Origin of the sequence: Variovorax stachyos (genome assembly GCF_051400855.1) — a bacterium.
Taxonomy (GTDB): domain Bacteria; phylum Pseudomonadota; class Gammaproteobacteria; order Burkholderiales; family Burkholderiaceae_C; genus Variovorax.
The window spans coordinates 55,542-107,851 of record NZ_JBLFFN010000016.1 but is presented as its reverse complement, the minus strand read 5'-3'; the positions used below and the strand labels follow the sequence as shown (position 1 = coordinate 107,851).

Here is a 52,310-nt window from a genome sequence, read left to right as displayed (position 1 = left end):
TGCTTCGTGAACTGACTTGCCGCGGCTGTTTGAGCAGAGTGAACGAAGTGAACGTCGCGAGTTCCGCGGCAGGCCGGTTGCGCGAGCATCGCAGGGGAGTCGGCGCGAAGCGACGACCGCCACAGTGGCACGCCGCCCCGCACACCCGCAGGCACCTTTGCAGCGCGCAGCCTGTCGAAGCGCGTTCTTCTACCTCCGAGAGCCTTGCTGTCAAACCTTCGAAAAGTCCGGCTTGCGCTTCTCCATGAACGCCGTGAATGCCTCCTTCGCAGCCGGCTCGCGCAGCATGCGGCCGAAGCTCTGGCCCTCCTCGCCCATGCGCTCGAGCACGGCAGGTTGCTGCGCCTTCTTCATCAGACGCTTGGTCTCGACCAAGGCTGACAGCGGCTTGGCCGCAAGCTTGCGCGCCTGGGCCTGGGCGATGGAGTTGGCTTCGGTAGGCGGCACCACGCGATTGACCAGGCCGATTTCGAGCGCCGCCTCGGCCATGAAGGGCTCGCCCAGCAGCAGCGCCTCGGCCGCACGGTGATAGCCGAACATCTGCGGCACCAGCAGGCTCGACGCTGCTTCCGGGCACAGGCCCAGATTGACGAAAGGCATCGAGAAGGCCGCGTTGTCACCCGCATAGACCAGGTCGCAATGGAAGAGCATCGTGGTGCCGATGCCCACCGCCGGGCCGCACACCGCCGCCACCAGCGGCTTCGGAAAGCCCGCAATGCCGTGCAGGAAGCGGAACACCGGCGATTCCGGCGTCGAGGGCGGCGCGTTCAGGAAGTCGCCGATGTCGTTGCCGGCGCTGAAGATGGTGGCGTCGCCCTGGATCAGCACCGCGCGCACCGCGCTGTCTTCGGTGGCCTTCTCCAGCGCGTCGGCCAGCTCCGCATACATCGCGCGGGTGATGGAGTTCTTCTTGTCGAGCCGGTTGAAGGTCAGGGTCATCACGCCGGCTTCGGTGTGGACGAGGATGTCGCTCATGGAAGGTTCCTTGCTGCAAAGAAGTGGGCGGAGTATCGAGCCTCGCGGAGGCCCTCACTCCTTGAAGTAGACGATCTGGTTCGAGGTGGCGAGCAGGGCGCCCGCCTCGCTCCAGAGCTGCGCGGCCTGGTCGAAGTAGCCGTTGCGGAACTGCTGGCCGGTGGCGCGGCCTAGCAGGTGGTCCTCGCCCACCTCGGCCAGCTGCGCGGCGTCGACATGGAAGTAGGTCGTGATCGACACCGTGCCGATCGGCACCGGCTTCGCGCGCCGCAGCCAGACGCGCGGATAGAAGCAGTCGCACAACGCGGCCAGCGCCGCGAAATCGAGCGGGCGGGGCGGCGCGTCGCGCAGCCACATGAGCGTCTCGCTGTGGTCGCCGCTGCCGTCCCAGCGGCTCGGTATCGCGCCGCTGATCGGGCGCATCTCGTAGCGGTCGATCCAGGCCACCTTGGCCGGGCCGATGCTCAGGCGCTCGACCTCCATCGGCGGCGGCACCTCGGGCATCGGCAGGTCGTTGGCGCCCCAGGTTTCGCGCCGCAGGGCCGTGACAGCGGTGGCCGTGCTCACGACCTGCGGCTTGCCCTCGGCATCGGCCTGCGACATCTGGATCGTCCAGTGCTGCGTCGAGCGGTTGGTGCGCACCGGCACGGCCAGCAGCTCGAAGGCGCCGGCCTCCAGCGCCGCGGCGTAGTTCACCGTCAAGGCCACCGGCGCGCCGAGCAGCTCGGGATGCTTCAGCACCGACTGCAGCATCGCCGCCGCGGTCGTGCCGCCGAAGGGCCCGACCATGTTCCAGTAGTCCATGCTGGTGGCGCCGGTGAAGTGGCCGGCTCGGATGTCGCTGTGCGCGAGCGCCAGCGCCTTGTCCAGGGGATGTGTGCTCATGGCGGGAGTGTGCTCCGGCTGAAGGACTCAGGCAGTCGTCTGCGGGACGCTTGCCGTCGTCGGCGAGGTCAGGGCCGCGAGCCGGTGCAGGCTGTCCGCCAGGCGCGGCCACAGGTTGCGGCTGAACTGCTCGCGGAAGAATCCGAAGTGCCCGATGCGCCGGGCCTGCACGTCGGCCGGCGCGATGCGCTGCATCGCCTTGGGCGCGCCCGCATAGAAGCTCAGCAGGCTTTGAGTGCCTTCCAGCGTCATCAGCTCGTCGTCGGTGATCGACAGCGCCAGCACCGGAAAGCGCACGCGCCCGTAGCTGCGCGCGGCGGTCTCGCCCTCCGCGCCCACGCTGTAGCGGGGGTTCAGGCACCAGCGCCGCCACTGCAGGATCACGCCGCGCGGCAGGTCACCCACCTTGCGCAGCTTGCGCCCGGGGAAATAGCCGCACAGCCGCGTGGCCAGCGGCACCAGCACGAACCAGAAATAGAGAATGCTGCGCCTGAGCTGCGGCGCGTTCTCGCGCCAGTAGCCGCTGCCGGCGGCGATGCTGACCAGCCCGTCCACCTGTTGCGGCCGCTGCAGGAAGCCCGGCAGCTGCGCGCCCAGGCTGTGGCCCAGCAGGTAGAGCGGGCGCTCGGGCCGCGCGGCCTTGGCGGCGTCGATCACGGCTTCGTAGTCGCGCGCCCAGTCGAACAGGTCGGCCTCGAAGCCGCGCAGCGAGGCCCTGCTGCCGCCCGGCCGCGAATCGCCAGAACCGCGGTAGTCGAAGGTCCAGACGTCGATGCCCTCCTGCGCCAGCCAGCGCGCGAAGGGCTCGTAGAAGGCCTGCCGCACGCCCATGGCGCCGCCGATCACCACGCTCGCGCGCGGCGGCCCGGCCGCTTCGTAGCGTCGCAATGCGAGCTGCGTGCCGTCTTCCAGAGTCAGGGTTGTCGGTTGCATGCCGTGTCTCCTTTTTTTTCTTGCGGCGGCCTGCGAGGCTCGCGCGATCAGACCCGCTCGAAGATGCCGGCGGCGCCCTGCCCCATGCCCACGCACATCGTGACCATGCCGTACTTGAGCTTCCTGCGCTGCAATGCATGCACCACCGTGGCCGAGCGGATGGCGCCGGTCGCGCCCAGCGGATGGCCCAGCGCGATCGCGCCGCCCATCGGGTTGACCTTGGCCGGGTCGAGGCCGAGGGTGTTGATCACGGCCAGCGACTGCGCGGCGAAGGCCTCGTTGAGCTCGATCCAGTCGATCGCGTCCTGCGTCAGGCCCGCATAGCGCAGCGCAGCGGGAATGGCCTCGATCGGCCCGATGCCCATGATCTGCGGCGGCACGCCCTTGCTCGCGAAGCTGACGAAGCGCGCCAGCGGCTTCAGGTCGAACTGCTGGCAAGCCTTCTCGCTCGCCAGGATCAGCGCGCCGGCGCCGTCGGAGGTCTGCGAGCTGTTGCCCGCGGTGACGGTGCCGCGGGCCGCGAACACGGTGCGCAGCTTGGCCAGGCCCTCGACGCTGGTGTCCGGGCGCGGGCCTTCGTCGAGCTTCACCGTGCGGGTCTTGGCGATGGCCTCGCCGGTGTCCAGGTCGGGCGTGCGCTCGGTCACCTCGATCGGCGTGATCTCGTCGGTGAACTCGCCCGCCTGCTGCGCTGCCAGGGCGCGCTGGTGCGACTGCAGCGCAAAGGCGTCCTGTGCCTCGCGGCTCACCTTCCACTGCTGTGCCACCTTCTCGGCCGTGAGGCCCATGCCGTAGGCGATGCCCACGTCGCCGTCGCGCTCGAAGATCGAGGGCGACAGCGATGGCGAGTTGCCCATCATCGGCACCATGCTCATGCTCTCGACACCTGCGGCGATCATCACCTCGGCCTCGCCGACGCGGATGCGGTCGGCCGCCATCTGCACCGCCGACAGGCCCGAGGCGCAGAAGCGGTTGACGGTGATGCCGCCGATGCTGGTCGGCAGCCCCGCCAGCACGGCGCCGATGCGCGCCACGTTCAGGCCCTGCTGTGCCTCGGGAATCGCGCAGCCGCAGACGATGTCCTCGATGAGCTTCGGGTCCAGGTTCGGCACCGCCGCGAGCGCCGCCTTCAGCGTGGTCGCGAGCAGGTCGTCTGGCCGGGTGGTGCGGAAGTAGCCGCGGTGCGAGCGGCCGATTGGGGTGCGGGTGGCGGAGACGATGTAGGCGTCTTGGAGTTGCTTGCTCATGGGAATTCCTTCAGTTGCGCAATGGCTTGCCGGTATTGAGCATCCCCATGATCCGCTCCTGCGTCTTGGGATGAAGAATCAGCGAGCAGAAGGCCTTGCGCTCCAGCGCCATCAGGTACTCCTCGCTCACCAGGCTGCCGGCATCGACGTCGCCGCCGGTGACGACGCCCGCGATCAGGCTCGCGATGTGGAAATCGTGCTCGCTGATGAAGCCGCCGTCGCGCATGTTGACCAATTGGCCCTTGATGGTGGCGGCACCGCTGCGTCCGGCGACCTTGAAGCGCCGGCGCATCGGCGCGCGCCAGCCCGCGTCGGTCATGGCCTTGGCCTGCTGCAGCGCAACGTACAGCAGCTCGTCCTTGTTGGGCACGATCACGTCGCTGTCCAGCAGGTAGCCCAGCTTCTTCGATTCGAGCGCGCTGGTGCCGACCTTGGCCATGGCCGCGGCGGTGAAGCCTTCGGTCAGGAAGGGCAGCAGGTCGCTGCCGGTGGAGGCCGCCGCGTTCTCGGCCGCACGGCGTGCGATGTAGGTCAGGCCACCGGCGCCGGGCACCAGGCCCACGCCGACCTCGACCAGGCCGATGTAGCTCTCCATCGCCGCGACGCGCCGGGCCGAATGGATCGCCAGCTCGCAGCCACCGCCCAGCGCCATGCCGCGCACCGCCGAGACCACCGGCACGCCGGCGTAGCGGATCTTGAGCATCACGTTCTGCAACTCCTGCTCCGCCCCCTCGACCGCGCCGATGCCGGCGACCACGAAGGCCGGCAGCATGGCCTGCAGGTCGGCACCGACGGAGAACATCTCGTCGGGCGACCAGATCACCATCGCCTTGTACTCGCGCTCGGCCAGCTCGACGCCGGCCGCGAGCGCGTCGGCCACGTCGGGGCTGATGGCATGCATCTTCGAATGGATGCTCGCGATCAGCACTTCGCCGTCCAGCGTCCAGAGGCGCACGTCGCCCTCGTCCTGGATGGTGGTGCCGGCCTGGCTGGCGTCGGGCGCGTTGCTGCCCAGCACGCTCTCGGGGAACAGCTGGCGCTCGTGCACCGGCAGCCGGCGTTGCGGCACGAACCGGCTCTCGGAGGCGCTCCACGAGCCCTCGGGCGTGTGCACGCCGCCGGCCTCGGCCACCGGGCCTTCGAACACCCACTTCGGCAGCGGCGCCTTCGACAGCGCCTCGCCGGCATCGATGTCCTCCTGGATCCACTTGGCGACCTGCGTCCAGCCCGCTTCCTGCCACAGCTCGAAGGGGCCCTGCTTCATGCCGAAGCCCCAGCGCATCGCGAAGTCCACATCGCGCGCGCTCTCGGCGATGGTCGCCAGGTGCACGGCCGCATAGTGGAAGCTGTCGCGCAGGATCGCCCAGAGGAAGCGGCCCTGCGCGCCCTCGCTCTCGCGCAGCAGCTTCAGGCGCTGGGCTGCCGGCTTCTTGAGCATGCGGCCGTAGACCTCGTCGGCCTTCTCGCCCGAGGGCACGTAGTCCCCTTTTCCTGCGTTGGCTGCCAGGTCGAAGCGCAGGATGTCCCTGCCCACCTTCTTGTAGAAGCCGGCCTTCGTCTTCTGGCCCAGATTCCCCAGCTCCAGCAGCCTGGCCAGCACCGGCGGCGTCGCGAAGTTCGCGTAGAAGGGATCGGTGTCCGCGCTCAGGTTGTCCTGCAGCGTCTTCACCACGTGGGCCATCGTGTCCAGGCCCACCACATCGGCGGTGCGGAAGGTGCCCGAGCTCGCGCGGCCCAGCTTCTTGCCGGTGAGATCGTCCACCACGTCAGGCGTGAGTCCGAACTTCTCGACCTCTTTCAGGGTGGCCAGCATGCCGGCGATGCCCACGCGGTTGGCGATGAAGTTGGGCGTGTCCTTGGCGCGCACCACGCCCTTGCCGAGCGCGCTGGTGACGAAGGTCTCGAGCTGGTCCAGCACATGCGCGTCGGTGGTCGGCGTATTGATCAGCTCCACCAGGAACATGTAGCGCGGCGGGTTGAAGAAGTGGATGCCGCAGAAGCGCGGCTTGAGCGCCTCGGGCAGCGCCTCGCTCAACTTGGTGATCGACAGGCCCGAGGTGTTCGAGGCCAGGATCGCGTGCCTGGCCACGTGCGGCGCGATCTTCTTGTAGAGATCGAGCTTCCAGTCCATGCGCTCGGCGATGGCCTCGATCACCAGGTCGCATTCGCCGAGCTTCGCGAGGTCGTCCTCGTAGTTGGCCTGCTCGATCAGCTCGGCATCCGCCGCATCGGCCAGCGGCGCGGGCTTGAGCTTCTTCAGGTTGTCGATCGCGCGCGTGACGATGGCGTTCTTCGGCCCCTCCTTGGCAGGAAGATCGAACAACACCACGGGCACGCGCACATTGACGAGGTGCGCCGCGATCTGCGCGCCCATGACGCCGGCGCCGAGCACGGCGACCTTCTTCACTTGAAACTTGGACATGGAATTCCCAACAAATAGATGTCTTACTGGACACGAACCCAGGTCTGCGTACGGCCGATGCCCAGCACCGATCCGCGCACTTCGAGCTTCTTGCCGCCTTCGATGGGCGTGAGCCGCAGCGTGTAGCTCTTGCCGTTCTCGGGGTCGAGGATCTTTCCGTCTTCCCAGACCTCCTTGCCCTCGGCCTTCTTCGCGCCGCGGATGATCTCGAGGCCCACGAGCGGCTTGCCCTTCCGGTCGTCGGTGCATTCGTCGCACACCGCGTCCTGCTTGGCTTCCTTGCGCAGCAGCTTTTCGATGCGGCCGTTGAGCACGCCTCCTGCTTCGCTGATGCGGATCTGCGACTTGGCCTCGCCGCTCTTGTCGTCGATGCTCTGCCAGACGCCCACGGGCGTCATCTGGGCGAAGGCGGCGCCGGCCGACACGAAGGCAATCGCTGCAAGGAGGTGCTTCATGGCGATCAGGCCAGGGCGGCGTCGGTGTTCATGAGCGGCGCGGCGCCGGCGCGTGCGGTGCGCATCAGCGTCGCGGTCTCGGGGAAGAGCTTGGCGAAGTAGAAGCGCGCGGTCTGCAGCTTGGCCTGGTAGAACGGGTCGGCGTTGCCGGCCGCGATGGCGGCAAGCGCCACGCGGGCCTGCAGCGCGAACATGTAGCCGAACACGAAGTGGCCCGCGACGCGCAGGTAGTCCACCGCCGCGGCGCCCACCTCGTCGGGGTTCTGGAAGCCGCGGAAGCCCAGCTCGGTCGTGAACTTGGTGAGCTGCTCGCCCAGCACCGCGATGGGCGTGATGAACTCGCTCATCTTCTCGTTCACGCCCTCCTCCTCGACCAGCTTTGCTACGAGCTTGCCGAACTTCTTCAGCGTGGCGCCGTTGTTGCCCAGCACCTTGCGGCCCAGCAGGTCGAGCGACTGGATGGTGTTGGTGCCCTCGTAGATCATGTTGATGCGGTTGTCGCGCACGAACTGCTCCATGCCCCATTCCTTGATGAAGCCGTGGCCGCCGAAAACCTGCAGGCAGGCGTTGGTCGAGATGTGGCCGTTGTCGGTGATGAATGCCTTGACGATCGGGGTGAGCAGCGCGACCAGCTCGCCCGCCTCCTTGCGCACCTTCTCGTCGGGGTGGTGGTGCTCCTTGTCGAGCAGCAGCGTGCAGAAGATCGCCAGCGCGCGGCCGCCCTCGGCATAGGCCTTGGCGGTCATCAGCATCTTGCGCACGTCGGGGTGCACGATGATCGGGTCGGCTTCCTTGTCCTTGGCCTTCACGCCCGACAGCGAACGCATCTGGATGCGGTCCTTGGCATAGGCCAGCGCGTTCTGGAAGGCCACCTCGGTCAGGCCCAGCGACTGGTTGCCCACGCCCAGGCGCGCGGCGTTCATCATCACGAACATCGCGGCCAGGCCCTTGTTGGGCTCGCCCACCAGGGTGCCGTTGGCGCCTTCGAGCACGATCTGCGCAGTCGCGTTGCCGTGGATGCCCATCTTGTGCTCCAGGCCGCCGCAGTAGATGCCGTTGCGGCTGCCGAGCGAGCCGTCGGGCTTGACGTTGAACTTGGGCACCACGAACAGGCTGATGCCCTTGCTGCCCTTGGGCGCGTCCGGCAGGCGGGCCAGCACGAGGTGGATGATGTTCTCGGCCATGTCGTGCTCGCCGGCCGAGATGAAGATCTTGTTGCCGGTCAGCTTGTAGCTGCCGTCCGGTTGCGGCTCGGCCTTGGTGCGCAGCAGGCCCAGGTCGGTGCCGCAGTGCGGCTCGGTCAGGCACATGGTGCCGGTCCATTCGCCGCTGGTGAGCTTGGGCAGGTAGGTCTTCTTCTGCTCGTCCGTGCCGTGCGCGACCAGCGCCTCGTAGGCGCCATGCGAGAGGCCCGGGTACATGGTCCAGGCCTGGTTGGCCGAGTTGAGCATCTCGTAGAAGCACTGGTTGACCACGAAGGGCAGGCCCTGGCCGCCGTACTGCGGATCGCAGGACAGCGCTGCCCAGCCGCCCTCGACGTACTTGGCATAGGCCTCCTTGAAGCCCTTGGGCGTCTTCACCTCGTGCGTGTTCTTGTCGAGCACGCAGCCCTCCTCGTCGCCCGTGATGTTGAGCGGGAAGGTCACCTCGGCGGCGAACTTGCCGCCTTCTTCCAGCACCGCGTTGATGGTGTCGGCGTCGACTTCCGCATGCTTGGGCAGCGCCTTGAATTCGTCGGTGACCTTGAGCACTTCGTGCATCACGAACTGCATGTCGCGAAGGGGCGGGGTGTAGGCGGGCATGGAAAAGTCTCCGGAAGAAAAAGGAAGAGAGTTCGAAAAAGTAATCGGGTGGCGCGCGCTCAGCGCACCGGCTTGAGCCTGCGCTGCGAGGCGGTGGCCGACGTGGAAGCGGCCAGCGCTTCGGGCGTTGCGCAGCGCGCGAGGATGTTGTCGAAGCCCGCGTTGGCACGCGCGAGCGAGTCGGGCGAGCGCAGGAAGCGCGCCTCGTAATGCAGCGCCAGGATCAGCGCGTGGATCTCGAAGGAGATCTGCTTGGCGTCGGCATCGGCGAGCAGATGGCCTTCCTCCTGCGCCTGCAGCACGGCGCGCAGCATGGCGGCCAGCCAGATGTTCACCGACTCGGCCAGCGCGTCGCGTACCGGCCCGGGACGGTCGTCGAACTCGACGGCGCCGCTGATGTAGATGCAGCCGGAGTCGATCTCGGCCGAGGTGCGCTTCATCCAGTTGGCGAACAGGGTGCGCAGCCGCGGCAGCCCGCGCGGCGCCTGCATGGCCGGATAGAACACCTCCTGCTCGAAGCGCACGTGGTACTCGCGCACCACCGAGATCTGCAGTTCCTCGCGCGAGCCGAAATGGGCGAACACGCCCGACTTGCTCATGCCCGTGACCTCGGCCAGGGCGCCGATCGACAGGCCCTCCAGGCCGATCTGCGCGGCCAGGTTCAGCGCCGCGTCGACGATGACGGCCTTGGTCTGCTGGCCTTTCTGGGGCGCGCGGGAAAGTTTGGAGGAGCCTGGGGCGGGCATGGGGGCCTGGGAATAAAACGAACGATCGTTCTATTTTGCAGGCCTTTCGCCGCCGGCTCGATGAAAGCCCGACAGAGGTGGAAGGTTATCGGCGCCTGCGCGAGGCGCCCGGGTTCAGGCGGTGCGGCCAAGGCCGGCCAGCAGGCCGAGCCGCGCGCCGCTGCGTTCGCGCTGTTCCTGCCAGGACAGCCGGTACAGCAGCCCGAGCACCAGCACCGCCCCGAAGAACTGGTACGACTGAAGCACGTTCCACGTCGTGCCGGCCAGCAGGTTGGTGACGCCGTTGAAGGACTCGCTCGACAGCAGGAAGGCGAGCCACAGCAGCGCCGGCGTGGCTGCGCCGAAGGGCTGCCGCCGCAGCGCGACGGGGAACAGCACCGCGAAGATCGGCAGCAGCACGCCGTAGTGGTGGTCCCACGCAATCGGCGAGGCCACCGTGAGGCTGAGCATGACGAGCGACAGGTCGACGGCGGTGGGTTGCTTGCGCACCCGCCAAAACAGCGCCAGGCCGAGGATCAGGGCCGAGGAGAGCGTGGTCGCGAGATACACCGTCGGATGGAAAGGCGGGAAATCCGTCCCGGACCAGATCCGCCCCGCGCCCTGCAGGTTCACGCCGTTGAACAGCAGCCGGTTCACCAGGCCGTTGACCGACTGGTTGATGAAATAGCTTTCGCCGTGCTGGCCGAGGAAGGACACCACAGGGATGTAGTCGAGCACGTTGGGCAGCCCGTAGAAGGCGATCGCCACCAGGCCGCAGGACCCGGTGATCCAGGTCGCGGTCCACGCGAAGCTCCACTGCCGCCGCAATGCCGCCCACAGCACCACGATGATCCATTGCGGCTTGATGATGCAGCACAGGGCCATCATCAGCCCGGCCAGGCGTGGCTGCCCGCGCTGCCAGGCCAGGAGCGACAGGCCGGCGGCGAGCGTCATCGCGGTCTGGATCTGGCCGTGGTATTCGGAGCGCAGGAGCGGGTAGAAGAGCGCGACGCTCAGGAGGCTGAGCGCCGCGAGCGCGCCGCGCGAGATCGGCGGCAGCTGGGGCGGCTCGCCAGGCCTCGACGGCCATTGCACCGCGCCCATGAAGAGCCGGAGGAACACCGCCGCGATCGCGACCAGGCTCAGCCGCGACAGGATCTTGAAGATATCCACCACCGTCTCGGGGTCCATGCCCAGCAGGCGCTGCGGCAGGTCCAGCGGCAGCAGCGCGGTCAGCGGGTACTGGAACTTCACGTGCTGGCCGAAGAAGACCGACTGGTAGAGCAGCTGCTCCGGATGCTCGCGCAGGAAGGCCGAGGCGCGCAGCATCGGCATCCACGAGTCGTCGCCGTTGTGGAAGGACAGCACGAAGCGCAGGTAGCCGAGCGAGCTCTCCCGCGGTTCGCCGACCGAGAGCGTGACCAGCGCGCTCACGACCAGCCCGCTCAACAGGAACATCAGCCATGCCCGCCACACGCCCGCGAGACGCTGGGCCTGGGCCGAGCGCGGCAGGCCCGGAATGCCCGGCTGCAGGCGCCACAGCGCGATCAGCAGCACGGAGGAAAGCAGGGTCGCAGCCACGACCACGATCAGGATCTTCATATCGATGCGAGGAGGAAAGAAGAGAAGGCGAATGCCTGGTGCCGGCGTTCTAGTGCGCCATCCACAGCGCGGCCGCACCGATGCCGACCGCCAGTCGGCTGACCCAGTCGCGCGCCGCGAAGACCACCGGGTCCTCGTGCAGCGCACCGCGGATGGCCTTGAGCCAGATGCGCACGATCCAGAACAGGAACACCGGGATCAGGATCCACAGCCAGGTCGGCTCCTGGTAGCGCGCCAGCATCTGCTGGTCGTGCAGATAGAGGCTCAGCAACAGGGCGGACATCTGCCCGGCCGCGACGCCGGTGCACAGCACGAAGGTCGCATCGCCCGGCTGGTAGCCGCGGTCGCGCTTGAGCTGGACGGCGTCGCCGGCAGCGGAGCTGAGCTCCACGTAGCGCTTGGCCAGCGCGAGGCTGAGAAAGATGAAGAGCGAGAAGGACAGGATCCAGAAGGAGAGCGGCTGCCCCGTTGCCTGCGTGCCGGCCGCCACGCGGATCGTGTACAGGGCGGCCAGCGAGAACACGTCCACCACCGCACGCCGCTTGAGGAACACCGAATAGGCGGTGGTCAGCGCCGCGTAGAGCAGCAGCACGGCCACGAAAGAGGGCGGCAGGAGCGCCGCGGACAAGGCCAGCGACGCGGTTCCCAACCCGATCGACATCGCCAGCCCGGTGGCCGGTGCGATGTCGCCGGCGGCGAAAGGCCGTCGTCGCTTGCTGTGGTGCCGGCGGTCCGACTCCAGGTCCAGCAGGTCGTTGAGCACGTAGATGCCCGAGGCCATCAGGCTGAAGGCGACGAAGGCGAGCACGGCGTCGAGCATCAGCGCCTGCGTGAGATCGTGCAGCACCGGCATCAGCGGCAGGAAGACCAGCACGTTCTTCAGCCACTGGTGCGGGCGCAGGCCCTGGAGATAGCGGCCCAGCCCCGTGCGGCGCGGCTTGATCACGGCCTCTACCTCCGTGAGTCCGGCCGCGCGACGGGCAAGCGTGCCGGAGCGACTGACCACCACGGCGGCTTTCGAGCCACGCCAGACTTCCAGGTCCGCGGCGTGGTCGCCCGCATAGCTGAAGCCCATGCCGCGCGTGTCGGCCAGGATGGCCGCCAGCTTGTTCGCCCCCTTGATGTTGCGCTCGCCGTCGGAGGCCAGCACCGCGTCGAAGAGGCCCAGATGGTCGGCGACGCGCCGCGCCATGCGCCCGTCGCTGGCAGTGGCCAGGACGGTGCGCCGGCCCGCTTCCCTGGCGCGACGTACGAAGTCGAGCACCTCAGGCCGGTACGGCAGGGTACGAACATCCAGCCGCGTGCGCCGCGCCACCTCCCGCTTGAGAGCGGCACGCCCGCGCAGCAGCCACAGCGGCAGCGACAGCAGCGCGCGCGGGGAGACACGCACCAGCTTGAGCAGGGACTCGTGCAGCGAATCGGTGGCGATCAGCGTGCCGTCGAGGTCGACATAGAGAGGCAGCGGCGCGGTCATCTCAGCCACGCCCCAGGACCACGACGCCCACCAGGATGATGGCGATGCCCAGGATGCGCGAGGCGGTCAGCGCCTCGCCGAAGAAATGCCAGGCCAGGATCGCCGCGATCACGTAGCCCATCGAGAGCATCGGGTAGGCAACGGTCACGTCCACCCGCGTCAGGGCGAGGACCCAGAGCCCTGCACTGACGAAGTAGCAGCACAGGCCCACCACGATCCAGGGCTGGGTGGCGGCATTCCAGCCCGCGGCAAACAGGGAGCTGCCGCTGCCGATTGCCACGGCGCCCATGGCCCGCGCACCCGCCTTGAGCATCAGCTGCGCCGCCGAATTCAGCAGCACGCCCGTGAAGATGAGGGAAAAGGTGGCCAGGGTCATCTGAAACTTGCAGTCTTTTTAGTTACCGCAAGTATCGTGCCTTTGGCGTACTAATTGGTTACGTCTAGATGTCTTCCACCTCCGAATGAATGAAAAAGTTAACGATCGATCTTTAGCAGGTGCGTGGCGCTGCAGCGGATGCGGTCGCCTGTCGCTGGCGTCAGCGCCAGTTCGGGTGCAATGAGCTGATCAGCTTGTTGCAGTCGCCGTGCGTGAGGACGGCCAGCACCCTGCTCTCGCGTGGCGTGAGCTCCCGCAGCACGAAGGAATCGGCCAGATCCTCCGCCATCCGCGGCGAAAGGTAGCGCTGCGACCGGGCAGCCGCGACCAGCGCGGCGCGGATTTCGGCCGGCGGGGCCGCCTTTTCGACGAAACCGCTGGCGCCCCAGCGGATCGCCTCCCGCAGCATGTGCGGCGACTGCATGTCGCTGATGAGCACGACGCGCACCCCGGCTGCCATCATGCGCAGCAACTGCATGAATGCGCGCAGGCCCTGCGGCCCGAGGGCCGGGTCCACCAGCGCGATGCAGTCCCCGGCCTCCATGCAGCAGGCGAGCAGGCGGTCCGTGGTGGGCGCCGAGCCCCTGAAAACGAGGCCTTCGGTGCCGTTCACCAGTGATTCGAGGCTGCACACCAGTGCGGGCGAGGCAACGCCGACCACGACGGCCACTGCGCTGCCGGCCTCCTCTGGGTGGTTCTGGCAGGCGAGCGGCGCAGGGAGAGCCGAACCCTGGAACGACACCCCGCCGCTGGGGGTTTCGGCAGGCCGTTCGCTCATCGCCTTGCTCCTTCGCTTCAGCCTTGCGCCCGGCACGAGGCCTGCACGCTGGGCCAACCGTAGTCGCGGCCTGTCAGTGCGCGTGCAAGAAGATAGTTGTTCAGGGCGCGTTCGCTCAAGCTGTCCATGTGCACCGTGCCGGTGGAATCGCAGGGAAAGGACAGGGCGCGGCCCGTCCCGCTGAGGCAGGGAAAGCGCAGCTCGAAGGCGGACGGCATACCGGTCGAATCGGGGGCAGCGTGCATGGCGGTGTCGTCGTGGTTCATGGCTGTGAAGCGGCTCCAGGAAACAAGGTCTTGCCCGTCACGCGGGATTGCTTTCGCGCAGGGCGGTCTCGATGCAGGCGAGGAGGTCTTCCGGACGGAAGGGTTTTGTGAGAAAGCAGGTCACGCCCGTCTCCAAGGCGCGCACGCACGCCTGTTCGTCGGCGTAGGCCGTGATCAGGACCGTGGGGATCGGGGTGCCGCAGGAGGCCAGGTGGCTGTACAGGTCGAGCCCCGACATGCCCGGCATGCGCATGTCTGCAACCAGGCACCGGACGGCGCACGTTTCCTTCGATTGCAGGAAACTCTCGGCCGAGTCGAAGGTGGCGCAGGACACGCCGGCGGAGTCGAGCAGGTCCTTCGTGGTGTCGCGGACCGACGCATCGTCGTCCACGATCGCTACCGTCGGCTTGTCGCGCACCTGGGGTTTTTGCTGGGTGTTGGGCATTGGCGCAAGACTAGGCCGATCGCACGCGCAAGACCATTGCACATGCGTCGCGCGCTCTACGACTTTGGTTTAGTCGCCGGCTAGCGCTTCGGATCGGCAAGGCCGAGCATGTCCGCGATGCGCACGAGCTGCGCCAGCGATCTCGTCTGCATCTTGCGCATGATCTGCCCGCGGTGGACCTTCACGGTGGCTTCGCTGATGCCCAGCTCGGCCGCAATCTGCTTGTTCACGCGCCCGGCACTCACCAGTGCCATGACCTCGCGCTCCCGCTGGGTGAGCGTGGCGAAGCGTTGCCGCAGCTGCGCGACCAGCGCCCTCTCGCCGCGCTGCGCCCGGTGACGCTCGATGGCGGCGTCGATCGCATCGAGCAGCTCCTGGTCGCGGAAGGGCTTGCTCAGGAACTCGACGGCGCCGGCCTTCATGGCGCGCACCGTCATCGGAATGTCCCCGTGGCCGGTGATGAAGATCACCGGCAGGTCGACGCCTGCTCGCGGGAGCTCTTCCTGGAAGGTCAACCCGCTCGCGCCGGGCAGCCGCACGTCGAGCACCAGGCAGCCGGGTGCGTCCGGCCGCTGCGCCTGCATGAACTCCTGCGTCGAGGCGAAAACCCGCACCTCCATGCCGACGGAGGCGAGCAGATCCTGGAGCGCCTCGCGCATCGCCAGGTCGTCGTCGACGACGAAGACGACGGGCCGCTCGGTGGCCACTACGGCTCCCGTTGCCCGACCGGCAGCGAAAACCGGAACACGGCGCCGTGGGGCAGGTTCGGCTCGCTCCAGAGCTGGCCGCCGTGGGCCTCGACGATCGACCGGCTGATCGAAAGCCCCATGCCGATGCCCTGCGCCTTGGAGGTGTGGAAGGGCTCGAAGAGCTTGTCCGAGATGTCGGACGCGATGCCCGGGCCCGAGTCGCGCACCTCGACGCACACCCCACCGTCCGCCTCGCTCGCGCCGATGACCAGCTGCCGCGAGCGATTGTCGGGAGCGCTCATGGCCTCGATGGCGTTGACGATCAGGTTGAGCACCACCTGCTGGAGCTGCACCCTGTCGCCCCACACGGGCGGCAGGCCGTCGGCGAGCGTGGTCTCGATCGCGATGTCGTTGCGGCGCATCTGGTCGCGCGTGAACGCGATCACGTCGCGGACGAGCCCGTTGACGTCGACGCGGTCCCGCCGCGGCGGCTGGCGCATGACCAGCGCGCGGATGCGGTCGATGACCTCGCCGGCGCGCTTGCCGTCCCTGGCGATGCGTTCGAGCGAGCGCTGCGCCTTTTCGAGCTCGGGCGGCTGGGCCGCGAGCCAGCGTGCGCAGGAGCCGGCGCTCGCGACCATGGCCCCCAGCGGCTGGTTGACCTCGTGGGCGATCGAAGCCGCGAGCACGCCGAGCGTGGTCACGCGGTTGACGCGCGCGAGCGCTGCCTGCGCCTCGCGCAGGGCTTCCGACGCGAGGACGTGATGCGTGAGATCGCGCATGATCACGAGCGCAGACGCCAGGCCCTCCGAGCCGAGCAGCAGCGGCGAGTAGGACACCGACAGGTAGACGCGCCCCAGTCCGGTCGTGCACCATTCCGCGGACGTGAACTGCTCGCCGGCGAAGCAGCGGTCGAGGCTCGGCTTCACCGCACGCTCGAAGAGGTCGGTCCCGATCAGATCGGCGACATGCATGCCGACGATCGCCTCGGCCGGCATCCTCCAGTTGCGGCCGTAGACCTCGTTGACCCGCTGGTAGCGGCAGTCCCGGCTGATCACGGCCACGCCATCGGAGGCGCACTCGAAAACCTGCCGCGTCAAGTACTCGCTTTCGCGCAGGCTGCGGAACATGAGAAGACTGGTGAGCGCGTCGGACAGCCGGTGGCCGATCTCCTCGAACAGCCGCCTCTCCTGCGCCGTCCAGGTGCGCGGGCGCGAGCACTGGTGCAGCCCGAAGAGGTAAGGCTGATCGCCCTTGGGATACAGCGCCATGGCGAGCACGGATCGGATGTTGAAACTTTCCGCGAGCCGCGCCGGCACCTCGATCTCGCAACCGGCACCGAAGGGAACGGCACCGCTCGCGTCGCGCGCCGTCCGGAACACCGTTGCGACATCCGCATCGAGGGGCAACTGGACGCCGAGGCTGAAAGCGCCGGGGAACTCGGGCCGCGTCTGTTCCATCACCGCCTGCCATGAGCCGGCCTCCGGATCACAAGGATAGGTGAGCCATGCCCGATCGCAGGCGAAGATGTCGAGGACCGCATCGAGCACATCGCTCATCATCTTCTCGAGGTCGTTGGTCCCCTGCATCGCGCGGTTGACGCGGTTCATGCTTTCCAGGAACCCCAGGTGGGCGCGCAGCGCATCCTCGGCACGCTTGCGCTCCGTGATGTCACGCCCGACGCCCCGATAGCCCGTGAAGCGGCCCGCCTCGTCGAACATCGGCAGCCCCGAGACCGATACGTGGCGTACGCCGCCGTCGGAAGTCGCCCGGGCGAGCTCGAAATCGCGGAACGGGACATGCGCATCGAGCGCCGCCCGGTGCTGGCGCCAGGCCTCCTCGTCCGGCTCCAGGTAGGGCACCTCCCATCGCGTCTTGCCGATCTCCGAGCCCGCCGCCGGGGCGCGGTCGAACCTGGCGGAATACTCCTGGCGGGTGAAGCGATGCTGGGCGTCGCTCTCCCAGTACACGTCGAAGGAGAACTTCACCAGCGTGCGAAAGCGCTCCTCGCTCTCGCGCAATGCGTCCTCGGCATGCTTGCGCTCGGTGATGTCCTCGCACGCCACGAGCAGCACCGGGCCGCCGCGCAGCACGACTGCGTTCGCCGACTCCCGGACCCACAGCACCGTGCCGTCCTTGCGGACCTTGCGCGCCCTCCAGCGCATCACGCGCCCGGGCTGCCGGAAAGCCTCGTCGGCGTTTCCCTGGACGAAGTCCCGGTCGGCTTCGTGGAACAGCTCGATCACCGGCTGGCCGATCAGCTGGCTCACGCGCCAGCCCAGCTGCTCCGCGCCGACGGGATTCACCGACAGGATCGCGCCGCCCGCATCGATGATGAAGTACATCGTGGGGTTGGCTTCGAAGGCAGCTCTCCATTGCTCCTCGAGGTCCTGCCGTGCCTCCTCGGCCCGCTTGTGCTGCGTGATGTCGGTATTGGTCGCCAGGACCGCCACCGGCTCGCCTTGCGCGTCTCGCTGCAATGCCAGGCGGCTCGCGACGACCACCGGCGTTCCGTCGCGCCTGTGATGCACCAGCTCGCCTTCCCACCGCCCGGTGCGCAGCACCTGCGATTCGATCTGCTCCAGCGGCACGGCGGAGGAGGTCTTCAGCAGCTCGGGCGCGGACCGCCCGAGCGCCTCTTCGGCCGACCATCCGTACATCTTCTCGGCGCCGCGATTCCAGTACGTGATCGATGTCCCCATGTCGCGCACGAACATGGCGTCGTTGGTGAGATCCAGCAGGTTGGAGTGCTCGCGCAGCAAGGTTTCGGCCTGCCGCTCGAAAGGCTGCGACGCCGGGCGCGGCAGCGTTTCCTCAACTTTACGTTCCGTCATGAGCGACTCCAGCGCGTTGCGGCATGTGAGCCGCAGCGCGTCGCGCGGCGCCGGCGGTAGGGCCGGCTCCCCCTTGAGTAGTGGCGACTGTCATTCTGAACGCCCTCGGGGCCGCTGTCACGGTAAAGCGCAGCGAAGCATCCGATGAATTCCGCCGAGCCGGATTCATGCGCGGCTTCCGGGTTCAGGCGGGGCAAACCCGTCCTTGAACGCCTCCCGGAGCCACGCCACGAACACCGTCACCGCCCGCGGCACATGGCTGGCGTAGGGGCGCACGGCAAAGAGCTGCTCCGCGAAGGCGCCGACCGGCGTCCACTGCGGCAACACCTGCACCAGCTTGCCGGCCTGCAGCGCGCCCTGGGCGCTGAAGTCCGGCACCAGCGCGATGCCCAGCCCGGCCAGCGCTGCATCGCGCAGGGCCTCGCTGTTGTTGGCGGCGAAGGGGCCGGCGACCGGGATCGTGACGCGTTCGCCCGAGCGGCGCCCGTTCGCGGACTCCAGCGTCCACGCCGGCTGGTCCTGCGCGCGCGGGTAGTGCAGGCAGTCGTGTTGCGACAGCGCCTGCGGCGTCTGCGGCGCGGGCCGGCGGCGCAGGTAGGCCCGGCTCGCGACCAGCACCGAGCGCGTCGCGCACAGCCGCCAGGCGACGTGCGTATCCGGCACCGAGGCCGCATGCCGGATCGCGAGGTCGAAGCCTTCCACCGCCAGTGCGCTGAGCCGGTCCGACAGGTCCAGCGCCAGCCGGACCTCGGGATTCGCGCGCAGGAAATCGGCGAGCCGCGGCACCAGCTGCTGGCGCGCGAAGGCGACCGGCGCAGTCACCCGCAAGAGGCCCCGCGGCACGCCGGCCAGGTCGCGCACGCCGGCGAAGCTGTGGGCGATCTGCTCGAAGGGCGCGCGCGTGTCGTCCACCAGCCGCTGGCCGGCCTCGGTCAGGCGCACGCTGCGGGTGGTCCGGCGTACCAGCGGCACGCCGGCCGCGCGCTCCAGTTCGGCAATGCGCTGGCTCATTGCCGCCTTGCTCACGCCCAGGCGGGCGGCAGCGGCCGTGAAGCTGCCCTGCTGCTCCAGCACGGTCAGCCAGTGGAGGTGGGTCCAGAGCAGCTCGATATTTTTGGCATCCATGAGTGGATTGTTCACCATCGCGAACAATCAATTCAGCCCTGTCGCCTTGGCAGGGTGCGTCGTGCTTCCTAGACTCGCCAGAGTTCCAGTACCACCCAGCAACCGCAGGAGACCCGCGCCATGACCCAGCAGCCTTCAACCCCCACGCCCATCGCGCACTTCATCGGCGGCCGGCGCGCCGGCGGTGCCTCCGAGCGTGCGCAGGACGTCTTCAACCCCGCCACCGGCGCGGTCACCGGCCGCGTGTCACTCGCCGGCCGCGCCGACGTGGATGCGGCCGTCGCCGCTGCCCGCGCCGCCTTCCCGGCCTGGGCCGACACGCCGCCGATCCGGCGCGCACGGGTGATGTTCAAGTTCCTGGAGCTGCTCAACAAGCACCGCGACGAGCTGGCCCGCCTGATCACCGCCGAGCACGGCAAGGTCTTCACCGACGCGCAGGGCGAGGTCGCCCGCGGCATCGACATCGTCGAGTTCGCCTGCGGCATCCCGCAGCTGCTGAAGGGCGACTACACCGAGCAGGTCTCCACCGGCATCGACAACTGGACGATGCGCCAGCCGCTGGGCGTGGTCGCCGGCATCACGCCCTTCAACTTCCCGGTGATGGTGCCGATGTGGATGTTCCCGGTCGCGATCGCGGCGGGCAACTGCTTCATCCTCAAGCCCAGCCCGATCGACCCCAGCCCCTCGCTGCGCATCGCCGAGCTGCTCGCGGAGGCAGGCCTGCCCGCCGGCGTGTTCAACGTGGTCCAGGGCGACAAGGAGGCCGTCGATGCGCTGCTGGAGCACCCCGACGTGAAGGCCGTCAGCTTCGTCGGCTCCACCCCCATTGCCAACTACATCTACGAGACCGGCGCGCGCCACGGCAAGCGCGTGCAGGCGCTGGGCGGCGCCAAGAACCACATGGTGGTGATGCCCGATGCCGACCTGGAGCAGGCGGTGGACGCGCTGATCGGCGCCGGCTACGGCTCGGCCGGCGAGCGCTGCATGGCGATCAGCGTCGCCGTGCTGGTGGGCGACGTGGCCGACAAGCTGGTGCCGATGCTGGCCGAGCGGGCCCGGAGCCTGAAGGTGCTCGACGGCATGAACCTCGAGGCCGAGATGGGCCCGATCGTCACCCGCGCCGCGCACGAGCGCATCACGGGCTACATCGCTCTGGGCGAACAGGAAGGCGCCAAGCTGGTCTTCGACGGCCGCAAGTTCGACGGCAGGCAAGCCGGCGAAGGCAGCGGGACCGACACATCCGGCGGCTTCTGGATGGGCGGCACGCTCTTCGACCATGTCACGCCCGAGATGCGCATCTACAAGGAAGAGATCTTCGGCCCGGTGCTCTCGTGCGTGCGCGTGCACGACCTCAAGGAGGCGGTGGACCTCGTCAACGCCCACGAGTTCGGCAACGGCGTGGCCTGCTTCACCCGCGACGGCAACGTGGCGCGCGAGTTCTCGCGTCGCATCGAAGTGGGCATGGTGGGCATCAACGTGCCGATCCCCGTGCCCATGGCCTGGCACGGCTTCGGCGGCTGGAAGCGCTCGCTGTTCGGCGACATGCATGCCTACGGCGAGGAAGGCGTGCGCTTCTACACGCGGCAGAAGTCGATCATGCAGCGCTGGCCGGAGAGCACGCCCAAGGGGGCCGAGTTCGTGATGCCGACCGCGAAGTAGGTGTTGCTCCCTCCCCTTCGGGGGAGGGGAACAAGAATCAGGCCTTGAACGCGACCACTTCCTGGCGCTGCTCGCCCAGCCCCTCGATCCCCAGCGTCATCACGTCGCCCTTCTTCAGGTAGAGCGGCGGCTTCATGCCCAGCCCCACCCCGGGCGGGGTGCCGGTGGTGATCACGTCGCCGGGCACCAGCGTCATGAACTGGCTCACGTAGCTCACGATCCTGGCCACGTTGAAGATCATGGTCCGGGTGTTGCCGGTCTGCATGCGCTTGCCGTTGAGGTCGAGCCACATCGCGAGCTTCTGCGGGTTGGGCACCTCGTCGCGCGTCACCAGCCAGGGGCCGATGGGACCGAAGGTGTCGCAGCCCTTGCCCTTGTCCCAGGTGCCGCCGCGCTCGATCTGGTACTCGCGCTCGCTCACGTCGTTGATCACGCAGTAGCCGGCCACGCAGTCCAGTGCGCTCTTCTGCGAGACATAGCGCGCGTTCGCGCCGATCACCACGCCCAGCTCCACCTCCCAGTCGGTCTTGACCGAATTCTTGGGCAGCATCACCGGGTCGTTCGGACCCTGCACGCAGCTGTTGGCCTTCATGAAGACCACCGGTTCGGCCGGAATCGGCAGGCCCGATTCGGCCGCGTGGTCGGCGTAGTTGAGGCCGATGGCGATGAACTTGCCGACGTTGGCCACCGGGCAGCCGTAGCGCGGCTTGCCCCTGACCAGCGGCAGCTTGTCCAGCTTGAGCTTGCGCAGCTTGGCCAGCGCGGCATCGCCGAGCTGCTCGGGGCCGATGTCCTTCACCACCGCGCTGAGGTCGCGCAGCTGGCCGTTGTCGTCGACGAGGCCGGGCTTCTCCTTCCCCGGATTGCCATAGCGAACGAGTTTCATGAGGTCCTTTCTTCTTGGAGCTAGTAAGTCGAGCGGCCGCCGGACAGGTCGAACACGGCGCCCGTGGAAAAAGAGCAATCTTCGGTGCAAAGCCAGGCCACCATCGCGGCGACCTCCTCCACCGTGCCGAAGCGGCCCATCGGGATCTTCGAGAGCATGAAGGCGATGTGCTCCGGCGTCATCTGGTCGAAGATCGCCGTCTTCACTGCGGCCGGCGTCACGCAGTTGACGCGCACGCCGGTGTCGGCCAGCTCCTTGCCCAGCGATTTGGTGAGCGCGATCACCGCCGCCTTGCTCGCGCTGTAGGCGCTGGCATTGGGATTGCCGTCCTTGCCAGCGACCGAGGCGATGTTGACGATGCGCCCGTAGTCCTGCTTGCGCATCTGCGGCACCACCTCCCGGCAGCAGAGGAAGAGGCCGTTGAGGTTGACCTCCATCACCTCGCGCCAGGCGTCCACCGGGTAGTCCCACAACTTGACGTTGGGGCCGGTGATGCCCGCGCTGTTGACCAGCGCGTCGATGCGCCCCGCCTGCGCCAGCGTGGCCGCCACCGCTTCGGCGACGGAGGGCTGCTGGGCGACATCGACCTTCAGCGCGAAGGCCCCGGGCCCCAGCGCCCAGGCCGCCTTTTCGGCGGCTTCGGCATCGCGGTCCCACAGCGTGACGGTGCCGCCGGACTCGATGAGCCGCTGCGCAATGCCGCGCCCCAGCCCGGTGGCGCCGCCGGTCACGACCGCATGCCGGTCGCGGAAGTCGAGCTGGTTCATATGGTGATGCCGCCGTCGGCCGCATAGGCCTGGCCGGTGACGAACTGCGATTCGTCGCTGGCGAGGAAGACCACCAGCGGCGCGATCTCCTCGGCCTGCGCCAGCCGGCCCATGGGCTGGCGCGCGATGAAGGCCTTGCGTGCCTCCACCGGGTCGGCGTTGGCGTTGATGCGGTCGGCCAGCGAGGGGGTGTCGACCGTGCCGGGGCACACCGCATTGCAGCGGATGCCCTGGCCCACGTAGTCGGCCGCGACGCTCTTGGTCAGCCCCAGCACCGCCGCCTTGGTGGTGCCGTAGACGCAGCGGTTCGGCAGGCCCTTGATGCTGGAGCACACGCTGGCCATGTTGATGATGCTGCCGCGCCCGGCGGCCAGCATGCCCGGCAGCACGGCCTGGATGGTCCACAGCTGGGCCCGCACGTTGAGCCGGAAGGCGAAGTCCAGGTCTTCGTCCGTCGCCTGCAGCGCGGCGCCGTTGTGCACCACGCCGGCGCAGTTGAAGAGGATGTCGAGCGCGGGCAGCGTCTTCACGAAGCCCTCGATCGCGGCCTTGTCGAGCACGTCGAGCTTTGCGGGGGTGATGTTGGCCACGCCCGCGAAGCGGGACAGCAGCGCCTCGTTGATGTCGGTCGCCCAGACCTGCGCGCCCTCGGCGGCCAGCGCGAGCGCGCTCGCATGGCCGATACCCTGCCCGGCCGCGGTGACGAGCGCGGTCTTGCCCTTGAGTCTCATGGGATGTCCTTGTCGCTGTGGAATCGGGATCGGCGATGCGGCGTTCAGGGTTTGGCCCGATGGCTGCATCGCCGAGCGCCTCGTATTCTGAATTGGCCTGACCACCTGGCCAATCCAGGACAACCCCTAAGTGCCGCTGCAGACCCTCGAACCCAGACGCCTCTACCGCCAGATCGCCGACCAGCTCAGTGCGCTGATCGCGAAGGGCGAGTTCGCCGCGGGCGCACGCCTGCCGGCCGAGCGCGATCTGGCCAAGCAGCTGGGCGTGAGCCGGCCCTCGGTACGCGAGGCGCTCATCGCGCTCGAAGTCGAGGGCTGGGTCGAGGTGCGCACCGGCTCCGGCGTGTACGTGCGGGACCGCACGCAACATGCGGCGGCGCCGGAGGCCAGCACCGAGTGGGGCCCGCTCGAGCTGATTCGCGCACGCCGCGTGGTCGAGGGCGAGACCGCGGCCATCGCCGCGACCACGGCGCGGCGCAAGGACATCGAGGCGATGACGCGCGCCATCGAGCTCATGCGCGACCTGGCGGACCGCAACATGATGCCGCTGGAGGGCGACCGCGCCTTCCACCTCGCCATCGTCGAGTGCTGCGGCAACATGGTGCTGTCGGAGACGGTGCAGGGCTTCTGGGATTCGCGCCGCGGGCCGATCTTCACGCGCCTGGGGGGCTACTTCGAGAGCGTCAAGTCCTGGCGCTCGGCCATCGCCGAGCACGAGGCGATCCGCGATGCCATTGCCGCGCGCGACGCCGAGGGCGCGCGCCGCGCGATGCACGCCCACATGGACAAGTCGCACCAGCGCTTCAGCGCCAGCTGGCGCCGCGCCAACCTCTTCTTTCAACCACCGATGGAGACAAGAAAATGACTTCTACCAAGCGATTCGCGCTCAAGACGATTGCCGCCTGCCTTCTAGCCGCCGGCGCTCTCGGCGCTGCCCAGGCGCAGACCAAGCTCAAGTGGGCCCACGTCTACGAGACCTCGGAGCCCTTCCACAAGTACTCGGTCTGGGCCGGCGAGGAGATCAAGAAGCGCACCAACGGCAAGTACGAAGTCCAGGTGTTCCCGGCCTCCAGCCTGGGCAAGGAGGCTGACATCAACCAGGGCCTGACGCTGGGCACCGTGGACATCATCCTCTCGGGCGCGAGCTTCGCGGGGCGCACCTACCAGCCGCTGGCGGTGTCGTACTTTCCCTTCATCTTCCGCGACGCGGAGCACCAGCTGAAGTACGCCAAGAGCGATGTCTTCAAGGAACTGGCCAAGGGCTACGACGACAAGAGCGGCAACCACATCACGGCGCTGACCTACTACGGCGCGCGGCACGTCACCTCCAGCGCGGCCCGGCCGGTTGCCAAGCCCGAGGACATGAAGGGCCTGAAGATCCGCGTGCCCGACGCACCGGCGTACCTGGCCTTCCCCAAGGCGCTGGGTGCCAACCCGACGCCGATCGCCTTCGCCGAGGTCTACCTGGCGCTGCAGAACGGCACGGTCGATGCGCAGGAAAACCCGCTGCCGACCATCGAGGCGAAGAAGTTCTACGAGGTGCAGAAGAACATCTCTCTGACCGGGCATATCGTCGATTCGCTGCTGACCATCGTCTCGGGGCAGCTGTGGGGCAAGCTCTCTGCCGACGAGAAGAAGATCTTCACCGAGGTGATGCAGGAGGCCGCGGAGAAGACGGGGCGCGAGATCATCGCCTCGGAAACGCGGCTGGTGGAGGAGTTCAAGAAGAAGGGGAACAACGTGATCACGGTGGACAAGAACGCGTTCCGCGAAGCGGTGTTGAAGAACACCAAGCCGACGGACCATGGGTACCGGCAGCAGGACTACGACCGCATCACCGCCATCAAGTAAGCGCAGGTTCGACTCCCTCCCCCCTCGGGGGAGGGAGCCAGGGCAAAACCATGACCGAACAAAAAATCATCGACGACGAAGGTCACTTCCACGCTGAAGACGAGGTGGTCGACCTCTCCGGCACCATCGCCGAGGGCTGGGCTGCGCTCGCCATCTTCTGGCTGCTGGGGCTCACCGTCTTCTACCAGTTCGTCACGCGCTACGTGATGAACGACTCGGCCGCCTGGACCGAGGAGGTGGCGCGCTACATGCTCATCGGCGTGGTCTTCATCGGCGCAGCCATCGGCGTCTCGAAGAACAACCAGATCCAGGTCGACTTCTTCTACCGCTACCTGCCCGGTGCGGTTGGCCGCTGGATGTCGCGCGCGGTCGACGTGGTGCGCGTCGCCTTCTTCGTGGCAGCGGTCGTGATGACCGTGCAGATGATGCTGAAGATCGGCAACCAGACCCGGATGACCATCGTCGACCTGCCGATGAACCTGGTGTATGGCCTGTGCCTGCTCGGCTTCGCGGCCATGGCCTGGCGCTCGGTGCAGGTGGCGCGCGTGCACTGGCGCCGCGGCTACAGCGTGCTCGAGCGTCCCGAATCCACGCTCGCCGACTCGTGAGCGCGCATCCGGCCCGCCCAATACCAACCAGAAAATGCTCAAGATCTTCTTCCTGCTCTTCATGGCCGGCGGCGTCCCCGTCGCCATTGCCATGGCCGGCGCCTCGCTGGTCTACATACTGACCTCGGGGAGTCTGCCGCCCTTCGTCGTCATCCACCGCATGGTCAGCGGCATCGACAGCTTTCCGCTGCTGGCCGTGCCCTTCTTCATCCTGGCCGGCAACCTGATGAACAACGCGGGCATCACCACCCGCATCTACAACTTCGCACTGGCGCTGGTGGGCTGGCTCAAGGGCGGCCTGGGGCATGTGAACGTGCTGGGCTCGGTGATCTTCGCGGGCATGAGCGGCACCGCCATCGCCGATGCCGCGGGCCTCGGCACCATCGAGATCAAGGCGATGAAGGAGCACGGCTACGGGACCGAGTTCGCGGTAGGCGTGACGGCCGCCTCGGCCACGCTGGGCCCGATCATCCCGCCGAGCCTGCCCTTCGTGATCTACGGGATGATGGCCAACGTCTCGGTCGGTGCCCTCTTCCTCGCGGGCATCCTGCCCGGCGCGATGATGGCGCTGCTGATGATGTTCACCGTCGGCTACTACGCCCACCGCAACAACTGGGGCGGCGACGTCAAGTTCTCCAGCACGCGGCTCTTCAAGGCACTGTGCGAGCTGGCGGTGGTGATCGGCTGGCCGCTCCTGCTGTGGGTCGCGGTGACGAAGCTGGGCGCGCCGGCACAGATCACCGTCTTCGTCGGCCTGGCGATGCTCTTCGTGCTCGACCGGATCTTCGCCTTCGAGGCGCTGCTGCCCATCATGACCCCCGTGCTGCTGATCGGCGGTATGAGCACCGGCCTCTTCACGCCCACCGAGGGCGCGATCGCCGCCTGCGTGTGGGCCATGATCCTCGGCTTCGCCTGGTACCGCACGCTGTCGTGGAAGATGTTCGTCAAGGTCTGCCTCGACACCATCGAGACCACCTCCACCGTGCTCTTCATCGTCGCCGCCGCGTCCATCTTCGGCTGGATGCTGACGGCCACCGGCGTCACCACCGACATCGCCAACTGGGTGCTGGGCTTCACCAAGGAAGCCTGGGTCTTCCTGCTGCTGGCCAACCTGCTGATGCTCTTCGTCGGCTGCTTCCTGGAGCCGACCGCGGCGATCACGATCCTGGTGCCCATCCTGCTGCCCATCGCGACGCAGCTGGGCGTGGACCCGATCCACTTCGGCCTGGTGATGGTGCTGAACCTGATGATCGGCCTGCTGCACCCGCCCATGGGCATGGTGCTCTTCGTGCTGGCGCGGGTGGCGGGCTTGAGCTTCGAGCGCACCACCATGGCGATCCTGCCCTGGCTGGTGCCGCTGTTGCTGAGCCTGGCCGTCATCACCTACATGCCCAAGCTGGTACTGTGGTTGCCGAAAATGTTCTTCTGATTTCCCGAAGCAGGAACCCGCGATGAACCCATTTATCCGACTCCACCCGGCGGACGACGTCGTGATCGCCCGCGGCCAGCTGGTCGGCGGCACCCCCATCGAAGGCGTGGCGGCCCGCGGCCTGATCCCGCCCGGCCACAAGGTTGCCGTGCGCGCCATTGCCCAGGGCGCGCCGGTGCGCCGCTACAACCAGATCATCGGCTTCGCCAGCCGCCCCATTGCGCCGGGCGAGCACGTGCACACGCACAACCTCGATATGGGGCCCGACAAGGGCCACTTCGAGCGTGACTACGCCTTCGGTGCCGATGTGAAGCCGCCGCCCGGGCGGCTCGAAACGCACTTCCTGGGCATCCGGCGCGCGGACGGCCGCGTGGCCACGCGCAACTACATCGGCGTCTTGACCAGCGTCAACTGCTCGGCCACCGCGGCACGTGCCATCGCCGACCACTTCTCGCGCCGGACCAATCCGTCGGCGCTCGCGCCGTACCCCAACGTCGACGGCGTGGTCGCGCTCACGCACGGCACCGGCTGCGGCATGGACACCGGCGGCATGGGCATGCAGCTGCTCGAACGCACGCTCACCGGCTATGCCACCCACCCGAACTTCGCGGCCGTGCTGGTGGTGGGCCTGGGCTGCGAGGCGAACCAGATCAATGCCTGGCTGGCCACCGGCAACCTGCGCGAGGGCGAGAACCTGCGCGTCTTCAACATCCAGGACACGGGCGGCACGCGCAAGACGGTGCAGAAAGGCGTGGCGCTGATCAACGAGATGCTGCCGCGCGCCGACGCGGCGGAGCGCGAGCCCTGCAGCGCCGAGCACATCACCATCGGCCTGCAGTGCGGCGGCTCCGACGGCTATTCCGGCATCAGCGCCAACCCGGCGCTGGGCGCGGCGGTCGACCTGCTGGTGGCGCACGGCGGCACCGCCATCCTGTCCGAGACGCCCGAGATCTACGGCGCCGAGCACCTGCTCACGCGCCGCGCGGTCCGGCGCGAAGTGGGCGAGAAGCTGGTCGAGCGCATCCGCTGGTGGGAGCACTACACCGCCATCAACGAGGGCGAGATGAACAACAACCCCTCCCCGGGCAACAAGGCCGGCGGGCTCACCACCATTCTCGAGAAGAGCCTGGGCGCCGTGGCCAAGGGCGGGACCAGCAACCTCGAGGCGGTGTACGAATACGCCGAGCCGGTGCGCGCGCACGGCTTCGTCTACATGGACACGCCGGGCTACGACCCGGTGAGCGCCACCGGGCAGGTGGCGGGCGGCGCCAACGTGATCTGCTTCACGACCGGCCGCGGCTCGGCCTACGGCTGCGCGCCCTCTCCTTCGCTCAAGCTCGCCACCAACTCGGCGCTGTGGCAGCGGCAGCAGGAGGACATGGACATCAACTGCGGCGAGATCGTCGAGGGCAGCGTCTCCATCCAGGAGATGGGCCAGCGCATCTTCGAGCTGGTGCTGGCAACCGCGTCGGGCGTGCCGACCAAGAGCGAGAAGCACGGCTACGGGCAGAACGAGTTCGTGCCGTGGCAGGTCGGAGCGGTGATGTGATGGCCCGGACACTTTCCGCCTCCACCCTCCGCACCCAGGTCGCCGCCATCATCGCCGGCACCGGCAGCACCCCTGCCGAAGCCGAGCAGGTCGCCGCCAACCTCGTCCTCGCCAATCTCAGCGGCCACGACTCGCACGGCGTCGGCATGGTGCCGCGCTACGTCGACGCGGCGGCCGAGGGCGGCCTCAAGCCCAACTCGAGCGTCAAGATCAACCTCGACAGCGGGCCCATGCTCGCCCTCGACGGCCAGCGCGGTTATGGCCAGATCGTGGGCGTGCAGGCCATGCAGATGGCAATCGAACGGGCGAAGCAGCACGGCACCTGCGTCCTCGCCCTGGCCAATGCCCACCACCTGGGCCGCATCGGCCACTTCGCCGAGATGGCGACCGAACAGGGCCTGGTCTCGATGCACTTCGTCAACGTGCTCACGCGTCCCGTCGTCGCGCCGTGGGGTGGCGGAGACGGGCGCTTCGGCACCAATCCCTGCTGCATCGGCATTCCGCTGAAAGGCAGCGAGCCCCGCCCCGCCGCCGGGCCGCCCCAGGGCGGGGCAGCCCCCTCGGGGGGTGGCGACCCACACGCAGTGGCGGAGCCTGGGGGCCAACACTTCATCCTCGACTACGCCACCAGCCGCGTGGCCCAGGGCAAGATGCGCGTCGCCCACAACAAGGGCGAGCGGGTGCCGCCGGGCTACCTGATCGACGAGTACGGCGCCCCCACCGACGACCCGGGCGTCGTGGTGGTGCCGCAGAGCAACGGCCTGTTCGGCGCACTGATGACCTTCGGCGAGCACAAGGGCTACGGGATGGCCGTGGCCTGCGAGCTGCTGGGCGGCGCGCTCACGGGCGGCGGCACCTGGCATCGCCAGCCCAACACGGCGCGCACCGTGCTCAACGGCATGCTCGCCATCGTCATCGACCCGGGCAAGCTGGGCACGCAGGCCAGCTTCGAGCAGGAGGCGCGCGCCTTCATCGACTGGCTGCGCCAGAGCCCGCCGGGCCAGGGCTTCGAGGGCGTGCAGATTGCCGGCGAGCCCGAGCGCCGAGCGCGCGCGGCGCGCGAGCGCGAGGGCATCTGGATCGACGACGCAACCTGGGGCGAGATCGTGGCGGCCGGCGCGAAGGTGGGCGTGACCATCGGCTGACCAGCCACCGGCCGCGCGCCTGCCTACAGCAGCGCCATGAACTCGCCCAGGTTCAGGGGCTTCAGCAGGTGGTGGTCGAAGCCGGCGGCCGCGATTCGATCCCGGTAGCCCTGCTGTCCCCAGCCCGTCAGCGCAATCAGCTTCAGCTCCGCGCCACGGGGCCCGGCGCGCAGGTGACGCGCCAGCTCGCAGCCGTCCATGCCCGGCATGCCGATGTCGAGCACGGCGATGTCGATCTCGTGCTCCCGAGCCAGTTGCAGCGCCTCTTCGCCGCCGTATGCGGCCAGCGCGGTCGCGCCCATGGTCGCCAGCAGCTCGGCCAGGCTGTCGGCCGCGTCCCGGTTGTCGTCGACGACCAGGATCGTGCCTTCGATGGAAGGCGCCCAGCCGTCCTGCGACACCCGCGAGCGCCGCCGGGACACGGATGCGCTCTTCGCCAGCGGCAGGCGTACCGTGAAGGTCGCGCCGCGTCCCAGCCCCTCGCTGGTGGCCTCGATGCTGCCGCCGTGCAGCTCGACCAAGCTCTTCACCAGCGTGAGGCCGATGCCGAGCCCGCCTTGCGCGTCGCGCGCCGTGCCGCTCACCTGCACGAACATCTCGAAAATCGACTTCAGCATGTCCGGCGCCAGGCCTGTCCCCGTGTCACTCACCGCCACGACGGCCTGCCGGCCTTCCTGGCGCGCGGTCACCGTCACCCGGCCGCCCGTCGGCGTGTACTTGGCGGCGTTGTTCAGCAGGTTCGAGAAGACCTGCGTGAGCCGCACCGCATCGCCCCGCACCACCAGCGGATCGGCCCCGAGTTCGAGGGTGAGCGAATGTCCGGCGCGATCGAAGAGCGGCCGGCTCAGCTCGATCGCGTCCTCGATCACTGCGTCGAGCAGCACGGGCCCCAGGTGCAGCTCGATCTTGCCGCGCGTGATGCGCGACACCTCCATCAGGTCGTTCACCAGGCGCACCATGTGCTCGACCTGGCGGCTCATGAGCTCGTAGTACTTCACCGCCTCCTCGGGCGGCGGCTTCTTGCGCGACAGGAGCGACAGCGCCGTGCCCAGCGGCGCCAGCGGGTTGCGCAGCTCGTGCGCCAGCGTGGCGAGGAACTCGGTCTTGCGCTGGTCGGCATCGCGCAGCCCCTCGAGCAGGCTGCGCAGCTCGTACTGCCGGCGGCGCGCGCGCAGCGCGGTGCGCACGGCGCTCACCAGCGCGGCCACGCGCATCGGCCGCTCGATCACGGTGACGTTGGCGAACTCGTCCATCGCGTTGGCGATGGCGCGGGAATCCGCCCCCTGGCGCGCCAGCACCAGCACCGGCACGTCGGACCAGGGCGGCTGCGCGCCCAGCGCCCCCGTGAGCTCGACCAGCGCCGGCCCGGCGAGCACCTCCTCGGCCAGCATGATGGCGCCGGCACCGCGCGCCAGCTCCCGCACCAGCGAGCCCATGTCGTCGCAGACGTGCGAGACGAGGTGCGCGCGATCCAGCACCGCGCTTGCCATTGCGGCGTCCCTCGAGGTCGCTGTACGCAGCAGGATGCGCTCGTCGAGTTCGGAAGGTGCAACGCTCACGATGGCGTCCGGACTCCGTCGAGTGGGATGGGAATGCCCGAGAGAATGCCCCGGAAGTTGCGCAGCGGCGGCCCGACATGGATGCCTCGCGCATCCAGCGCGAAGGAGCGGATGCTGCGCTCGTGCGCGCCGCCGCGCTTCTTGAGCACCGAGATCGCCTGCCTCACCTCGCCCTCGTCCTCGAAATAGCGCAGCAGCACCACCGAGTCGGCCAGGTAGCTCGCGTCCACCGGCGTCTGCATCTGCATGCCGATCAAGCCATGCTGCGCGCCGATCAGCATGGTGGCCACGCCGTGCTGCCCGAGGTAGGTCAGCAACTCATGGAGCTGGACGATCAGGAAACGCTCGTCGGGCATGGCGTTGAGGTAGCCGTTCAAGCTGTCGATCACCACCACCGTCGCGTTGTGCTGCTCGACCGCATCGCGGATCTCATGGACGAACTCGCCGGGCGACAGCTCGGCGGGGTCGACCTGCCGCACGCGGATGTGCCCTGACTCGACGAAGGGTCCTATGTCCATGCCCAGGCCCTCGCAGCGCGTGCGCAGGGTGTTGACGCTCTCGTCGAAGATGAAGAGCGCCGCGCATTCGCCGCGCTTGGCCGCCGTCACGGCGAGCTGGACCGCCACGCTCGACTTGCCGGTGCCCGGCGCACCCACGAAGAGCGTGCTGGTGCCCTTCTCGATGCCGCCGCCGAGCAGGTCATCGAGCGCTGGCAGCCCGCTGCTCATGCGCGTCTGCTGCACCGGCAGCGCGTGCTCCGAGGCCACCAGCCGCGGAAACACCTGCAGCCCGCCGCGCACGATCTTGTAGTCGTGGTAGCCGCCGCGGAACTCCTTGCCCCGGTATTTGGTGACCACCAGCCGCCGGCGCGACGCGCCGTAGTCGGGGTTGAGCTGCTCCAGCCGGATCACCGCATGCGCGATGCTCTGCACCTGCAGGTCCTGGTCGGTGGCCGTCAGGTCGTCGAGCAGCAGGACCGCGCATTGCCGGCCGGTGAAGAACTGCTTGAGCGCCAAGATCTGCCGGCGGTAGCGCAGCGACCCGCCCGCCAGCAGGCGCAGCTCGGACAGCGAGTCGAACACCACCCGGCTGGGCTTGATCTTGTCGACGTCGGCCAGGATCCTGAGCGTGGTCTCGCCGAGTTCCACCTCCGAGGGGTGGAACATCGTGTACTGGTCGTCCGGCGCCAGCGCATCCTGCGCGGGCAGCATCTCCCGAACCTCGATCCCCGCCAGGTCCCAGCCGTGCGAGCTCGCCACGCCCTGCAGCTCCTGCGTCGTTTCGGAAAGAGTGACGTACAGCACCGACTCGCCGTTGGCTACGCCCTCGCGCAGGAACTGGATCGCCACGGTCGTCTTGCCGGCGCCCGGCGCGCCCTCCAGCAGGTACAGCCGGTGGGCGGTGAGGCCGCCGCCGAGCACGTCGTCGAGCCCGGGCACGCCCATTTTCAGCAGCCCAGGCTTGTGCTCGTGGTGGTTGCCCCCCGAAGGCAGTGGGGTACTCGCGCTCATTTCCAGCTCCGAAAAATGTTGTAAGAATCGGTCGAAGAGCCGGTGAATGTAATGCTTGGCGTCCTGACGCGTTGTAGGGGCTCATCCCCATCCTTCTGTCCGCCTGCGCCGTGCCCAGGCTGGCTTTATCGTCTTTCCGGAGGATGACGGCCGCGCCGCCGGTTGCGTGCGGCAGCGCTTTGGACTGACACTCGCCCGCATCGGATTGCGTCACGATGCGCAGATGCCTTCAGAAAACCGCCATGCCGAGCAACACCCTTCCCGGAAAGGGTCCGCGGGGGTCCGCGTAACCCGACCGATGCTTCTTCGCCGAGCTCTTGCAGCGCAGTTGGGGCCGGGGCGAGTCGATGCCCTGCGCACGCTGGTCGTGCCGCTCGTGGCCGGTTTGGGCGTCGTGCTGCTGCTCCTGCTGTTTTCGCTCCTCGCCAGCGAGGTCCTCGAGGGCGACACCCACAGCCTCGACATGCAGCTGCTCGAAGCCGCCGAGCGCATCAGGACGGCGCACCCGCGTTTCGGCGTGGTCATGCGCGACCTGAGCGGCCTGGGCAGCGCCGTGGTGCTGAGCTTTCTGGTGGTCGCCACGGTGGTCTACCTGGCGCTGTTGTCGGCGCGCACCTCCGCCATCCTGGTGGCCGTTTCCACCGCGGCCGGCGCCGTGCTGATCCACCTGCTGCTCAAGCCCGCCTTCGGGCGCCTGCGGCCCGACCTCGCCTTCGCCGACTATGCGGCCTGGGGCATGAGCTTTCCGAGCGGGCACGCGAGCATGTCCGCGATCGTGTTTCTCACGCTCGGCGCGCTGTTGGCGAATACGCGCAGCCGCTGGGTGGAGCGGGTGTTCATCCTGGCGATGGCGGCCGTGGCAACCTTTCTGGTGGGCGTGAGCCGCGTGGCGCTGGGGGTGCATTGGGCGACGGATGTGCTGGCGGGGTGGGCCCTGGGAGCCGCATGGGCCATCGGGTGCCTGCTGGTGGCGCACCGGGTGCTTCGTGCGAAGAAGGCGGAGAGGACGGACACGGGCGACGCGACAGAGGACGACAGGGGCGGTAGGGAGCGATAGACGCGGCAGTTGCCAGCCCTGGCAGGCGTACTGCGTCGACAATGCGCCGAGGAGGAAAAGCAATGCAAAAAGTCGCAGTCATCGGCTCAGGGCCGGGTGGGTTGGTCGCCGCGCGCTACCTTCAATCGGAAGGCTTCGCGCCCGTGCTGTTCGAGCAGGCGGCGACGCCGGGTGGCCAGTGGAGCGGCGACGTGAGTTGCAGTGGCGTATGGCCATCCATGCGCACGAACACCAGCCGCGTGCTCACGCAATTCAGCGACCTGCCGCACGCGCCGGGCCTCGCCACCTACCCGTCCAACCGCGAGATCGGCGACTACCTTCAGCGCTATGCGGCCAGGTTCGACCTGCCGGCTCGGACCCGTCTGGGTACGCCCGTCCGCGAGATCCGGGCCGCGCCCGGCGGATGGGCGGTGCGGCACGGCGCTCGGACTGAAGTCTTCGAAAAAGTCGTGGTCGCCAGCGGCCGGTTCCAGCGTGCGTGCGTCCCGCAGGTGCCGGGCCTGGAGTCGTTCTCGGGCGACGCCGGCGTAGCGCACACCAGCGCCTACAAGGACCCGGAGCAGTACCGGGGGAAGCGCGTTCTCGTGGCCGGTTGCGCCATCAGCGCCCTCGAGATTGCCAGCGACCTCTGCATGCTCGGCGCGAGCCGCGTCGTCGTGTGCCACCGCCGGCAGCGTTACGTGCTTCCGAAGCTGATGGCCGGAGTCCCGTCCGACCATCGCGTGTTCACGCGCTACCAGGCGCTGGCAGAGGAGTCGCTGCCATCCGGCGAGTTCGGCGCGATGCTGAAGGAACTGGTGCTGGACGCCGTGGGCAGCCCGGAACAATACGGCGCCCCGAGGCCCGCCGACAGCATCTTCGACGCTGGCCTGACGCTCAGCCAGCACTACCTCCCCCTGGTCGCGGAGGGCCGTATCGAGGTGCGCCCGTGGTTCGATCGTGTCGACGGCACGCAGGTCAGCTTCGGCGACGGGCGCACGGAGCCGTTCGACGGCATTCTCTTCGGCACGGGCTTCGAGCTGGGCATGCCCTTCCTGAGCGAACCGATCCGCCGCACGCTCAACCTGGCTGCGCAGCGCATCGACCTCTACAGGCACACCTTCCATCCGGAGCTGCCGGGCCTTGCGTTCGTGGGGATGTGGGATCAGTCCGGACCGATGTTCCCGCCCCTCGAATTGCAGGCGCGGTGGCTGGCTTACACATGGAGCGGCGCCGTCGCGTCTCCGACACCCGAAGAGATGCATCTGGGCCTTGCCGAATGTCGCGCCCATGGCGACAAGCCGCGAAAGACGAAGATGAACCTGATGGCCTTGCTGTTCGCGCGCGCCGCCGGCGTGGAGCCCGAGCTGAAACGCTGGCCTCAACTGCAGCGTGCCCTGCTCTTCGGCCCGCTCGCGCCGATTTCGTTTCGACTGCAAGGCCGGGATGCGCTGCCGGAAGCGGCGAGCCGGTTCGCCAGCGAGGCCATGGCGTTCGGGTGCGTGCAGTCCCCTGAGTTCGGCGCTGCCGAGTTGCAGAAGCTGGAACGACTGGGGTCAGGACCCATGAACTGAACCGATCAGCCGGCCGGGGGCTCGCCGGCGTTGACCGCCAGTTGCGCGGCGAAAGCCCGCTTGTAGGCGGGCCGCGCTTCCCCGCGGGCGACATACGCCGCCAGGTTCGGAAATTCGTCCAGGATGCCCGATGACCTCAGCCTGAGCAGCACCGACACCATCATCAGGTCGCCCGCGCCGAACGCGCCCTCGAGCCAGTCGGCATCGCCCAGGCGTGCAGAAAGCTGGGCCATCCGATCGCGGACGCGGTCTTCGACCAGAGGCAGGCGCTCCTTGCTCCAGGGCTTGTCGCGCTCCAGAAGCCTGGCGACTGCGAGTTCAAGAATCGGCGGCTCCACGGTGTTGAGCGCGGCGAACATCCACATGATCGCGCGCGCCCGGGCATTGGGATCGTCCGGCAGCAGGCCCGCATAGCGCTCTGCGATATGGAAGACGATCGCGCCTGTCTCGAACAGGGCGAGATCGCCTTCCTCGTAGGTGGGGATCTGGCCGAAGGGATGAAGCTTGAGATGGGCGGGTTCCTTCATCGCACGGAACGAAACAAGGCGCACCTCGTAGGGTTGGCCCGCTTCTTCGAGCGCCCAGCGAACGCGGGTGTCGCGTGCCAGTCCCTTGCCGCCGTCGGGCGATCGTTCGTAGGCGGTAATGGTGATGGTCATGGTCATGGTCATGGTCAGGCTCCTCGTGGCGAAAATCATCGGCGGCGGGCCTGGGAGGCGTCAAGGCGAATCGGCCGAGCCTTTCGGTCCTCGCCAACCATCGGGCGGGTCGGCGAGGCCTGTGGCCCGGCGGCAGTGGCCCGCGAGAGTCATGCAGGCCGCGGCAAGGTCGCCGAGTTCGGCCATCAGGAAGCCAAGACTTTCGAGCGTGTCGGCCCCGATGCTTCCGTCCTCGATGGGGACGGCGGAATGGGCCAGGAGGTGGCCGATGGCGCCCAGGCCCTGGTGGATGGTGGACACCGTGACCTCTGCATCCTCGGCGAGCGCCGTGAGTGAAGCGCCATCGCAAGCGCGCAGATCAGCTTCGCCGAAGTTGGCAACCGGAAGACGTTGGAGCTGAGCAAGCAGTTCACGCATCGGCCGCAAGGGTGGCGTGCGATCAGTCATTGCTTGCGCCTGTTCCATACGAGGGCACGCCGCCCTGTGCGAAAGCGGCTTGACGCGGATATTGGCATCTGCGCAGTTTGCGTGGACGCACTTTGGTATGCCAGAGACCATAGTACGTGTTTGAGTTTGCAGCTGACAAGGCCCTCAGACGCAGGGAAGCCATGTCAAGACGGCTGAGACCGAGCCCCGACTCCGACACCCCCGCCACCCGCCATGACGACGCGTCCGCTATGTACACTCGCGGCGGCTGCTCCGTCTACCCCAAGGATTCCATGAATGCGCCGACTTGCAAAACCTCAAGACATTGAGGCGGTGTTCTCGATCTACACGCACGAGAAGGTGGTGCCCTTCCTGACTTACGAGCCCATGTTGCTCGGCGAATTCGAAAGCATCTACGAAGAGCTCCTGAACAGCGGTTGTTTCTACGTGTGGGAAGTCGACGGCGCACTTGCAGGCTTCTACAAGGCAACCCGCTATCCGGGTCGGGTGCAACATGTCGCATTGCTCGGGACTCTCGCGGTAGACCCACGACGCCATGGGCAAGGAGTGGGACATGCCATGCTCGCCGATGCGATCGAGCGGCTCAAGGCCGATGGCGTCAGGCGCATCGAGCTGTACGCCGAGAGCGACAACGCGCAAGCGCTGCGCTTCTATGGGAAGCTGGGTTTTGTGCACGAAGGCACGCTGCGCCAGTTCTACAAGCGGGCGGACCAGCCACACTACGTGGACGAGTACGTCTTGGGGCTGCTGGTCGCATGAGTGCTGGCCAAGCCGGTATATTGAAAGCCTTGCTTGCCTCTGCAGGCGCGTTACGGAGGTTCCCGAGAAGGATCGTGTGGACCCAATCGATCCAGCGGCACGACTCGATCTCGACCAAGCAGCCCTGGCGCAATTCCCGAAGGGATACCGGCATCTGGCCTACATCCAGACGCTGATCGGCTACACCGTGAAGCTCTACATGCCGCAGCTCACCGGGCCCGAGGTAGACCAGCTCTATGCGCGTGGCGAGGCCTGGTTGTCCGGCAGCCCGGTGGACAGGTAGCGCTCTCGTTCCTCAGAGCCCTTCCCGACGCTGGAGACTGTCGATTGGCGTCGCAACATTCATGCAGAACTGCGACGGCTTGTGGCTGGAAACCTGTTTAGACGGAGTGCAGTATTGACCCCCTCTGACCTTGACGAACGCTGCGAACTTGAAGCGGCCTGCCATTGCGGTGCCGTACGCTTTCGTCTAGTTCTGGCCGATGGGCTGCGCAGCGTACGCCGGTGCAACTGCTCGTACTGCAGCATGCGAGGCGCAGTGGCCGTCTCAGCCAACATGGACGATATACGTGTCGTACAGGGGGCGGACAAGCTAACGCTCTACCAGTTCAATACCGGACAAGCGAAACATTACTTTTGCTCGGTGTGCGGCATCTATACCTTTCATTCCCGGCGCTCCGTCCCGAGTCAATATGGCGTGAACGTGGCGTGCATTGCCGGGATGAGCCCTTTTGACTTTGATGAAGTGCCTGTGTTGGAGGGCCGAAGTCACCCCAAAGACCGGAGCGACGGAGGGCCGATGGTGGCTGGCTGGCTTAGTTATCGGGCCAACACCGGCCATGAGCGTTGAGGAGAAGCCGGCCCGAAAAGGGCCTTGCTTGGCGGATACGGTGTCGATCGGTCAGTCGCAACATCGTCCGGGCGGCGAACACGCCTGACCGGCCCGACCCTGGTCTTCCGGGGCTGCGGCAAAAGGAGAATGCACAGATGCCCCAGTCAATAGGCCAGGTCGCGGTTGTGGTGCGCGACTACGACGAAGCGCTCGGCTTCTACGTCGACACCCTTGGATTCACCCTTGTCGAGGACACGTATGTGCCCGAGCAGGACAAGAGGTGGGTCGTCGTTTCCCCGCCCGGCGCGAAAGAATCACGCTTGTTGCTTGCACGAGCCGCAAACGGCGAGCAGGCGACACGAATCGGCAATCAGACCGGAGGGCGGGTCTTCCTGTTTCTCTTTACGGACGATTTCTGGCGAGACTTTCGTTCGTACAAGGCCAAGGGCGTCACATTCATTCGCGAGCCGAAGGAAGAGGCCTATGGCACGGTTGCCGTGTTCCAGGATCTCTATGGCAACCTGTGGGATCTCCTGCAACTGCGGAACCCCTGTCTGGCTGCGGGGCTGGGAGGCGTGAAGGCAAATTCACGAGATTGAAACGCGGAGGGTGAAGGAGGCGGCAAGGGGTGCGCCGTCACGCAACCCGCGCAGCGGCCACGACGCCGCGTGGCAATGCCAATTCGAAGCTCGTGCCTGCCGCCGAGCTCACGCATCGGACCTGGCCGCCATGCGCAGCGGCAATCTGTTGCACGATGAAGAGCCCAAGCCCAAGGCTCGTTCGGCTTTCAGAGGTGCCCACCGCAGCACCCCGCTGAAGTGCCTGGAACAACTTGGGAATTTCCGAGTAAGGGATCTCTTCGCCCGTATTCGTCACTGTCAGGAAAACCGCGTCGACGGCACCGGTCAACGTCACCGAGATGGGCCCGTCATCCCCGTACGTCACCGCGTTGTTCACCAGATTTCCAAGTGCCTCGCGCACTGCCGAAGCGTCGAACAGCCCTTCTGTATCCGCCTCTGCCGAAAAATTGATGCGAGCGTGCGGGAGCGCTGCGCTCAATAGCTCGATCTCTGCGGCACATTGTTTGCCAAGGTTGGTGTGTTCCCGATGAATGTTCATGCCTCCGCCCAGCGCCGAGCGGTTGTACTGCAGCAAGGTGTCCAGCAGCGACGACATTCGCCGGCCACTGCGTATCAGCACACCCACTTCGGACAGTGGTGAGTCCTTGGTTTTCCTCGAGATGAGCTCTGCGGTGAGCATGATCGCGTTCAACGGCCCCCGCAGGTCGTGCCCCAGTACACCCAGGAATACGTTCCTGAGTTGGTCGGTTTCCGCAGAAAAGAACTCGACCGACTCCGCCACGGCCTGGTCGATGGCCTCGTTGAATCTGATGACGTCGCCTACTGAAACCGCAACAGGCTCCTTCTCTGCCCATAGCCTGAGCACCCCCGCTCTCAAGGCACGGTACTCGGCGACAAGCTGAGCCATCTGAAGCCCGCTTCTCGCTCTCAGACGGCCATGCGTTTGAGCGGCCGAATCCGGCGCCCCTGCCGGGGTTGCTCCCTGGCCGAGTGACTTGGCATGTGCTTCGCCTGGAGACTGCCTGTTCTCCAGGTCGAGGACGATCGCCTGGAGGATCATCGGGATGTGATCCCTGAGCGTCAGCTCCGATTCATGTGCAAGGGGCGTCAAGGTGCGCGCGTACCGCGCCGCCTCAGCGACGATGGTGTCGCTATGAATCTTTATGAACTCAGCCAGACGCATGGGTGCCTTCGAGAGCAGTGACATAGAGGCGGGCAAATGGCTCGATTGTGGCCGAGCCGGCTTCGGTGCTGTGTCACACTGCCCTTCTTTGTACGGAAAGCATCATGTCCCTACTTGCGGTCCAGGACGCCATCGCCACGCTCACGAGAAATGGCCGTGATGTTCAAGTCGAAGCAGTTGCAATCACGCTGTACAACGGCATCGTTCTGAAGGGAATGTTCAAGCATTCTCCCGAGCAGCGCACGGCATGCGTCACCGGCTCGTCCACAGCCTTGGCCGATGCCAGCACGCATGTCAGCACGTTCTTCGATCTGGAAGACGTGGTGAGCTTCACCTATGCAGAGACGAACCAGCGCATTGAATACTAGAAGCGATGGTTCGGCCTGGTCGTCGGTCGCGATCTGAAAAGAGAAGGCCTCGCTGTGCTTGAACTGCGGGCCGCCGTTCAGCCCGATGCAGGGAATGCCGGCGACGGTGAACTCGACCACCAGCACATCGCCCTGCTTGCCGTCGGGATAGTTGCCCGGTGCGTGCATGACGGCGCCGACGGCGCTGTCGGGGAAGGTTTCGGCGTAGAAGTTTGCGGCTTCGAGGGCAGTGCCGTCGTACCACAGACAGACGGTGTTCTTGCTGGTCATTGCGTGTCTCCTGGAGAGTTGAGCATCCGGCGTCCGCCAACGGCGCGCCGGCGCCGCACATTTTGCCGACGGGCGGTCTACGCCGCCAGCGGTAGCGATGCGTTCAGGAGCGGATGTGATGGCGCGCCGGCTCGATAGAGACCAGGATGCGCGTCATGGGGGCACCTTCAGACGGCCGGTCGCTTGGACGCCTTGGCCGCCGGTTGCGGTTCCTCGCCGCGCGCTGCGCGACGGCTGCTCAGCCACTTTCCGATGGCCACCACGAACATGGCGCCGAGCGCGGGGACCACCGTGTGCAGCGCGTGCTGGTTGGCAGCCCAGCCGGCAATGGAAGGATCCGACATCGCCATGTCGCCGGCGACCCAGCCGAGCAGCGCGGCGCCGAGAACGATGATGACCGGGAAGCGCTCCATCAGCTTCAGGATCAGGGTGCTGCCGAAGATGATCAGGGGAATGCTGATCACGAGGCCGAAGACCAGCAGGGGGATATTGCCCTTGGCCGCAGCGGCGACGCCGACGACATTGTCCAGGCTCATGACGAGATCGGCCAAGACGATGGTCTTGATGGCCGCGGCCAGGCCGGAGTGGCCTTCGAGGTTGGTCTCCTCTTCCTCCTCGCGGAGCAAGCCGATGCCGATCCAGACCAGCAGCGCGGCGCCGACCAGCTTGAGGTACGGCAAGGTCAGCAGATAGACGGCAAAGAAGGTCAGGATGACGCGCAGCACGATGGCGCCGACGCTGCCGAACACGATGGCCTTCTTCTGCTGCGCGGACGGCAGCGAGCGGGAGGCCATCGCGATCACGACGGCGTTGTCGCCGCTCAGGACGATGTTGATCAGGATGATCTGCGACAGGGCGATCCAGAATTCGGGACTCGACAGAAACGACACGGTGTCTCCTTGGTGGATGGGGTTCGAAACCAGGGCGGTTTCGCCTCTTCCGAGCGTAGAGACCTGTGCTGTCACCCTTCTGCCGGCGCGCTGACAGCCGGTTGTCCGCGAGCTGTCAACAAGCTTACAAGGCGCTGCCGTGCCGATCGGCAGCGCGCAACGGGAAGAAGACGCTGAAGGTGTTGCCCACCCCGTCGGCGTCTTCCTCCAGCGTGATGCGCGCGCCGTGCATCGTGGCGATTTCGCTGACGATGGCAAGACCGAGACCGCTGCCATCCTCCTGCGTCCCGAGGAGGCGATGGAAGCGTTCGAAGATGCGGGCACGTTCCTGGACGGGAATTCGCGGGCCATCGTCGCTGATGGCGAGCCGGCATTGGTCGTGTCCGGCCTGGCCAGCCTGCACGGTCACGCGGCCGCCGGGCTGGCTGTAGCGGATCGCGTTGTCGATCAGGTTGTTGACCAGCTCGCGCAGGCGGTCGCGGTCGGCGTCGATCATCAGCGGATGGTCGGCACCTTCGAAGCCCAGGTCGATGTTGCGCTTGATGGCCTGCGGCACCCAGTCCATGCTCACCTCCAGGGCATGGGCATTCAGGTCCAGCGGCTGCAGTTGCATCGAGTCGAGCGCGCCGGGCTCGTTGCGGGCCAGCGAAAGCAGCTGGCGCACCAGCCTGGACAGCCGGTCGGCGCTGATATAGAGCTGCGCGAGCGAGTGGCGCACGCGCTCCGGATCGCTCTCGCGCAGCGCCAGCTCGATCTGTGCCTTGAGGCCGCTGACCGGCGTCTTCAGCTGGTGCGCCGCGTCCGCGACGAAGCGGTTCTGGAAGTCGAAGGTGCGCCCGAGGCGTGCCATCAACTCGTTGACGTCGTCCACCAGCGGGCGCACCTCTCCTGGAACGTCGTGCGTGTCGATCGGGCTCAGGTCCAGGTGCGAGCGGTCGGATACGGCGCGCCGGAGGCGCTGCAGCGGCGCGAGCCCGCGCGAGACCCCGAACCAGACCACCGCTGTCGCCATGACGATCAAGAGCAGCTGGGGCAGCACCACGTTGGCGACCATCTCCCAGGTGAAGCGCGCGCGCTTGTTGAGCGTTTCGGCCACCTGCACCAGGACCAGCGGAGGCCGGGCGTCCGCACCAATGGGCATCCAGGCCACCATCATGCGCACCGGCTCGCCGCGCACCTCGCCGCCGTAGAAGTCGGGCCTGGCGGTTTTCTCGATGCGCCGCGGCGGCAACTGCGCATCGCCGCCCAGATCGGCACCGTCCTCGGAGACGACGCGGTAGAAGAGCTGGTCTTCCTGATCGAGCAGGAGGATGTTGGCCGCGGCTTCCGAGAGTTCGAGCCGGGGACGGGTTCCATCGAGCTTCACGTGCAGGGCGATCTCGCGTCCGATCTCGTGCAGCGCGCGGTCGTAGGCGAGGTTGGAGAAGCGCAGCGAATTCCAGTAGGCGACGCCGGTGTCGAGCACCAGCAGCACGGCGAGCGGCCCGAGCAGCCAGGCCAACAGCTTGCGCTGCAGCCGAGGCTCAGCCCTCCACATCGCTGCTGTCGATCAGGTAGCCCATGCCGCGCACGGTCCGGATCTCGCAACCGAGCGGCTCCAGCTTCTTTCGCAGCCGGTAGACATTGACCTCGATCGCGTTGTCGCCGACCTCCTCCCCCCAGCCGTACAGGTGGTTGACCATGTGCTCCTTGCTGACGACACGTCCCGCGCGCATGAGCAGCAGTTCCAGCAAGGCGAGTTCGCGCGGCGACAGCTCCACCGGCCGCTTGTCGTGGAAGACGCGGCGGCCCACGGTGTCGAAGCGCAGCAGGCCGTGTTCGAGGTCGGGCGTGGACCGGGTACTGCGACGCAGCAGCGCGCGCACGCGCGCTTCGAGCTCCGGCAGGTCGAAGGGCTTGGCCAGGTAGTCGTCGGCGCCCAGGTCGAGTCCGCGGACGCGGTCTGCGAGGGTGTCGAAGGCGGTGAGCATGAGCACGGGCATGGTGGACTTGCGGCCCCGGAGCCGCTTCAGCACATCCAGCCCGTTCAGGCCCGGCAGGCCGATGTCCAGGATGGCGAGGTCGTAGGTGCCGGGGGCGAGGGCATGGTCGGCCTCCTCGCCGGTGGAGACGACGTCGACGGCATGGGCGGACTGCACCAGCGCTCGCGAGAGCGCATCCGCCAGCACCCGGTCGTCCTCGACGAGCAATATCCGCATTGAATTCCTGACTGCGTGTCTCTGCCGGCGATGCTAACCGCAAGCCCCTGCGCGCATCGGCTCCGGGCAGCGGGCGCGCCGGGGCGCTCCACGGGGGGCCCACTTCGCGCACACTCCGGGTTGCTCATCCCGGCCGCAGCCCCAGCACCCATGTCCGCCCCCCGTCCCGATCTCGCCAGAACCACCTTCAGCGTCCTCACGCTGGCCTTGCTCATCGGCTCCTCCCTCTGGATCCTGCGGCCCTTCCTGGGCGCCACGATCTGGGCCGCCATGGTTGTCGTCGCCACCTGGCCCGCCTTCCTCTGGATCCAGGCGCGCCTGTGGAAGCGCCGCAGCCTCGCGGTGCTGGTGATGGTGGTGATCCTGCTGCTGCTGTTCGTGCTGCCGCTCACGCTGGCGATCTCGACGATCGTGTCCAACGCGGAGGAAGTGGTCGCGTGGGTCCGGGTGCTGATCAGCCGGGGCGCGCCCACGCTGCCCGGCTGGGTCGAGCGCCTGCCGCTGGTCGGCACGCGGCTGAGCCAGGCCTGGAACGAGCTGGTGGCCGCCGGCGTGACGGGCCTGGAGGACAAGGTCACCCCCTACATCCGGCAGGTCACCACATGGCTGCTCGCGCAAGCCGGCGTGGTGGGGGCGCTGACGCTGCAGTTCCTCCTCACGGTGGTGATCGCCGGGATGATGTATGCGGGCGGCGAGTCGGCGGCGGACGTGGTGCGGCGCTTCGGCTTCAAGCTCGGCGGTCAGCGTGGGGAAGATGCGGTGGTGCTGGCCGGCAAGGCGATCCGCGGCGTGGCGCTCGGCGTGGGCGTCACGGCCTTCGTGCAAGCGGTGATGGGCGGCATCGGCCTGGCCATCGCGGGGGTGCCCTTCGCGGCGCTGCTCACGGCGGTGATGTTCATGCTGTGCATCGTGCAGGTCGGTCCGACGCTGGTGCTGGCGCCGGCAGTCATCTGGGTCTTCTGGAGCGGATCGACGGGCTGGGGCATCTTCCTGCTGGTGTGGACGGTGATCGTCGGCACGATGGACAACTTCCTGCGCCCCGTATTGATCCGCCGCGGCGCCGACCTGCCGCTGGTGCTGATCTTCGCGGGGGTGATCGGGGGGCTGCTGGGCTTCGGGCTGGTCGGCATCTTCGTCGGGCCGGTGATGCTCGCGGTGTCGTACACGCTGGTCAACGCCTGGCTGCACGATGCCGAGCCGCTGGCGGCGGATGCCGCGCAGCAGTAGGTAGAACGGGGCCAAGGGCCTACCGGCGCGAAGACGCAGCGGGCAAAGCGGATGAAGGGGCCGCGCGGCGAAGCAGTAGCATTCGAACGCACTTCATCCCGATGAACGAACGCCTCTTCCTCCGACTCGACGACGACCCGGTGCAAGGGCCGGAGGCGGAAGCGCCCGCGGGCACGCTGCGGGCCATGCCGGTGAGGGCCGGGCTGCGCCCGCATGTCTCGCACATCCTGCTGTGCAACGAGCGCGTGGCGGCGGGGCACGAGGTGCTCGAACGCGTGCTGCCCGACGGAGCGGTGCGGTTGATCTTCAATTTCGGCGAGGTCGGCAGTCCTTCCGCGGTCGTGGCCGGCGCGTCGACAGCCCCGGCACTGGTGCGCCTGCGCGGCCGGATCGATGGCGTGTCGCTCACCTTGCGCCCCGGCGGAGCGGCCGGTCTGCTCGGGTTGCCGGCAGGCGAGTTGGCGGGCATGGCCGTGCCCCTGGACACGCTGTGGGGCGGCGAAGGGACCCGGCTGCTGGAGCGCATGGCCCAGGCCCCGGACGACGCCGCACGCATGGCCCTGCTGCATGCGGCCTTGCAGCGCCGGCTGCGGGAGGCCGATGGAGGATTCGCCTCGCAGCGGGCAGCGGCGCATGCAGCGCAGCTCATTGCCGCTTCGGGCGGGCGGCGGCCGCTGCGCGAGGTGGCGGAGACCGTCGGCGTCGGGGAGCGGCGCCTGCAGCAGCTGTTCCACGCTCACGTGGGCCTGTCGCCGCGTGCCTGGGGCAGGCTGGCGCGGCTGCACGGCTGCCTGCGCGCACTGCGTCGGCAGGCGAATCCCGACTGGGCCGAGATGGCGATCGACCATGGCTACTACGACCAGTCGCACCTGGCGAACGAGTTTCGCGCTCTCTGCGGGCTGACGCCGACCGAGTTCCTGGGACGCGCCGTTTCGGGTTCTTCCAAGACAGCGGATTGAAGGCACCCTATCGTTCCCGGACTCGGCAAGAAGCGAAGAAAGGAGCAGCGGATGCAGCAGCAGCAGTCAAGTCTCGAGGATTGCGTGGCCGTGGTGACCGGCGCCAGCCGCGGCGCGGGACGCGGGATCGCCCAGGAGCTGGGCGCGGCCGGCGCGACCGTGTACGTAACGGGGCGCAGCACACGCGAGCAGCCGGCGGGCACCTATGGCCAGCTCATGGGCATGTCGGGCCTCGACACCCTCCCCGGCAGCATCGACGAGACGGCAGAGGAAGTCACGCGAATGGGCGGGCGCGGCATCGCCGCGCGCTGCGACCACACACGCGAGGAGGAGGTCGCGGCGCTGTTCGCGCGCGTGGAGCGCGAGGCCGGCCGCATCGACCTGCTGGTGAACAACGCCTGGGGCGGGCACGAAACCTTCAACGGGGTGTTCGAGGCGCCGTTCTGGGAGCATCCGCTTTCCAATTGGGACTCGATGCTCGACCGCGGCGTGCGAAACCACCTGCTGGCCAGCCGCTTCGCGGCGCCGATGATGGTGCGCCGCAGGCGCGGGCTGATCGTGACGACCACCTTCTGGGATCGCGACCGCTACCTGCGAGGCAGTCTGTTCTACGACCTGGCGAAGGCCGCGATGACGCGCCTGGCCTTCGGAATGGCGCAGGACTTGCGGCCGCACGGCGTTGCCTCCCTGGCGGTGTCGCCCGGATGGATGCGCACCGAGTTCGTCCTGGCCGCGCACAAGGCCGACGAGGCACATTGGCACGAGCGGCCTGCACTCGCACGCACGGAATCGCCGCGCTATCTGGGGCGGGCGGTGGTGGCGCTGGCGCGGGATGGCCGCGTGCTGGACAAGAGTGGCGGCGTGCATCGCGTCGCGGATCTCGCGCACGAGTACGGCTTCACGGATGTCGATGGGCGGCAGGTGCCGGCGTTCGAACTCGACGAAGGCTGAGCCACTCTCATCCAGGCCCTCTGCCGCCCGAGGGAGAGCAAGCCATGCAGCTCAGCTCGCGCTGCGGCGGTAGAAGGCAAGCGAGCCCGCCAGCGCCAGCAGCGCACCGCCGCAGCAGCGGTCAAGCCACAGCACGGCGCGCCGGCGCAGGAGCTTGACGGCACGCGCGCCGATCACGGCATAGGCCAGCATCACCGAGAAGTCCAGCCCCGCGAACACGAGACCGATGGCGACGTACTGCGGCCACTGCGCCGCACTCGGGTCGATGAACTGCGGCATCAACGCCGAGCAGAAGAGATAGCCCTTGGGGTTGGTCACCGCCACCAGGAAGGACTTGGCGAAGATGGCGCGCGGGCTGCCCCCGACGCCGGCTGCGTCCTGCTGAGAGACGTCCAGGCTGCCTTGCGAACGCAGCAGGCGGATGCCCAGCCAGGCCAGGTAGGCCGCGCCCACCCACTTGAGCACCGAGAACCAGAACTCCGAGGCGGCCAGCAGCGCGCCGAGGCCCAGCGCGACGGCGCCCACCAGCACGAAGTCGGAGGCGACCGCGCCGAGCATGCCGGGCAGCGCGCGGCGCACGCCGAAGCGTGAACCGTTGGCCAGCGCCAGCAGCACGGTGGGGCCGGGGGTGGCGATGGCGATGAGTGCCACGAAGGCGAAGACGAGCAGGGTCGGGGTGTTCATGCGGGCGAGTCCTCCGGTCGGGCGAGCATGATAGCCCTCGGGCCGCCACGCCGCGAGCCGGCCCGCTCAGGTTCGCCCGCCTTGCGCCGCGCTGGGCAATCCCGTACCCTGACCTGCCCACCGGGCGGAGCACGCAAGGAGATGTCCATGCCAAGCCGATCGAACGGCCTCGCGGCCGAAATGGAAGCGGTGCGAACCCTGGCGCTCGTCGGAGCGCCTGCCGCGGGCAAGACCACCCTGGCCGAGGCGCTGCTGCTCAAGTCCGGCGCCATCGGCGCGCCGGGCAGCGTGGAGCGCGGCAGCACGGTGAGCGATTTCGATCCGCTCGAGCGCCGCATGCAGCACTCGCTCAACTCCTCGGTGATGCATCTCGTGCATGCGGGCACGCGCATCCACTTGCTCGACACGCCCGGCGGAGCCGACTTCCTCGGCCAGAGCCTGCCAGTGCTGGAGGCAGTGGAGACGGCGGCGGTGGTGGTCAACGCGGCCATCGGCATCGAGCCGATGGCCGTTCGCATGATGGAGCATGCGGCCAGGCGCAAGCTGGCGCGCATGGTGATCGTCAACAAGATCGATTCGCAGGGCGTGGACATGGCGGGCCTCCTTGCGGAGATCCAGGCCGCCTTCGGCCGCGAATGCCTGCCGGTGAACCTGCCCGACGACGGCGGCACCCGGGTGCTCGATTGCTTCTACAACCGCGAGGGCCGCTGCACGATGGGCGACGTGGAGACGGCGCACCGTGCGCTGGTCGAGCAGGTGGTGGAGGTGGACGCGGCCTTCGTCGACCGCTACCTCGAGCAGGGCGACGTGGACCCTGGCGAACTGCATGCGCCGCTGGAGCAGGCGCTGCGCGAAGGGCACCTGATCCCGGTGTGCTTCGTCTCGGCGCGCAACGGCGCGGGGCTGGGCGAGCTGCTGGACGTGATCGTCAAGCTGCTGCCCGACCCGACCGAGGCCAACCCGCCGGCCTTCCTCATCGGCGAGGGCGAGGAGGCGCGGCCCATGGAGGCGAAGCCCGATTCGTCGCTGCACGTACTGGCGCATGTGTTCAAGGTCACGGTCGATCCGTATGTGGGGAAGATGGGCATCTTCCGCGTGCACCAGGGCACCGTCACGCGCGACAGCCAGCTCTTCATCGGCGACGGGCGCAAGCCTTTCAAGGTGAACCACGTGTTTATGCTGCAGGGCAAGGAATACACCGAGGTGGCGCGCGCGCTGCCGGGCGACATCGCCGCAGTGGCGAAGGTGGAGGACGCCCACTTCGACGCTGTGCTGCACGACGCGGCCGAGGATGACCATGTGCACCTGGCACCGCTGGACTTTCCGATTCCGGTGCATGGCCTGGCGATCGAGCCGCAGCGTCACGGCGACGAGCAGCGGCTGTGGGAGATCCTGGGCAAGCTGGTGGACGAAGACCCGTGCCTGCGCGTGGAGCACGTGGCGGTCACCAACGAGACCATCGTCTACGGCCTGGGCGAGCTGCACCTGCGCGTGCTGCTGGAGCGGCTGCGCGAGGTGTACCGCTTCGAGGTCAATACGCGGCCGCCGCGCATCGCCTACCGCGAGACGGTGACCGCGCCGGCCGAAGGCCACCATCGCCACAAGAAGCAGACCGGCGGGGCCGGCCAGTTCGGCGAGGTGTTCCTGCGCGTGGAGCCGCTGCCGCGCGGCGCGGGCTTCGAGTTCAAGGACGAGGTCAAGGGCGGGGCCATTCCCTACCAGTTCATCCCGGCCGTCGAGAAGGGCGTGCGCGAGGTGCTGGAGCACGGCGCGATCGCCGGCTACCCGGTCGTGGACGTGCGCGTGACGGTCTACGACGGCAAGAGCCACAGCGTGGACAGCAAGGACATCGCTTTCGCCACGGCGGGGCGCAAGGCCTTCATCGCGGCCATTCAGGAGGCGCGGCCCATCGTGCTGGAGCCGGTGGTGAAGATCGAGATCGCCGCGCCGGAAGGCGCCATCGGCGACATCACCGGCGACCTGTCGTCCCGGCGCGGCCTGGTCAGCGGCACCGCCAACGCAGCGGCGGGGATGGTGCTGGTGCGCGGCCAGGTGCCGATGTCGGAGCTGTCGGGGTACCAGTCGCGGCTCAATGCCATGACCAGCGGCCAGGGGCGCTACACCATCGAGCTGTCGCACTACGAGCCGGTGCCGCCCTCGACGCAGCAGCAGTTGATGTCGCAGCACAAGGTGCGCGACACGGAGTGAAGCGGCGCGCGCGGGCGGGCCTGCGCACAGGAATCTGCGCGCGGATGGCGGCGCGATTCCCCGTTCCATCGTCGAACCCGGCCTACACCGGCAATGCGGTGCCGCGTCTATGAAGAAGGCGCTGGAACGAGGAGTCCCCCATGCAACTGAAATCCTGGCTCGCGTCGCTGAAGGAAGCGGACGCCCGTCGGCCCGACCTGCCGGGCGAACACCTGATCGTGCTGGCCACCGGTGTGCTGCTGCTGATGGCGACCGGGCGCAGCCGCTCGCTGATCGGCCGCACGCTGATCGGTGCCGCGGCGGGCGCCTTCATCGGCCGCGCGGCAAGCGGCACCGGCGGCGTGGCGCGCCTGGCGGGCATGCTGGAGCAGTTCCGCGGCGGCCGATGGCCCCGACGAGGAGAACCCCGATGACCTTGAAGTACGAGCGGCTGCTTCGCCCGCTGCGGCTGCATGGCGCCGTCCTGGTGGCGGGCGCCGTGATGGCGGCGTTGGCCGGCTGCAGCGATCGGGAAGCGGCCCAGAGCCGCGAGAACGTCGACGCCGCCGTCGAGAAGACGCAGGACGCGACGGTCAATGCCGCGCGCAAGGCCGCGGACCTGGCGGAGAAGGCGCGCGACAACACGGTGAACTACTTCAAGTCGCCGGACGTGAAGGAGGACGTCGACGCGGCCAAGCAGGCGCTGAAGAATGCCGGCAGCGCGCTGAGTTCGTCGGCCAGCGACACGGCCGTCACGGCCTCGGTGTCGGCCGCGATCGCGCGCGATCCGGAACTCGGTCCGCGGCAGATCGATGTCGCCGCCAACGCGGGCACCGTGCGGCTGAGCGGCTCGGCACCGAACGCCGAGGCGAAGTCGCGCGCCGAGCAGATCGCGCGCACCGTGAACGGCGTCGACAAGGTCGACAACCGGATCACGGTGACGGCGACGAACTGAACGAAGCCGGCGAGCCAGTTGGCCGTCAGGCTCCGGCCATCACCTGGGCCGGCTTGCCGGTCTGGAGCGCCACTTCCTCCCCCTTGATGCGTGCCTGCACGGCGCGCACGGCGTTCTGCACGCGCTCGCCGTAGTCCGCATCCGCCTGGCGGAAATGTCCGAGCGCGCGCTCGATGATGTCCTGGCGCGTCACCTGGCCGAGGCTGCCGGCGATGTTGGCGACCAGGCGGCCCTTGGCGGCTTCGTCCATCAGGCGGTAGAGGTCGCCGGCCTGCACGAAGTCGGTGTCCTCGGGATGCGGAGTCCACGCATGGCTGCCGGTCCAGCCGTGCACTTCGAGCGGCGCGTAGACCGGCTCGTTGCTTTGCTTGGGTGCGTCGCCGAAGCTGTTGGGCTCGTAGTTGGGGCTGCGGCCGGCGTTGTCGTAGCGCATCGCGCCGTCGCGGCCGTAGTTGGCGGCACGCGTGGCGTGCGGGCAGTTCACCGGCAGCTGCGTGTGGTTGGTGCCCACGCGGTAGCGCTGCGCATCGCCATAGCTGAACAGCCGGCCCTGCAGCATCTTGTCGGGCGAGGGACCGATGCCGGGCACGAAGTTGGCAGGGTTGAAGGCCGCCTGCTCGATCTCGGCGAAGTAGTTGTCGGGATTGCGGTTCAGCGTGAAGGTGCCGATGTCGATCTTCGGGTAGTCCTTGTGCGACCAGACCTTGGTCAGGTCGAAGGGGTTGAAGCGGTAATGCTGCGCCTCGGCCACGGGCATGACCTGCACCTGCACGCGCCAGCTCGGGAACTCGCCGCGCTCGATGGCATGCAGCAGGTCCAGGTGGTGGTAGCTGGGCTGCTCGCCGGCCAGGCGCATGCCCTCCTCCGCCGTCAGGCACTCGATGCCCTGATTGGTCTTGAAGTGGTACTTGACCCAGAAGGCCTCGCCCTGTGCGTTGACCCACTGGAACGTGTGCGAGCCGAAGCCGTCCATGTGGCGGAAGGTGCGGGGCAGGCCGCGGTCGCCGAACAACCAGGTGAACTGGTGCGTCATCTCCGGCGAGTGCGAGAAGAAATCCCAGACGTTGTTGGGCTCCTGCACGTGGCTGAAAGGGTCGCGCTTCTGCGTATGGATGAAGTCGGGGAACTTCAGCGGATCGCGGATGAAGAAGATCGGCGTGTTGTTGCCGACCAGGTCGTAGTTGCCCTCTTCGGTGTAGAACTTGAGCGCGAAGCCGCGCGGGTCGCGCTGGGTGTCGGCGCCGCCGGACTCCGGCGCCACCGAGGAGAAGCGCGCCAGCACCTCGGTCTTCTTGCCGACCTGGGAGAGAAAGCGGGCCTTGGTCCACTTCGTGACGTCGGCCGTGACCTCGAAGACACCATAAGCGCCGGAGCCGCGGGCGTGCACCACGCGCTCGGGGATACGCTCGCGGGCGAAGCGCGCGAGCTTCTCGATCAGGTGGTGGTCCTGCATCAGCACCGGGCCGGTGGGGCCGGCGGTCTGCGAGTGCTGGTTGTTCTCGACGGGAGCACCGCTCTCGGTGGTGAGCTTGCGGGTAAGGGTCATGGGGCTGGTCCTCGGGCTTGTTCAGGAGCCTTGGATTCTGGCCATGAACATGCGGCCCGTGGATGACATCGCGCTATCCCCGCCATAGGGAGCGATGCCGGCTACCTCCTTGGAGGTAGTGCGTAGTGCTCAGAGCATCAGCGCGACAGCGGCTTCGAGATGCTCCGAGGGCTGGCGCCGGAAGCCCGAGCGGGCGAAGCGCTGCAGGCGCCCCACCACGAAGGCGGCGAGCGCAGAGGCGCGCACCTGCGCATCGACGCTGGGCGTGGCCGAGCC

General features: G+C 67.9%; 51 protein-coding genes (1 of these 51 only partly in view). 19 read left to right on the top strand and 32 right to left on the bottom strand.

Annotated elements, in window-relative coordinates:
* Window positions 1–210 precede the first annotated feature (210 nt).
* The 17 genes from ACMGEZ_RS23480 to ACMGEZ_RS23400 form a co-directional block, all read right to left on the bottom strand.
* Window positions 211–975 (bottom strand): enoyl-CoA hydratase, encoded by a 765-nt coding sequence (locus ACMGEZ_RS23480; protein WP_436824693.1) that lies wholly within the window; start codon window positions 973–975, stop codon window positions 211–213.
* Between the two features lie 54 nt (window positions 976–1,029).
* A complete protein-coding gene (locus ACMGEZ_RS23475; protein ID WP_436824692.1) occupies window positions 1,030–1,860 on the bottom strand; it encodes an acyl-CoA thioesterase in 831 nt (276 codons plus the stop codon).
* Between the two features lie 27 nt (window positions 1,861–1,887).
* The gene (locus ACMGEZ_RS23470; RefSeq protein ID WP_436824691.1) at window positions 1,888–2,793 is read right to left on the bottom strand and encodes an alpha/beta hydrolase family protein; all 906 of its coding nucleotides are present in this window, start codon (window positions 2,791–2,793) and stop codon (window positions 1,888–1,890) included.
* Window positions 2,794–2,840: 47 nt separating this feature from the next.
* Window positions 2,841–4,040, bottom strand: a complete 1,200-nt coding sequence (locus ACMGEZ_RS23465) for an acetyl-CoA C-acyltransferase (protein WP_436824690.1) — start codon at window positions 4,038–4,040, stop codon at window positions 2,841–2,843.
* A 10-nt stretch (window positions 4,041–4,050) separates the two neighbouring features.
* Window positions 4,051–6,462: a 3-hydroxyacyl-CoA dehydrogenase/enoyl-CoA hydratase family protein gene (locus ACMGEZ_RS23460; RefSeq protein WP_436824689.1), complete on the bottom strand. Its 2,412-nt coding sequence runs from the start codon at window positions 6,460–6,462 to the stop codon at window positions 4,051–4,053.
* Between the two features lie 23 nt (window positions 6,463–6,485).
* Window positions 6,486–6,917: a DUF2147 domain-containing protein gene (locus ACMGEZ_RS23455; RefSeq protein WP_436824688.1), complete on the bottom strand. Its 432-nt coding sequence runs from the start codon at window positions 6,915–6,917 to the stop codon at window positions 6,486–6,488.
* Between the two features lie 5 nt (window positions 6,918–6,922).
* Window positions 6,923–8,719 carry an acyl-CoA dehydrogenase C-terminal domain-containing protein gene (locus tag ACMGEZ_RS23450; RefSeq protein ID WP_436824687.1) on the bottom strand — a complete coding sequence of 599 codons (1,797 nt, stop codon included), beginning with the start codon at window positions 8,717–8,719 and terminating at the stop codon, window positions 6,923–6,925.
* 59 nt (window positions 8,720–8,778) lie between these two features.
* Window positions 8,779–9,465 carry a TetR/AcrR family transcriptional regulator gene (locus ACMGEZ_RS23445; protein ID WP_436824686.1) on the bottom strand — a complete coding sequence of 229 codons (687 nt, stop codon included), beginning with the start codon at window positions 9,463–9,465 and terminating at the stop codon, window positions 8,779–8,781.
* A gap of 114 nt (window positions 9,466–9,579) precedes the next feature.
* On the bottom strand, window positions 9,580–11,046 hold the full coding sequence (locus ACMGEZ_RS23440) for a glycosyltransferase family 87 protein (protein WP_436824685.1): 1,467 nt from the start codon (window positions 11,044–11,046) through the stop codon (window positions 9,580–9,582).
* A gap of 49 nt (window positions 11,047–11,095) precedes the next feature.
* On the bottom strand, window positions 11,096–12,520 hold the full coding sequence (locus ACMGEZ_RS23435; protein WP_436824684.1) for a UbiA family prenyltransferase: 1,425 nt from the start codon (window positions 12,518–12,520) through the stop codon (window positions 11,096–11,098).
* Between the two features lies 1 nt (window position 12,521).
* Complete coding sequence (locus tag ACMGEZ_RS23430) at window positions 12,522–12,896, bottom strand: DMT family transporter (protein WP_436824683.1); 375 nt, start codon at window positions 12,894–12,896, stop codon at window positions 12,522–12,524.
* A 160-nt stretch (window positions 12,897–13,056) separates the two neighbouring features.
* Entirely contained in the window at window positions 13,057–13,674 is a 618-nt protein-coding gene (locus tag ACMGEZ_RS23425; protein WP_436824682.1) for a response regulator transcription factor, read from the bottom strand.
* A gap of 17 nt (window positions 13,675–13,691) precedes the next feature.
* Window positions 13,692–13,940, bottom strand: a complete 249-nt coding sequence (locus ACMGEZ_RS23420; protein WP_436824681.1) for a hypothetical protein — start codon at window positions 13,938–13,940, stop codon at window positions 13,692–13,694.
* Window positions 13,941–13,977: 37 nt separating this feature from the next.
* Window positions 13,978–14,385, bottom strand: coding sequence for a response regulator transcription factor (locus tag ACMGEZ_RS23415; protein WP_436824680.1), 408 nt, complete (start codon window positions 14,383–14,385; stop codon window positions 13,978–13,980).
* A gap of 80 nt (window positions 14,386–14,465) precedes the next feature.
* Window positions 14,466–15,092: a response regulator transcription factor gene (locus ACMGEZ_RS23410; RefSeq protein ID WP_436824679.1), complete on the bottom strand. Its 627-nt coding sequence runs from the start codon at window positions 15,090–15,092 to the stop codon at window positions 14,466–14,468.
* Complete coding sequence (locus tag ACMGEZ_RS23405) at window positions 15,092–17,908, bottom strand: PAS domain-containing sensor histidine kinase (RefSeq protein ID WP_436824678.1); 2,817 nt, start codon at window positions 17,906–17,908, stop codon at window positions 15,092–15,094. Before ACMGEZ_RS23405 ends, ACMGEZ_RS23410 begins: the two co-directional genes overlap by 1 nt.
* A 165-nt stretch (window positions 17,909–18,073) precedes the next feature.
* Entirely contained in the window at window positions 18,074–19,033 is a 960-nt protein-coding gene (locus tag ACMGEZ_RS23400; protein WP_436824677.1) for a LysR family transcriptional regulator, read from the bottom strand.
* Between the two features lie 120 nt (window positions 19,034–19,153).
* Here ACMGEZ_RS23400 and ACMGEZ_RS23395 point away from each other — a divergent pair, with 120 nt between their 5' ends.
* Window positions 19,154–20,692, top strand: coding sequence for a CoA-acylating methylmalonate-semialdehyde dehydrogenase (locus tag ACMGEZ_RS23395; protein WP_436824676.1), 1,539 nt, complete (start codon window positions 19,154–19,156; stop codon window positions 20,690–20,692).
* Between the two features lie 37 nt (window positions 20,693–20,729).
* Here ACMGEZ_RS23395 and ACMGEZ_RS23390 read toward each other — a convergent pair whose 3' ends face one another.
* The 3 genes from ACMGEZ_RS23390 to ACMGEZ_RS23380 are packed head-to-tail and all read right to left on the bottom strand — an operon-like array spanning window position 20,730 to window position 23,076.
* Window positions 20,730–21,578, bottom strand: a complete 849-nt coding sequence (locus ACMGEZ_RS23390) for a fumarylacetoacetate hydrolase family protein (protein WP_436824675.1) — start codon at window positions 21,576–21,578, stop codon at window positions 20,730–20,732.
* A 20-nt stretch (window positions 21,579–21,598) separates the two neighbouring features.
* Window positions 21,599–22,345, bottom strand: a complete 747-nt coding sequence (locus ACMGEZ_RS23385) for an SDR family NAD(P)-dependent oxidoreductase (protein WP_436824674.1) — start codon at window positions 22,343–22,345, stop codon at window positions 21,599–21,601.
* The gene (locus tag ACMGEZ_RS23380; RefSeq protein ID WP_436824673.1) at window positions 22,342–23,076 is read right to left on the bottom strand and encodes an SDR family oxidoreductase; all 735 of its coding nucleotides are present in this window, start codon (window positions 23,074–23,076) and stop codon (window positions 22,342–22,344) included. The genes ACMGEZ_RS23385 and ACMGEZ_RS23380 overlap by 4 nt, the downstream gene beginning before the upstream one ends.
* 130 nt (window positions 23,077–23,206) lie before the next feature.
* On the opposite strand from ACMGEZ_RS23380, the gene ACMGEZ_RS23375 reads away from it, so the two are divergent.
* Genes ACMGEZ_RS23375 through ACMGEZ_RS23350 form a run of 6 tightly spaced genes read left to right on the top strand, consistent with a single transcriptional unit; the run spans window position 23,207 to window position 29,658 of the window.
* Complete coding sequence (locus tag ACMGEZ_RS23375) at window positions 23,207–23,941, top strand: FadR/GntR family transcriptional regulator (protein ID WP_436824672.1); 735 nt, start codon at window positions 23,207–23,209, stop codon at window positions 23,939–23,941.
* Window positions 23,938–24,927 carry a sialic acid TRAP transporter substrate-binding protein SiaP gene (locus ACMGEZ_RS23370; RefSeq protein ID WP_436824671.1) on the top strand — a complete coding sequence of 330 codons (990 nt, stop codon included), beginning with the start codon at window positions 23,938–23,940 and terminating at the stop codon, window positions 24,925–24,927. Before ACMGEZ_RS23375 ends, ACMGEZ_RS23370 begins: the two co-directional genes overlap by 4 nt.
* Window positions 24,928–24,977: 50 nt before the next feature.
* Complete coding sequence (locus ACMGEZ_RS23365; protein WP_436824670.1) at window positions 24,978–25,535, top strand: TRAP transporter small permease; 558 nt, start codon at window positions 24,978–24,980, stop codon at window positions 25,533–25,535.
* A 34-nt stretch (window positions 25,536–25,569) separates the two neighbouring features.
* Window positions 25,570–26,964: a TRAP transporter large permease gene (locus tag ACMGEZ_RS23360; RefSeq protein ID WP_436824669.1), complete on the top strand. Its 1,395-nt coding sequence runs from the start codon at window positions 25,570–25,572 to the stop codon at window positions 26,962–26,964.
* A gap of 22 nt (window positions 26,965–26,986) precedes the next feature.
* On the top strand, window positions 26,987–28,513 hold the full coding sequence (locus tag ACMGEZ_RS23355) for a UxaA family hydrolase (protein ID WP_436824668.1): 1,527 nt from the start codon (window positions 26,987–26,989) through the stop codon (window positions 28,511–28,513).
* Entirely contained in the window at window positions 28,513–29,658 is a 1,146-nt protein-coding gene (locus tag ACMGEZ_RS23350; protein ID WP_436824667.1) for an Ldh family oxidoreductase, read from the top strand. Before ACMGEZ_RS23355 ends, ACMGEZ_RS23350 begins: the two co-directional genes overlap by 1 nt.
* Window positions 29,659–29,681: 23 nt before the next feature.
* On the opposite strand, the gene ACMGEZ_RS23345 is transcribed toward ACMGEZ_RS23350, so the two are convergent.
* Entirely contained in the window at window positions 29,682–31,217 is a 1,536-nt protein-coding gene (locus ACMGEZ_RS23345) for a hybrid sensor histidine kinase/response regulator (protein WP_436824666.1), read from the bottom strand.
* Window positions 31,214–32,728, bottom strand: coding sequence for a DUF7125 family protein (locus ACMGEZ_RS23340; protein WP_436824665.1), 1,515 nt, complete (start codon window positions 32,726–32,728; stop codon window positions 31,214–31,216). Before ACMGEZ_RS23340 ends, ACMGEZ_RS23345 begins: the two co-directional genes overlap by 4 nt.
* Window positions 32,729–33,026: 298 nt before the next feature.
* Here ACMGEZ_RS23340 and ACMGEZ_RS23335 point away from each other — a divergent pair, with 298 nt between their 5' ends.
* Together ACMGEZ_RS23335 and ACMGEZ_RS23330 are read left to right on the top strand one after the other, a co-directional pair.
* The gene (locus tag ACMGEZ_RS23335; protein WP_436824664.1) at window positions 33,027–33,785 is read left to right on the top strand and encodes a phosphatase PAP2 family protein; all 759 of its coding nucleotides are present in this window, start codon (window positions 33,027–33,029) and stop codon (window positions 33,783–33,785) included.
* 62 nt (window positions 33,786–33,847) lie between these two features.
* A complete protein-coding gene (locus ACMGEZ_RS23330; protein ID WP_436824663.1) occupies window positions 33,848–35,338 on the top strand; it encodes a flavin-containing monooxygenase in 1,491 nt (496 codons plus the stop codon).
* Window positions 35,339–35,343: 5 nt separating this feature from the next.
* On the opposite strand, the gene ACMGEZ_RS23325 is transcribed toward ACMGEZ_RS23330, so the two are convergent.
* Together ACMGEZ_RS23325 and ACMGEZ_RS23320 are read right to left on the bottom strand one after the other, a co-directional pair.
* The gene (locus ACMGEZ_RS23325; protein ID WP_436824694.1) at window positions 35,344–35,997 is read right to left on the bottom strand and encodes a glutathione S-transferase family protein; all 654 of its coding nucleotides are present in this window, start codon (window positions 35,995–35,997) and stop codon (window positions 35,344–35,346) included.
* A 60-nt stretch (window positions 35,998–36,057) separates the two neighbouring features.
* Complete coding sequence (locus ACMGEZ_RS23320; RefSeq protein WP_436824662.1) at window positions 36,058–36,444, bottom strand: hypothetical protein; 387 nt, start codon at window positions 36,442–36,444, stop codon at window positions 36,058–36,060.
* A 276-nt stretch (window positions 36,445–36,720) separates the two neighbouring features.
* On the opposite strand from ACMGEZ_RS23320, the gene ACMGEZ_RS23315 reads away from it, so the two are divergent.
* From ACMGEZ_RS23315 to ACMGEZ_RS23300, 4 genes are all read left to right on the top strand, one after another.
* The gene (locus ACMGEZ_RS23315; protein ID WP_436824661.1) at window positions 36,721–37,203 is read left to right on the top strand and encodes a GNAT family N-acetyltransferase; all 483 of its coding nucleotides are present in this window, start codon (window positions 36,721–36,723) and stop codon (window positions 37,201–37,203) included.
* Window positions 37,204–37,279: 76 nt separating this feature from the next.
* On the top strand, window positions 37,280–37,486 hold the full coding sequence (locus ACMGEZ_RS23310; RefSeq protein WP_436824660.1) for a hypothetical protein: 207 nt from the start codon (window positions 37,280–37,282) through the stop codon (window positions 37,484–37,486).
* Window positions 37,487–37,567: 81 nt separating this feature from the next.
* Window positions 37,568–38,053, top strand: a complete 486-nt coding sequence (locus ACMGEZ_RS23305; protein ID WP_436824659.1) for a GFA family protein — start codon at window positions 37,568–37,570, stop codon at window positions 38,051–38,053.
* Between the two features lie 137 nt (window positions 38,054–38,190).
* A complete protein-coding gene (locus ACMGEZ_RS23300) occupies window positions 38,191–38,634 on the top strand; it encodes a VOC family protein (protein ID WP_436824658.1) in 444 nt (147 codons plus the stop codon).
* A gap of 37 nt (window positions 38,635–38,671) precedes the next feature.
* On the opposite strand, the gene ACMGEZ_RS23295 is transcribed toward ACMGEZ_RS23300, so the two are convergent.
* The 5 genes from ACMGEZ_RS23295 to ACMGEZ_RS23275 form a co-directional block, all read right to left on the bottom strand.
* Entirely contained in the window at window positions 38,672–39,799 is a 1,128-nt protein-coding gene (locus ACMGEZ_RS23295) for a sensor histidine kinase (RefSeq protein ID WP_436824657.1), read from the bottom strand.
* Window positions 39,800–39,909: 110 nt separating this feature from the next.
* Entirely contained in the window at window positions 39,910–40,437 is a 528-nt protein-coding gene (locus tag ACMGEZ_RS23290) for a VOC family protein (RefSeq protein WP_436824656.1), read from the bottom strand.
* 167 nt (window positions 40,438–40,604) lie between these two features.
* Window positions 40,605–41,327, bottom strand: coding sequence for a TerC family protein (locus ACMGEZ_RS23285; protein ID WP_436824655.1), 723 nt, complete (start codon window positions 41,325–41,327; stop codon window positions 40,605–40,607).
* A gap of 124 nt (window positions 41,328–41,451) precedes the next feature.
* On the bottom strand, window positions 41,452–42,864 hold the full coding sequence (locus ACMGEZ_RS23280; protein WP_436824654.1) for a sensor histidine kinase: 1,413 nt from the start codon (window positions 42,862–42,864) through the stop codon (window positions 41,452–41,454).
* Window positions 42,851–43,525, bottom strand: coding sequence for a response regulator transcription factor (locus ACMGEZ_RS23275; protein ID WP_436824653.1), 675 nt, complete (start codon window positions 43,523–43,525; stop codon window positions 42,851–42,853). Before ACMGEZ_RS23275 ends, ACMGEZ_RS23280 begins: the two co-directional genes overlap by 14 nt.
* A gap of 150 nt (window positions 43,526–43,675) precedes the next feature.
* Here ACMGEZ_RS23275 and ydiK point away from each other — a divergent pair, with 150 nt between their 5' ends.
* The 3 genes from ydiK to ACMGEZ_RS23260 all read left to right on the top strand — a co-directional run bounded on the left by ydiK (window position 43,676) and on the right by ACMGEZ_RS23260 (window position 46,662).
* Window positions 43,676–44,752, top strand: coding sequence for an AI-2E family transporter YdiK (ydiK, locus tag ACMGEZ_RS23270; protein ID WP_436824652.1), 1,077 nt, complete (start codon window positions 43,676–43,678; stop codon window positions 44,750–44,752).
* A 101-nt stretch (window positions 44,753–44,853) separates the two neighbouring features.
* Entirely contained in the window at window positions 44,854–45,711 is an 858-nt protein-coding gene (locus ACMGEZ_RS23265) for a helix-turn-helix domain-containing protein (protein WP_436824651.1), read from the top strand.
* 51 nt (window positions 45,712–45,762) lie between these two features.
* Window positions 45,763–46,662 (top strand): SDR family oxidoreductase, encoded by a 900-nt coding sequence (locus ACMGEZ_RS23260; protein ID WP_436824650.1) that lies wholly within the window; start codon window positions 45,763–45,765, stop codon window positions 46,660–46,662.
* A gap of 51 nt (window positions 46,663–46,713) precedes the next feature.
* Here ACMGEZ_RS23260 and ACMGEZ_RS23255 read toward each other — a convergent pair whose 3' ends face one another.
* On the bottom strand, window positions 46,714–47,346 hold the full coding sequence (locus ACMGEZ_RS23255; protein ID WP_436824649.1) for a LysE family translocator: 633 nt from the start codon (window positions 47,344–47,346) through the stop codon (window positions 46,714–46,716).
* A 147-nt stretch (window positions 47,347–47,493) separates the two neighbouring features.
* Between ACMGEZ_RS23255 and fusA the strand changes: the two genes are divergently transcribed.
* The 3 genes from fusA to ACMGEZ_RS23240 all read left to right on the top strand — a co-directional run bounded on the left by fusA (window position 47,494) and on the right by ACMGEZ_RS23240 (window position 50,488).
* Entirely contained in the window at window positions 47,494–49,554 is a 2,061-nt protein-coding gene (gene fusA / locus ACMGEZ_RS23250; protein WP_436824648.1) for an elongation factor G, read from the top strand.
* A gap of 140 nt (window positions 49,555–49,694) precedes the next feature.
* Window positions 49,695–49,967 carry a hypothetical protein gene (locus tag ACMGEZ_RS23245; protein ID WP_436824647.1) on the top strand — a complete coding sequence of 91 codons (273 nt, stop codon included), beginning with the start codon at window positions 49,695–49,697 and terminating at the stop codon, window positions 49,965–49,967.
* A complete protein-coding gene (locus ACMGEZ_RS23240) occupies window positions 49,964–50,488 on the top strand; it encodes a BON domain-containing protein (protein ID WP_436824646.1) in 525 nt (174 codons plus the stop codon). The genes ACMGEZ_RS23245 and ACMGEZ_RS23240 overlap by 4 nt, the downstream gene beginning before the upstream one ends.
* Window positions 50,489–50,513: 25 nt before the next feature.
* Here ACMGEZ_RS23240 and ACMGEZ_RS23235 read toward each other — a convergent pair whose 3' ends face one another.
* Complete coding sequence (locus tag ACMGEZ_RS23235; protein WP_436824645.1) at window positions 50,514–52,034, bottom strand: catalase; 1,521 nt, start codon at window positions 52,032–52,034, stop codon at window positions 50,514–50,516.
* A 129-nt stretch (window positions 52,035–52,163) separates the two neighbouring features.
* Window positions 52,164–52,310 carry the end of a nucleoid occlusion factor SlmA gene (slmA, locus tag ACMGEZ_RS23230; protein WP_436824644.1) on the bottom strand. It continues 501 nt past the right edge of the window, so only the last 147 of its 648 coding nucleotides appear in the window; its start codon lies beyond the right edge, outside the window — the gene reads right to left on this strand; its stop codon occupies window positions 52,164–52,166.

Coding starts and splice junctions, on each gene's coding strand:
- ACMGEZ_RS23390 (WP_436824675.1), bottom strand. CDS start 21,578: ATGAAACTCGTTCGCTATGGCAATCCGGGGAAGGAGAAGCCCGGCCTC.
- ACMGEZ_RS23350 (WP_436824667.1), top strand. CDS start 28,513: ATGGCCCGGACACTTTCCGCCTCCACCCTCCGCACCCAGGTCGCCGCC.
- ACMGEZ_RS23455 (WP_436824688.1), bottom strand. CDS start 6,917: ATGAAGCACCTCCTTGCAGCGATTGCCTTCGTGTCGGCCGGCGCCGCC.
- ACMGEZ_RS23470 (WP_436824691.1), bottom strand. CDS start 2,793: ATGCAACCGACAACCCTGACTCTGGAAGACGGCACGCAGCTCGCATTG.
- ACMGEZ_RS23480 (WP_436824693.1), bottom strand. CDS start 975: ATGAGCGACATCCTCGTCCACACCGAAGCCGGCGTGATGACCCTGACC.
- ACMGEZ_RS23430 (WP_436824683.1), bottom strand. CDS start 12,896: ATGACCCTGGCCACCTTTTCCCTCATCTTCACGGGCGTGCTGCTGAAT.
- ACMGEZ_RS23300 (WP_436824658.1), top strand. CDS start 38,191: ATGCCCCAGTCAATAGGCCAGGTCGCGGTTGTGGTGCGCGACTACGAC.
- ACMGEZ_RS23475 (WP_436824692.1), bottom strand. CDS start 1,860: ATGAGCACACATCCCCTGGACAAGGCGCTGGCGCTCGCGCACAGCGAC.
- ACMGEZ_RS23255 (WP_436824649.1), bottom strand. CDS start 47,346: ATGAACACCCCGACCCTGCTCGTCTTCGCCTTCGTGGCACTCATCGCC.
- ACMGEZ_RS23365 (WP_436824670.1), top strand. CDS start 24,978: ATGACCGAACAAAAAATCATCGACGACGAAGGTCACTTCCACGCTGAA.
- ACMGEZ_RS23260 (WP_436824650.1), top strand. CDS start 45,763: ATGCAGCAGCAGCAGTCAAGTCTCGAGGATTGCGTGGCCGTGGTGACC.
- ACMGEZ_RS23395 (WP_436824676.1), top strand. CDS start 19,154: ATGACCCAGCAGCCTTCAACCCCCACGCCCATCGCGCACTTCATCGGC.
- ACMGEZ_RS23360 (WP_436824669.1), top strand. CDS start 25,570: ATGCTCAAGATCTTCTTCCTGCTCTTCATGGCCGGCGGCGTCCCCGTC.
- ACMGEZ_RS23335 (WP_436824664.1), top strand. CDS start 33,027: ATGCTTCTTCGCCGAGCTCTTGCAGCGCAGTTGGGGCCGGGGCGAGTC.
- ACMGEZ_RS23420 (WP_436824681.1), bottom strand. CDS start 13,940: ATGAACCACGACGACACCGCCATGCACGCTGCCCCCGATTCGACCGGT.
- ACMGEZ_RS23380 (WP_436824673.1), bottom strand. CDS start 23,076: ATGAGACTCAAGGGCAAGACCGCGCTCGTCACCGCGGCCGGGCAGGGT.
- ACMGEZ_RS23280 (WP_436824654.1), bottom strand. CDS start 42,864: ATGTGGAGGGCTGAGCCTCGGCTGCAGCGCAAGCTGTTGGCCTGGCTG.
- ACMGEZ_RS23405 (WP_436824678.1), bottom strand. CDS start 17,908: ATGACGGAACGTAAAGTTGAGGAAACGCTGCCGCGCCCGGCGTCGCAG.
- ACMGEZ_RS23445 (WP_436824686.1), bottom strand. CDS start 9,465: ATGCCCGCCCCAGGCTCCTCCAAACTTTCCCGCGCGCCCCAGAAAGGC.
- ACMGEZ_RS23235 (WP_436824645.1), bottom strand. CDS start 52,034: ATGACCCTTACCCGCAAGCTCACCACCGAGAGCGGTGCTCCCGTCGAG.
- ACMGEZ_RS23290 (WP_436824656.1), bottom strand. CDS start 40,437: ATGACCAGCAAGAACACCGTCTGTCTGTGGTACGACGGCACTGCCCTC.
- ACMGEZ_RS23240 (WP_436824646.1), top strand. CDS start 49,964: ATGACCTTGAAGTACGAGCGGCTGCTTCGCCCGCTGCGGCTGCATGGC.
- ACMGEZ_RS23440 (WP_436824685.1), bottom strand. CDS start 11,046: ATGAAGATCCTGATCGTGGTCGTGGCTGCGACCCTGCTTTCCTCCGTG.
- ACMGEZ_RS23315 (WP_436824661.1), top strand. CDS start 36,721: ATGCGCCGACTTGCAAAACCTCAAGACATTGAGGCGGTGTTCTCGATC.
- ACMGEZ_RS23245 (WP_436824647.1), top strand. CDS start 49,695: ATGCAACTGAAATCCTGGCTCGCGTCGCTGAAGGAAGCGGACGCCCGT.
- ACMGEZ_RS23450 (WP_436824687.1), bottom strand. CDS start 8,719: ATGCCCGCCTACACCCCGCCCCTTCGCGACATGCAGTTCGTGATGCAC.
- ACMGEZ_RS23425 (WP_436824682.1), bottom strand. CDS start 13,674: ATGAGCGAACGGCCTGCCGAAACCCCCAGCGGCGGGGTGTCGTTCCAG.
- ACMGEZ_RS23460 (WP_436824689.1), bottom strand. CDS start 6,462: ATGTCCAAGTTTCAAGTGAAGAAGGTCGCCGTGCTCGGCGCCGGCGTC.
- ACMGEZ_RS23295 (WP_436824657.1), bottom strand. CDS start 39,799: ATGCGTCTGGCTGAGTTCATAAAGATTCATAGCGACACCATCGTCGCT.
- ACMGEZ_RS23385 (WP_436824674.1), bottom strand. CDS start 22,345: ATGAACCAGCTCGACTTCCGCGACCGGCATGCGGTCGTGACCGGCGGC.
- ACMGEZ_RS23330 (WP_436824663.1), top strand. CDS start 33,848: ATGCAAAAAGTCGCAGTCATCGGCTCAGGGCCGGGTGGGTTGGTCGCC.
- ydiK (WP_436824652.1), top strand. CDS start 43,676: ATGTCCGCCCCCCGTCCCGATCTCGCCAGAACCACCTTCAGCGTCCTC.
- ACMGEZ_RS23465 (WP_436824690.1), bottom strand. CDS start 4,040: ATGAGCAAGCAACTCCAAGACGCCTACATCGTCTCCGCCACCCGCACC.
- ACMGEZ_RS23370 (WP_436824671.1), top strand. CDS start 23,938: ATGACTTCTACCAAGCGATTCGCGCTCAAGACGATTGCCGCCTGCCTT.
- ACMGEZ_RS23265 (WP_436824651.1), top strand. CDS start 44,854: ATGAACGAACGCCTCTTCCTCCGACTCGACGACGACCCGGTGCAAGGG.
- ACMGEZ_RS23415 (WP_436824680.1), bottom strand. CDS start 14,385: ATGCCCAACACCCAGCAAAAACCCCAGGTGCGCGACAAGCCGACGGTA.
- ACMGEZ_RS23435 (WP_436824684.1), bottom strand. CDS start 12,520: ATGACCGCGCCGCTGCCTCTCTATGTCGACCTCGACGGCACGCTGATC.
- ACMGEZ_RS23320 (WP_436824662.1), bottom strand. CDS start 36,444: ATGACTGATCGCACGCCACCCTTGCGGCCGATGCGTGAACTGCTTGCT.
- ACMGEZ_RS23400 (WP_436824677.1), bottom strand. CDS start 19,033: ATGGATGCCAAAAATATCGAGCTGCTCTGGACCCACCTCCACTGGCTG.
- ACMGEZ_RS23355 (WP_436824668.1), top strand. CDS start 26,987: ATGAACCCATTTATCCGACTCCACCCGGCGGACGACGTCGTGATCGCC.
- fusA (WP_436824648.1), top strand. CDS start 47,494: ATGCCAAGCCGATCGAACGGCCTCGCGGCCGAAATGGAAGCGGTGCGA.
- ACMGEZ_RS23340 (WP_436824665.1), bottom strand. CDS start 32,728: ATGAGCGCGAGTACCCCACTGCCTTCGGGGGGCAACCACCACGAGCAC.
- ACMGEZ_RS23325 (WP_436824694.1), bottom strand. CDS start 35,997: ATGACCATCACCATTACCGCCTACGAACGATCGCCCGACGGCGGCAAG.
- ACMGEZ_RS23275 (WP_436824653.1), bottom strand. CDS start 43,525: ATGCGGATATTGCTCGTCGAGGACGACCGGGTGCTGGCGGATGCGCTC.